Below are 57,671 nucleotides of genomic sequence, written 5' to 3'. Positions count from 1 at the left end.
GCCAAAAGTCATTGCGATCAATGCAGGAAGTTCTTCGTTAAAATTTCAATTGTTCAACATGCCGAGCGAGGAAGTATTAACAAAAGGTGTTGTTGAGCGAATTGGTTTTGAAGATGCGATTTTTAATATTACAGTAAATGGTGAAAAAATAAAAGAAGTAACGCCAATTCCGGATCATGCGGTTGCTGTAAGAATGTTGCTTGATAAATTAATTGAACTTGGTATTATTCAATCGTTTGACGAAATCGAAGGAATTGGTCACCGCGTTGTACATGGTGGAGAGAAATTTAGCGACTCGGTTTTAATTACAGATGAGACGTTAAAAGAAATTGAAGACTTATCTGATTTAGCGCCATTACACAACCCAGCAAACGTTGTCGGCATTAAAGCGTTTCGTGAAGTGTTACCGAACGTACCAGCTGTTGCAGTATTTGATACAGCATTCCATCAGACGATGCCAGAGCAGTCGTTTTTATATAGCTTGCCATATGAGTATTATGAAAAGTTTGGCATTCGTAAATACGGATTCCATGGCACATCGCATAAATATGTAACACAACGAGCAGCTGAACTATTAGGTCGCCCAATTGAGCAACTTCGTTTAATTTCTTGTCATTTAGGAAATGGAGCGAGCATTGCAGCAGTAGAAGGCGGAAAATCGATTGATACGTCGATGGGCTTTACGCCGCTTGCTGGTGTAGCAATGGGAACACGTTCTGGCAACATCGACCCAGCGTTAATCCCGTACATTATGCAAAAAACAGGGAAAACAGCCGAGGAAGTCATTGATATTTTAAATAAAAAGAGCGGAATGCTCGGCTTAACTGGTTTTTCGAGCGATTTGCGCGATATTGAAGAAGCAGCTTCAAAAGGCGATCGACGTGCAGAATTAGCGCTTGAAGTGTTTGCAGGGCGCATTCATAAATATATCGGTTCATATGCAGCGCGCATGTGCGGTGTGGACGCGATTATTTTCACAGCGGGCATTGGAGAAAACAGCGATGTTGTGCGTGCGAAAGTATTACGTGGCCTTGAATTTATGGGCGTTTACTGGGATCCGGCATTAAATAAAGTGCGTGGCAAAGAAGCGTTCATTAGCTATCCACACTCTCCTGTAAAAGTATTAGTCATTCCAACGAATGAAGAAGTAATGATCGCTCGCGACGTCATGCGATTAGCGAACTTAGCGTAAAAAAGGTGTCCATATAGACACCTTTTTTACATTTTCATTGATGTATGCGATTTGTGACCGTTTGGTTCATCCGATACCAAATCCATAAATCATTGATGATTGAAGCGAGGGCGGCAATTTCAAAGTTGAGCGTGCATGAACGAGCAAAATCATTTTCTTCTCCAAGCTGTCTTTGTTTTTCATTAATTTGCTGTTCTAGTTCGATAATTCGATCAGGGATTTTCCCGCGAATCGTTTCCCACTCTAATAAAATCGCCGCTTGTTCTTCTTTTGTGTACATGTCCCATTCTTTTTGTAAATGTGGCAGGCGAATGCCTAGCCGTCCGTCATATATAAAATGTTCACTCATTTCATTCTCCCATCCTTTTCATTTATTAATTTTTATTTTAATCAAAATAGTTATTGAAAAAAAGAAAAATAGCTGTTACATTATTAATATGCAAAATGAATAAATATAAAAATATGGGTATTTTTATTCTTTGAGGAGGAACGATTATGGCAAATCCAAAAGTAGTACTCGCTTATTCTGGAGGTTTAGATACATCGGTAGCAATTAAATGGCTGCAAGAACAAGGATATGATGTTGTTGCTTGTTGTCTAGACGTTGGGGAAGGAAAAGATTTAGAGTTTGTGAAAGAGAAAGCGTTAAAAGTTGGCGCTGTGCAATCATATATGATTGATGCGAAAGAAGAGTTTGCGAATGAATATGCACTTATCGCTTTGCAAGCACATGCGCTGTATGAAGGAAAATATCCGCTCATCTCTGCGTTGTCCCGTCCGTTAATTTCAAAAAAGCTCGTTGAAATTGCTGAATTAGAAGGAGCAGTTGCTGTGGCGCACGGTTGCACAGGAAAAGGGAATGACCAAGTGCGCTTTGAAGTGTCCATTCAAGCATTAAATCCAAATTTAAAAGTGATTGCACCTGTTCGCGAATGGAAATGGTCGCGCGAAGAAGAAATTGAATATGCGAAACAACATAACATTCCGATTCCAATCGATTTAGATAGTCCGTTTTCTATCGACCAAAACTTATGGGGAAGAAGTAATGAATGCGGCATTTTAGAAGATCCATGGGTAGCGCCACCAGAAGAAGCGTATGAACTAACAACTGCGCTTGAGCATACACCAAATGAGCCTGATGTCGTTGAAATTGGTTTTGAGCAAGGGGTACCGAAAACAATTAACGGAAAACCATATTCGCTTGCAGAGCTTATTCTTGAACTGAATGCACTAGCTGGCAAACACGGTGTTGGTCGCATCGACCATGTGGAAAACCGACTCGTTGGGATTAAATCGCGCGAAGTATACGAATGTCCGGGAGCGATGACGCTCATTAAAGCGCATAAAGAATTGGAAGATTTAACACTCGTCAAAGAAGTCGCTCATTTTAAGCCGATCATTGAGCAAAAAATTGCGGAAGTCATTTATAACGGTCTTTGGTTTTCCCCATTAAAAGATGCGCTTGTCGCGTTTTTAAAAGAAACACAAAAAAATGTGACGGGCGTTGTACGGGTGAAATTGTTTAAAGGGCATGCGATTGTAGAAGGACGAAAATCGCCGTTTTCGTTATACGATGAAAAGTTAGCGACATACACAGCGGAAGACCAATTCGATCATCAAGCAGCTGTCGGATTTATTTCTTTATTTGGCTTGCCGACAAAAGTATATAGCATCGTCAACGGAGAAAAGAAGGTGAACGTGTGAAAAAGTTATGGGGTGGACGATTTACAAAAACAGCAGCACAATGGGTCGATGACTTTGGAGCATCGATCCATTTTGATCAACAGCTCGTTGAAGAAGACATTGAAGGAAGTATAGCGCATGTGACGATGCTCGGTGAATGTGGTATTTTGCCGCAAGAAGATGTCGAAACGATTAAAAAAGGGTTAACGAAGTTATTAGAAAAAGCGAAAAATGGCGAGCTTTCCTTTTCCGTCGCCTATGAAGATATTCATTTAAACATTGAAAAAATGTTGATTGATGAAATTGGTCCTGTTGGAGGTAAGCTTCATACGGGAAGAAGTCGAAACGATCAAGTTGCGACGGATATGCATTTATATTTGCGAAAACGGGTCATCGAGATCATCGAGCTCATTCGTCAATTGCAACGTGTGCTTGTGGAAAAAGCAGAACAACATATTGAAACGCTTATCCCTGGCTATACCCACTTACAACGAGCACAGCCGATTTCATTTGCTCATCATTTGATGGCGTATGTATGGATGTTTGAACGTGATCGCGAGCGTTTTACCGAATCGTTAAAGCGGATTAACAAATCGCCGCTTGGTGCGGGAGCGCTTGCAGGGACGACGTTTCCGATCGATCGTCATTTGACCGCCAAACTTCTCGGCTTTGATGGCATATATGAAAATAGTTTAGATGCTGTGAGCGATCGGGATTTTATTATTGAATTTTTAAGCAACAGCTCGCTTTTCATGATGCATTTATCTCGCTTTTGCGAAGAGCTTATTCTTTGGTCAAGCCAAGAGTTTCAGTTTATTGAAATGGATGATACATTTGCGACGGGAAGCAGTATTATGCCGCAAAAGAAAAATCCAGATATGGCTGAACTCATTCGTGGAAAAACAGGACGAGTGTATGGACATTTAATGGCATTATTAACAACGATGAAAGGATTACCGCTTGCTTACAATAAAGATATGCAAGAAGATAAAGAAGGCATGTTTGACACGGTTCAAACGGTCATCGGTTGCTTAAAAATTTTCGCCGGCATGATTGAAACGATGACGGTTCGGACCGATGTAATGGAAAAAGCAACGAAACAAGATTTTTCAAATGCAACAGAACTAGCGGATTATTTAGCGAAAAAAGGTGTGCCGTTTCGCGAGGCGCATGAAATCGTTGGAAAGCTTGTACTGACATGCATTGAACGCGGCGTTTTTTTAGCTGATTTGCCGCTCGATGTATATCAACAAGCTTCGCCGTTATTTGAAGAAGACATTTATGAAGTGCTTGATCCATATATAGCAGTCAACCGTCGCACAAGTGCAGGAGGAACAGGATTTATCGAAGTAAAAAAAGCGATTGAGAAAGCAAAGCAAATGATAGAGGCATAAAAGCGTTCGCTTTTATGCCTCTGTTTGTTCCGGTGTGCGTACGACGAGTACGTCACATTTTGCATATCGTGTAATATGTTCGGAAACGCTTCCAATGAAAAATCGTTCGACTGCGCTCATCCCTGTTGCACCACAAACGATTAAATCAACTTCATACTTTGGAGCAACTTCTTTGGAAATTTTCACTTTTGGGGAACCGTATTCGATGTCTGTGATGACTTCTTTCACTCCTGCATCAATCGCTTGTTTTTCGTATGATTGTAACAGTTCCTTTCCGAATTTTTCTGCACGCTCGGCAACCGTCCGATCGTATGCTTCAATTGTCGCAAATGAACGAACGTCAATAATGTGCGAAAGAACAAGCGAAGCATCGTTACGTTTGGCAATTTCAATTGCTTTTTTAAACGCCCATTCCGCTTCTTTTGAGCCGTCGACAGCAACTAAAATTTTTTTATACTTGTACATAAGCACTCCCCCAATAAAAAATTTTCCTTTCCATTCAAGTATATCATTTTTTGTAAAACAAACACTACGTATTGTCGAAAAATTTATGATGAAAGGGGACGAAACGATGCGAGAGAAAGAAAAAAAAGAACAGCTTTATTACGATGAGGAAGGCGTAGCTCAAGTGACTGAACAAATTACAGACGCATACAGTAGCGGCGTTATTGAACAAGATGATAAACAAAAGAGGCGATAGTGCCTCTTTTGTTTATCCGAGCATAACATATGTTTTCCTCTGTCAGTTTGTAGTACGATAAACGTAGCAAAGCATAGATGGAGGGATAATCGTGAGACATGCGATTGTAACGGCAGGGACGAAAGGGCTCGGAAAAAAAGTGACAGAGCGGTTTTTAGAAAAAGGATATGGTGTCACCGTTCATTACCGAAGCGACGTACAAGCGGTTGAAGCGTTGAAAGAAGCGTATCGTCATTGCCATGACCGACTTCATTTTGTGCAAGGGGATGTGACGAACAAAGAAGATTTAGTTCGTCTCGTGGATGAAGCGTTAGCGAAATTCGGTCGAGTCGATTACTTGATTCATAATGCAGGCCCTTACATATTCGAGCGAAAAAAGCTGGCGGATTATACTGATGGCGAATGGTATGAAATGATTGAAGGAAATTTAAGTGCGATGTTTCACTTGTTTAAGCGAGTTGTCCCAATCATGCGCAGCCAGCGATTTGGGCGCATTGTGACGTACGGTTTTCAAGGTGCCGATCATGCGCCGGGATGGATGTATCGGTCAGCGTTTAGCGCAGCAAAAGTTGGTCTTGTATCGTTGACAAAAACGATTGCGCTTGAAGAAGCGGAGTATGGCATTACAGCAAATATGGTTTGTCCAGGAAATATTATTGGGGAGATGAAAGAAGCGACAATTGCATATGCCCGAAAGTTGAAGGATGACATGACACCGATTGGACGTTCAGGGACAGGGGAGGATATTGCGCGCGTTGTTGAGTTTTTATGTGATGATCATTCGGATATGATTACAGGGGCAGTTATTGAAGTAACCGGCGGTCTTGACGTTATTCATCGGTATCGAAAATAGGCTGCCAACATGACAGCCTATATGATTTGTAACTCTTTTGGATATGTTGTTAAAATGAGCGGTCCTTTTTCAGTCATATAAATGTCATCTTCAATGCGAACGCCACCGATCGATGGGACGTAAATGCCAGGTTCGATCGTAAATACCATTCCAGCTTGGAGAGGCATGGTGTTTGTTGCGTTCATTGACGGATATTCATGAATATCAATGCCAAGTCCATGCCCGATTCGATGAGGGAAATATGCTCCATATCCTTCTTGTTCGATGAGCGAACGAGCCGCTTTATCAATGCTTCCGATGGAAACGCCGATTTGGCAAGCATGAATCGCCGCTTGTTGTGCTTCGGAGACGGTGTTGTATATTCGTTTTTGTTCTTCGGTCGGTTGTCCAAATACGACCGTGCGCGTAATATCGGAACAGTATCCATCAAGCACAACACCGAGGTCAAATAACACAAAATCTCCCGCTTGGATGCGATTCATCCCCGGTACACCGTGGGGATGGGCGCTATTTGTTCCGGTAAGCACCATCGTGTCAAACGCCATCGTGCGTACACCTTGTTTTTTTAATTCATATTCAATGGTAGCGATTATTTCTAATTCTGTTTTCCCTTCTTTCAGCGCGCGGACACCGACATCGACTCCGAAGTCAGCTAATTCGGCTGCTTGACGAAGCGTTTGGAGCTCTTTTTCATCTTTTGTCATACGTAGTTCATGGATCGTATCAGTCAAATCGAAACATGATGCATGAGAAAAGTACGATTGAAGTTGCTCGAGACGGCTTACGGTCATATGCGATTTTTCAATCCCGATCTGTTCAGTTTGTATATGTCGTCGTTTTAATTCATCACGCAACATATGCCATGGATCATGCACATCATCATAGCTGACGATGGAATATGACCAGCCTGCTTGTTTCGCTTGGTTGGCATCCATTTCTGGGCAAATAAGAAACGGTTCTTCGTTAGGAAGTACAACAATGGCCAGTAGTCGTTCATGGGGATTGCTGTAAAAGCCACTAAAATAAAAAACGTTTGCTGTTGATGTAATAAAAGCCCATGATCCGTTCATTTCTTTTAGTTTTTGTTGGAGTTTGCCTACTCGTTCCATCATATTCACATCCTTTCCTTTTCAGCTTATCATGAATGAAAAAAGAAGGAAATAGTGCAAAAATGAAGAAAAGAAATGATGTAAAAAACAAAGAAAGGAGAATGGATCATGAAGCTCACTTATCACGGGCATTCAGCCGTAAAAATTGAAACGAACGGAAAAACGATTTTCATTGATCCGTTTATCACAGGCAATCCGATGACAGATTTAAAACCAGAAGATGTGCATGTCGATGTCATTTTACTAACACATGGTCATAATGATCATGTCGGTGATACAGTTGCATTAGCAAAGCAAAATGATGCGCTTGTTATTGCTCCTTATGAATTAGCTACATATTTAAGTTGGAAAGGTGTTCGCACTCATCCGATGCACATCGGCGGATCATTTACGTTTGAGTTCGGTAAAGTAAAATTGACGCAAGCGTTTCACGGCTCTAGCTACGTAGAAGAAAACGAAACGATTATTTATACAGGTATGCCAAGTGGCATTTTGTTTTACGCGGAAGGAAAAACGATTTATCATGCGGGAGATACTGCGTTATTTTCCGATATGAAACTGATCGGAGAAATGAACGATATTGATGTAGCTTTTTTACCAATCGGCGATAATTTTACAATGGGGCCAGAAGATGCGGCTGTTGCGGCAACATGGTTAAAAGCGAAAGTTGTTGTTCCGATTCATTACAATACATTCCCTGTCATTCAACAAGATCCGCAACGGTTTGTGGCGATGATCGAAGGTGTTGGCCGCGTATTGCATGTTGGCGAAAGCATAGAACTATGAAAACGTTCATTGAATGCAGTCAGACACACCCTTATAATAAAAAGTAATAAACTGTCGAAAAAGGGTGGGGCAACTTGACGATTACGAAGCACGAACAAATTTTGCAATATATTGAGAGTTTACCGATCGGAGAAAAAATATCCGTTCGCCAAATCGCAAAAGAAATGGGAGTAAGCGAAGGAACAGCATATCGCGCCATTAAAGATGCAGAAACAAAAGGGTATGTTAGTACGATTGAACGTGTCGGCACGATTCGAATTGAACAAAAAAAGAAAGAAAATATCGAAAAGCTAACGTATGCGGAAGTCGTCAATATTGTTGATGGTCAAGTGCTCGGAGGGAAGGAAGGATTACATAAAACATTAAATAAATTCGTCATCGGTGCGATGAAGCTTGAAGCGATGATGCGCTATACGGGTTCGGGTAATTTATTGATCGTCGGAAACCGAACAAAAGCGCATGAATTAGCGCTTGAAGCTGGGGCAGGTGTGTTGATTACAGGCGGTTTTGATACGGAAGACCATGTGAAAAAATTAGCGGATGAGCGGCAGCTGCCGATTATTTCGACAAGTTACGATACGTTTACGGTTGCGACAATGATTAATCGCGCCATTTACGACCAACTCATTAAAAAAGAAATCGTTCTTGTTGAAGATATTTTAACGCCATTTGAAAAAACAGCATATTTGTATGTCACAGACGAAGTAGAACGGTGGTATGAGTTAAATCGGGAAACGAAGCATAGTCGTTTTCCAGTGATCGATCAACAATTAAAAGTGCAAGGCATTGTGACGGCAAAAGATATTATGGGATATGAACGCGATGTGTCGATTGAAAAAGTGATGACGAAACATCCGATTACGGTAAGTGGGAAGACGTCAGTCGCTTCCGCATCGCATATGATGGTATGGGAAGGAATTGAAGTGTTGCCGGTTGTCGATGAATACAATCGACTTCAAGGAATTATTAGCCGTCAAGACGTATTAAAAGCGTTGCAACTCGTGCAACGTCAGCCGCAAGTCGGTGAGACGATTGATGATATTGTCACAACTCAGTTTTTAACTGAAACGGTTGACGGTGTTTTTCGTTGCAACATTACGCCGCAAATGACAAACTATTTAGGAACGTTATCGTACGGAGTGTTTACAACGATTGTAACTGAGGCAGCTACGCGAGCTCTACGCCTCCATAAACGTGGTGATCTTGTTGTAGAGAATATTACCATTTACTTTATTAAGCCTGTACAAATTGATAGCGTCATCGATATTAAACCGAAGTTGTTAGAAATTGGACGTAAATTCGGAAAGGTTGATGTTGAAGTATTTAATGAAGGAACGCTCGTCGGAAAGGCGTTAATGATGTGTCAATTGCTTGAACGACAATAGGCTGCATACAGCAGCCTATTTCGTTTCCTCCGCTTCTTTTACTGCAAGCGGGAAATAATAGCGATGGGCACGATAGCCTGCCCATATGCTTCCTGCCCCAAAGAGAATAAAAACGATGCCGATGATGAGCGAAACCGTCGAGCGATGAATGAGAAATTGGTTGATTGCGAAGAAAAATACGAATGAGCCGAGCGCGATGCTTGATTTTGCGCTAATCCATTTTCGCTCCATCGGTTTTTTGCTGCGGAAATATTTGATTTTGTAAAACAAGTAAAACGCAAGTGAAAAAACAATAAGGATAACAAATATTGGCATAACTAGTCCTCCGACATAAAAAATCGTTGCGTGATTATTTTACATCTTTTCGAATCATAATAAAATATGTTTTAATGGAGAAAAAAAGGGAGAATCGTCATGGAACAAAAAGTTTTGGAAATTATTGAAAACATTCGGCAGTTTAATACGATTATTATTCACCGCCACGTTCGCCCAGATCCTGATGCGTACGGTTCGCAAGGGGGACTAGCTGAGCTCATTAAAGCCTCATTTCCAGAAAAACAAGTATATACGGTTGGAAAGGATGAGCCATCGCTCGAATTTTTGCGCAAAATGGATGTCATCCCTGATGAAATGTATAACGATGCACTTGTCATTGTTTGCGATACAGCAAATGAAGAACGAGTATGTGATCAACGTTATAAACTTGGGAAAAAGATCATTAAAATTGATCACCATCCAAATGAAGACCCTTACGGAGATGTGTTATGGGTAGATACAAACGCAAGCTCGGTTAGTGAAATGATTTATGAGTTGTATTTAATCGGAAAAGAACATGGTCTCGTTTTAACGAAAAAAGCAGCGTGGCTCATTTATGCGGGCATTGTTGGAGATACAGGCCGTTTCCTGTTCCCAAGCACAAATCCGAAAACATTTAAATATGCTAGCGAGTTAATTGAATACGGATTTTCGTTTGTTGATTTGTATGATCAACTATATCGAACAAAACTATCCATTGCTCATTTAAGCGGATATATATTGCAAAATTTCGAACTATCCGAACATGGGGTTGCCCATATGATATTAACAAAAGAGTTATTGAGACGATACGAAGCGACACCATCAGAGGCTTCTCAACTTGTTGGTGTGCTTGGAAATATTGAAGGAATACAGGTATGGGTGTTTTTCGTTGAAGAAGACGATCAAATTCGCGTTCGTCTTCGTTCGAGAGGGCCAATCGTTAATGAAGTGGCAAAAAAATATCGTGGTGGTGGCCATCCACTCGCGGCGGGAGCAACCATTTATTCGTGGGAAGAAGTCGATCACGTATTGGCCGATTTAAATGAAGTATGCAAGCAACAGTAGATCTCTTTCTACTGTTGCTTTAATTTCACTTCAATAGATACGTTTGTGAAAAATAAAATCGTTTCAATATCGAGATGGTATTTCTGATTGTCGATGATGTACGTTTTATTTTCAATTGCTTTTTTTAATAGTTCTTTGCTTTTATATACGGTTTCAATATCTTTGGCGGTTATATGTTGAATATCTTTCTTTATATCTTCTTCAATTCGAAAAGTTGTATACGTGTCGATGCCGTATGATTGAGCATTGATCACTTTTATATGGATGGATTGAATTGTCAACCGTTTTTTATTTTCTTTATTTAGTTGAACATAATCTTGTTGCCAAATGTTTAAATCGTGTTTCAATTGGGCAATCATTTCTTGTTGTGTTTTCAGTTGACGAACTTGTTTCTCTTGTAAAATGCCAAAAATTTGTGAGAAAACGATCCAACTCACGATTGCTCCGATCGCGGCGCCAGCGAAAAAACGTTGCCATCCTGGATCGCGTGCATATGGTGGGACTCTCATGCTCCATGCTCCTGTGTAAACCAGCGAATAAACGTCATTCCTGTTTGTGCACCGCCGGTTGCTGATAAAATGATTAAAAATTGCTTAATCACATCGCGTGTTTCTCCTTGGAAAAAGCCGCGTTCAACGCTATAAAACGTATCAAACGTACCACCAATCGCTGCAATGAGCGCCCAAATTTTTAAACTGCTTGCAAATCGATACATCATCGTTAGCGGCGGTTCTCCAGATAAAAAGGCGCCAAATCCACCGATTAACGCACCACCAACTAACACACCTAAAGCGATGAAATAGCTTTGAATAAAAGTAGGTAAAAACGCTGTTTTCATCTCCATCTTGCTCACTCCTTCTATATACTATGTATATGGGACAAACAAACAAGGTATGTTTTGCTTTTAAGCTTTTATAGAGAATATAATAGAAAAAAATAGAGAAGGTGGGAGACACGTTGTCGTTTATCCATCTACAAGTGCGAAGTGGTTATAGCTTATTAAGTAGTACAGTAAAAATTGAAGAGCTTGTCACACGTGCGCACGAGCTCCAATTTTCAGCCGTTGCGCTAACGGATGAAAACGTATTGTATGGTGTCATTCCGTTTTATGAAGCGTGCAAAGCATATGGAATTAAGCCGATCATTGGCATGATTGCGACGGTAATGAATGAACATGATGATACGGATCAACTCGTGCTGTTAGCGAAAAATAACCGTGGGTACCGCCAACTCGTTCAGATTGCCACCATCATTCAAATGAACGGTGGAAAGGGGATTTCCTTATCTCATTTATCGGGATATACGAGCGAATTAATCGGTATGACAAGCGGGGTGCACGGGCGAATAGAACAACATTTGTTAAATGGCGAAATCGCTCGAGCAGAAGCGCTTGCTCAAATGTACACTGAAATATTTCAGCAAGGCGATTTTTACATAAATGTTCAACAACACGGGTTGCCAGAGCAAGCAAAATTGTTGCCGCTACTTCTTGAATATAGTAGACGATGGAATATCCCGATCGTTGCAACAAACGATGTACGCTACATATATAAAGAAGATGCGCTTGCATGTGAGTGTTTGCTTGCGATGAAACACGGAAAGAAAATGAATGACCCGAGTCGTCCGCACTTTTCAACAAATGAATACGATTTAAAAAGCGCAGATGAAATGATCTCGTTATTTTCAATGTGTCATGAGGCGGTGGAGGAGACAGTAAGCATTGCAGAACGATGCGATGTGACGTTTGAGCATGAACAATGGCATATGCCTCGCTATCCTGTTCCTTTAGGGACGACTGTCGATGAATATTTGGAAACGTGGTGTTGGGAGGAATTAGAAAAACGTTTTCCTGATCGTCCGCAAGCATATGTGGCTCGGTTACAGTATGAACTGCAAATCATTCAACAGATGAACTTTAGCGACTACTTTTTAATTGTCGCTGATTTTGTCCGTTTTGCGCGTGAACAAGGCATACTCACAGGACCAGGACGCGGTTCAGCTGCAGGTTCACTCGTTGCTTACATACTCGGAATTACACAAGTAGACCCGTTACAATATGGGCTTTTGTTTGAGCGTTTTTTAAATCCAGAACGTTTGTCGCTCCCAGATATTGATATCGATTTTCCCGATCATCGTCGTGAGGAAGTTATTCGTTATATTGAAAAAAAATATGGAAAAGACTACGTTGCGCAAATTATCACGTTCGGGACATTTGGAACGCGCTCAGCCATTCGTGAAGTCGGCCGTATTTTTGACGTGGACGAACATGAAATCCAGCAAACGTTAGCTATGGGACTCTTAGATGATATGCGTCCATGGCATCGCGTTGCGCGCCGGATTGAAGGACTACCAAAGCATACGTCGATTCATGCCGCAGGTATTGTCATTAGTCCACGTCCGTTAACGGACATCGTCCCTCTTCAAAGCGGACAAACGACAACATATGTGACGCAATATGCGATGGATGCGCTTGAACAACTCGGATTATTAAAATTTGATTTACTTGCGCTGAAAAATTTAACGATGATCGAGCAAATGATTGATAGCATTGAACAGCGTACAGGTCATCGCTTGCGATTTGAAAACGTGCCGCTTGATGACGACCAAACGTATGCGCTTTTAAGCCAAGGGGATACATTTGGCGTGTTTCAGCTTGAATCAGAAGGAATGAAACGAGTATTGCGCGAATTACAACCGACAACGTTTGAAGATATTGTTGCGGTAAACGCTTTATTTCGTCCAGGCCCAATGGAACAAATTCCAACATACATTTCTCGCAAACATGGTCGCGAACCGATCGCTTACATTCATGATGATTTGCAACCGATTTTACAGTCGACATACGGCGTCATCATTTATCAAGAACAAATTATGAAAATTGCTGAACAAATGGCGAACTTTTCATTAGCAGAGGCTGATTTACTACGGCGAGCAATAAGTAAAAAAGACGCTAGGCAAATGGAAAAGGAAAAGAAACGTTTTATTGAAGGATGCATACAAAATGGATATGCTGCCTATATCGCTAACGAATTGTATGAGTTAATTGTTCGTTTTGCTGGATATGGGTTTAACCGAAGCCATGCGGTAGCATATAGCTACATCGCATATATGCTTGCATATATAAAAGCCCATTATCCACTCGATTTTTACGCAGCTTTATTAACAAATGTAAGCGGACAAAAAGAGAAAATGGTGCAATGTATATATGAACTTCGGAAAAAACGCATTCGCTTGCTCCCTCCTTCCATCGGACGAAGTGAAGAACATTTTACCGTTGATGAAAACGGCATTCGCTTTGGGCTGTTAGCAATTAAACAAGTGAGTTTCGCCTTTGTCAAACAAATGATTCGCGAGCGTCAAAAACGTCCGTTTTCCGATTTTTTTGATTTTGTCTCTCGACTACGCATCGAGTCTTCACAGAGAAAAATAGTCGAAGCGCTTATTTTTTCTGGCTGTTTTGACGAATTTCATATCGATCGGGCCACTCTTTATGCAAGTATTGACGTTGCTCTTAAGCATGCGGAGTTGCTTACACCGCTTCTGGATATACGACCGAAATACGTTCACGCTGAACCGTTATCGCTCATCGATAAACTAAAGTACGAAAAACAATGGCTCAACGTATACGTCTCCCCGCATCCTGTTGAATCATTTTCACATTTTTATTCAATGTGGGGGGCGAAACGAATGTATGAATGGGAAATGGAAAATGCCCATTATGGCAAAGTGATCGCATATGTTGAGGAGGTGACGAAAAAACGGACAAAAAAAGGGGAAGAAATGGCGTTTGTTACGATTTGTGATGATAGCGATGAATGGCAGGCGATTGTATTTCCAACGAGCTATGGACGTTTTCAGTCTTTATTGCAACAAGGAAACGTGTTGTATATGGAAGGAAAAATAGAGCAGCGAGTAAATGGCTGGCATCTTATTGTCCAACAAATGAGAAAACCTGTATGTGTATATGTAAAAATTGATAAACAGCACGCAGCACCAACTTTGTTGCAGCAGTTAAAAAATGTGTTCATTACTCACCGTGGCTATGCACCTGTCATTTTGTATTATGAAGCAGAGCGGAAAAAAGTTCAGCTTTCTCATGAATATGCTGTTTCTCCAACTGATGAATGCATCCATCAGTTAATCGCATTGCTAGGGGATGGGAATGTCGTCGTGAAATAAAAATGCTTTACTACTTTTCATTTTTATTTATATTTTTTTTTATAGAAGTTAAGTGGTCAGACCAGTTAGCGACCACTTCGTGGGGAGGAATATGTGGTGTCGTTGTTTGAAGAAGCGCTCCATATGCATGAACGTTATCAAGGAAAGCTTGAAGTGAAAGCGAAAGTGCCGTTAAGAAACGCCTATGATTTAAGTTTGGCGTATTCTCCCGGTGTGGCCGAACCGTGCAAAGTGATCCATCAAGAACCGAGCAAAATATACGATTATACATTAAAAGCGAATACGGTGGCGGTTGTATCGAATGGGAGCGCAGTATTAGGACTTGGAAACATTGGGGCGGAAGCAGCATTACCAGTCAATGAACAAATGAAAATAGCTGCAGTTGAAGCGATTGCTCATTTAATTGCCGAAGATGAATTGCGTGCGGATTATGTCATTCCAGCTCCGTTTGATCCGCGCGTTGCTCCAGCAGTCGCCGCTGCTGTGGCGAAAGCTGCGATGGAAACAGGAGTGGCCCAAGTGATTGTCGATCCAAAAGAGGTAGAAAAACGAACACGGCAATTAGCAGTCATTGTAGGTGAGAGCGAGCATGACTACCTCTAAAGTGTACATTGAAACGTTTTGGCAAATTCATCGTATGATTGAAGAAGCTGGTCTTCAACCTGGCGATCGGCTCCCATCTGAACGAGAGCTAGCCGACCGATTACAAGTCGGACGCTCTTCTGTCCGCGAAGCGCTCCGAGCACTAGAGTTGCTTGGGCTAATTGAAACGCGTCGTGGAGAAGGAACGTTTATGAGGCCATTTGGGGATCATCAGCTTATTCATTTGCTCAGCTCGTTTATTTTACAAGGAAATCGGGAAAAAAGAGATTTAATCGAAACCAAACTACTTACGGAAAGAATGTGCTTACAGCTTGCTTGCAAACGAATGACGGACGAGAAGCTCGAGCGCATTGCACAAGCTGAACGTACGTATCATTCGTTTTTCCGACGGATTGTGGAAGCAACGGATAATTATTTATTGCTGCGCATATGGCTTGTATTAAGCGATTTTTTTGAACACGTATATACGGTCGAGCTCCCTTCCGAATGTTACGAACAGATGTGGACGGCACTCCAAAAGCGGTCGTGCGAAGAAGCAACAGCCGTTTATGAACAATACGTGATGCAAAAAATGTCGAAAGAGAACTGACACAATATGATAAAAAAAGTTGTCTAAATTCGGTAAACTAGAAATGGACCAAGTAGGGGAGGGAAACATGTGCTGAAAGATTTGTTCTCAAAAAAGAAGAAATACGCCACCATTCCATCTGAACAAGCGAAGCAAGACGTGCCAGAAGGCATTATGACGAAATGTCCGAAGTGTAAAAAAATCATGTATACGAAAGAACTAGTGAAAAATTTACGCGTTTGTATATCGTGCGGCTATCATCATCCGATGTCTGCTCCTGAACGTATTGCGTGCTTATTAGATGAAGGAACGTTTTGTGAATATGACCGTCACCTTCTTTCTAAAAACCCGCTCGAATTTCCTCAATATATGGAAAAACTCGAGGAAGATCGGGAGAAAACAAAGCTGAATGAAGCTGTTGTCACAGGGGAAGGGGCGATTAACGGTTTTCCGATCGTGATCGCGGTGATGGATTCACGTTTTCGCATGGGAAGTATGGGATCGGTTGTTGGAGAAAAAATTGCGCGTGCGATTGAACGAGCGATGAAAAAATCAGTTCCTTTTATTATTTTTACCGCTTCGGGTGGGGCGCGTATGCAAGAAGGTGTGTTAAGTTTAATGCAAATGGCAAAAACAAGTGCAGCATTAAAACTGTTTAGTGAACAAGGTGGGTTAATTATTTCCGTCATGACTCATCCGACGACAGGTGGTGTATCAGCAAGTTTCGCCTCGCTTGGAGATTACAATTTTGCTGAACCAGGGGCGCTCATCGGTTTTGCAGGACGGCGCGTCATTGAACAAACCGTTCGTGAGGAATTGCCAGATGACTTTCAAACAGCGGAATTTTTATTGAAACATGGACAACTAGATGCGGTGATCCCGCGTCATGAACTAAAAGACACATTAACGAATGTATTAGACATTCACCAATCGCGAGGTGGAGAAGAATGGCATACGAATTAGAATTTGAAAAACCGCTTGTAGAATTGCGAAAAAAAATTAGTGAATTAAAAGAATTTACAAAGCATCGCGATGTTGACTTTTCCGATGAAATTAATAAATTAGAAGCTCGACTTGAAAAGCTGGAAAACGACATTTATGCGAACTTAAGCGCGTGGGATCGTGTGCAAATTGCGCGCCATCCGAATCGACCAACAACGCTTGATTATATTGAACGATTGTTTACAAACTTTTTCGAATGTCACGGTGACCGTTGTTTTGGTGATGATGAAGCGATTGTAGGAGGAATTGCAAAATATCGCGGATTGCCTGTTACCGTTATCGGTCATCAACGTGGAAAAGATACGAAAGAAAATATTCGTCGCAATTTTGGTATGCCGCATCCTGAAGGATATCGAAAAGCGCTTCGCCTTATGAAGCAGGCAGAAAAATTCGGGCGCCCAATTATTTGTTTTATTGATACGAAGGGGGCATATCCGGGAAAAGCAGCAGAAGAACGTGGACAAAGTGAAGCGATCGCGCGAAATTTATTTGAAATGGCTGGGTTAACTGTTCCGGTCGTATGCATTGTGATCGGTGAAGGTGGAAGCGGCGGTGCGCTTGCTCTTGGTGTCGGCAACTATGTTCATATGCTTGAAAATTCAACGTACTCTGTGATTTCGCCAGAAGGGGCAGCAGCAATTTTATGGAAAGATGCATCGCTTGCGAAAAAAGCTGCTGAAACGATGAAAATTACAGCAAAAGATTTAAAGCAGCTCGGTGTTATTGATGAAATCATTCCAGAAGTGCGTGGCGGAGCGCATCGAAACGTCGATGAGCAAGCGAAATACATTGATGAAGTGCTTCATCGTTCATTGCGTGAATTGCTTCCATTAAACGCTGAACAATTGATTACACAAAGATATGAGAAATATAAAAAGATCGGCGATTTTGTTGAGTCTCAACAACATGTATCGGTCATGTAAAAAGGTCATCATGTGATGGTCTTTTTTACATGAAATAAACGACTTTGGGTAAACTTTTTGTAGCGCGAAAAAAGCAACGTTTTGTGAAACATTTCATTATGTATTGTGTTCCTTATACCTTCGTGTTATCTTAAAGTAAGAGATCATACTTCTTATTTTACTTTTTTAAAGAGGTGAAGGGCAATGAAAAGAATTGGTGTGCTTACGAGCGGTGGCGATTCGCCAGGAATGAATGCGGCCATTCGTGCAGTTGTTCGAAAAGCAATTTATCACGGTTTGGAAGTGTACGGCATTTACCACGGATATGCAGGATTGATTGCCGGAAATATTAAAAAGCTTGAAATTGGAGATGTTGGCGACATCATTCATCGTGGCGGAACGATGTTATATACGGCTCGCTGTCCAGAATTTAAAACGTTAGAAGGACAGTTAAAAGGAATTGAGCAGTTAAAAAAACATGGTATTGAAGGACTCGTCGTCATCGGTGGTGACGGTTCATATCAAGGAGCGAAAAAATTAACAGAGCACGGCTATCCTTGCGTTGGTGTGCCAGGAACGATTGATAACGACATTCCGGGAACAGATTTTACGATCGGTTTTGATACAGCGTTAAATACTGTTATTGATGCCATTGACAAAATTCGTGATACGGCAACATCTCATGAGCGTACATATGTGATTGAAGTCATGGGTCGTCATGCTGGTGATATTGCGCTTTGGTCAGGTCTTGCTGGCGGAGCCGAAAGCATTTTAATTCCAGAGGCTGATTATGATATGGACGAAATTATCGCACGTTTGAAACGAGGACATGAGCGCGGCAAAAAACATAGTATTATCATCGTTGCAGAAGGTGTCGGTAGCGGGGTTGAATTTGGAAAGCGCATTGAAGAAGCAACAGGTTTTGAAACGCGTGTCACAGTATTAGGGCACGTCCAACGCGGCGGTTCACCAACAGCATTTGATCGGGTGCTCGCAAGCCGTTTAGGCGCACGCGCGGTAGAATTATTGCTTGAAGGAAAAGGTGGACATTGCGTCGGCATTCAAAATAATCAACTCGTCGATCATGATATTATTGAAGCATTGGCGCAAAAACATACGGTTGATCAAAAAATGTACGAGTTATCAAAAGAACTTTCAATTTGATGGTTATTTATGGTATCGTTTCCATATACAAAGTGTAGGAGGATGTCTATGCGCAAAACAAAAATTGTTTGTACGATCGGTCCAGCGAGTGAAAGTGTAGAAAAGCTTGTGCAACTCATTGAAGCGGGGATGAATGTTGCTCGCCTTAACTTTTCACACGGAAATCATGAAGAACATGCAGCGCGTATTCGCAACATTCGCGAAGCGGCAAAAATGACTGGAAAAACGGTTGCGATTTTATTAGATACGAAAGGACCGGAAATTCGTACGCATAACATGGAAAACGGGGCGATTGAGCTAAAAACGGGTGCTGAAGTTACGATTTCTATGAAGGAAGTGCTCGGTACGCCGGAAAAATTTTCGGTTACTTATGAAGGATTAATTGATGATGTACACGTCGGTTCAACAATTTTATTAGACGATGGGTTAATCGCTTTAGAAGTATTAGCTGTTAATGAAGCAGCAAAAGAGATTAAGACGAAAGTGTTGAATGGTGGTGTACTGAAAAATAAAAAAGGTGTAAACGTTCCAGGTGTAAAAGTAAAATTGCCAGGCATTACGGAAAAAGATGCAGCTGACATTCGTTTTGGTATTGAACAAGGGATCGATTTTATTGCTGCATCGTTCGTTCGTCGTGCTTCGGATGTGCTTGAAATTCGCGAATTGCTTGAGGCGCATAATGCATTGCACATTCAAGTTATCGCAAAAATTGAAAACCAAGAGGGCGTAGATAACATTGACGAAATTTTAGAAGTCGCAGACGGCTTAATGGTTGCTCGTGGAGATTTAGGGGTTGAAATTCCAGCAGAGGAAGTGCCGCTCGTACAAAAAGAGTTAATCAAAAAATGTAATGCGCTTGGAAAACCGGTTATTACAGCGACGCAAATGCTCGACTCGATGCAACGCAATCCACGGCCGACTCGTGCGGAAGCAAGCGACGTGGCAAACGCGATCTTTGATGGAACAGATGCGATTATGCTTTCTGGTGAAACGGCAGCAGGTGCTTATCCAGTAGAAGCGGTACAAACGATGCATCGCATCGCTTTGCGTACGGAGCAAGCATTACAATACCGCGACTTATTATCGAAACAAAGCAAACGAAGCGGCACAACAATTACAGATGCTATCGGACAATCGGTTGCTCATACGGCTTTGAATTTGGACGTAGCAGCGATTGTCACGCCAACAGTAAGCGGTCATACCGCGCGCATGATTTCGAAATATCGTCCAAAAGCGCCAATTATTGCGGTTACATCTGATGAAGCAGTTTCACGTAAATTATCGCTTATTTGGGGTGTTTACCCACAAGTTGCTCAACATGCAACATCGACAGACGAAATGCTTGATATTGCAGTTGAAGCAGCTATTGATACAGGTATCGTAAAACATGGCGATCTTGTTGTCATTACAGCAGGTGTTCCGGTTGGCGAAACAGGATCAACGAACTTAATGAAAGTACATATGATTGGCGATATGATTGCAAAAGGACAAGGAATTGGGCGGAAATCGGCATTCGGAAAAGTCGTTGTAGCCAAAACAGCACAAGAGGCGCTTGAAAAGATGATTGAAGGTGGCATTTTAGTTGCTCCAGCAACAGATGCAGATATGATGAAAGCATTAGAAAAAGCTGTCGCAATCATTACAGAAGAAGGCGGTTTAACGAGCCATGCTGCTGTTGTCGGCTTAAGCTTGGGTATTCCGGTGATCGTTGGTGTAAACAATGCAACAGCCCTTTTAAAAGATGGACAAGATATTACGGTAGATGCCAGCTTTGGTGCCATTTATCGCGGTCATGCAAGCGTGCTATAATAAAGAAGGGGACGCCCCCCTTCTTTTCTTATTTTGGAGGGATGTATGTTGCGGAGTATCTTTTTGCTCCTTTTTATCGTTATTCCAGCGTTAGAAATTGTCGTTCTTGTGTTGTCAGGAAAGATGATTGGAGTGTGGCCAACATTTTCGCTTATTGTTGCGACGGGCATCATCGGTGCGTTTTTAGCGAAGCGACAAGGATTATATACGCTTGAACGGGCGAAGCATGAGTTGATGAACGGGCGTATACCGAGCGATGCGTTATTAGACGGTGTTTGTATTTTAGTCGGTGGGACGTTGTTGTTAACACCAGGGTTTATTACTGATATCGCGGGTTTTATTTTGCTTTTCCCGTTCGCGCGAGAGAAAATGAAACCTTGGCTTGTGCGCGTATTTAAATGGATTTTTTATACAAAAACGTGGATTTACATTCGAAAATAAAGAAGCATAAGCAAACGCGAGCTTATGCTTCTTTTTTTCCAATAATAAAATGCCAAATATCTTGAAATACACCAGCATGATGTAGCGTGCGGCCAATGACAAGTAATACAGGTCCGACAATTAAGCCGAGAAACCCGATCAATTTGAAACCAACGAATAAAGCGATCAATGTAGCTAACGGATCGAGCCCGATATTAGAGGAAAGAAGTTTCGGTTCCATCACTTGTCGCTGCACGAGAACGACAATATACAACACGCCAAGACCGATCGCAAAATGAGTATCACCGCTCATCGCTGCGTAAACAATCCATGGGACGAAAACTAAACCTGTTCCTAAATAAGGTAACACATCTACAATGCCAATAATAAGAGCGATGGTAATTGCATATTCTACTCGCAACACAAGTAAGCCAACTAAGACGATCAACGTTGTAATGGAAATAAGTGTCGCTTGCGCTTTAAGAAAACCAAATAGCGCTTTTTTTAATTCTGCAAACACTTTTATGGTACTTGTTTGCACTTTGTTTGGCAACAGTTTTTGAAAAAATGCTTTTAAACGATACCAGTCTTTGCTGATAAAAAATGTAGCGAGCAACGAAAAAATAAAGATTGTTGCAAAATTAGGCAACCATCCAATAATCGAAGGAATATTTTGTAATATATTTTGAATAAATTGTCCGACCGTTGTGGCAATTTTTGTTCCAACGGATTGAATGTTCGTCATAATCGTATCTTGTTGTGACGTGTCTAAATTTTTAAATAGTGTAGCTAGCCGGTTGTATAGCGGAATCAACTGGCTGGCGACAAACTGTTCAATATAAACAACGAGTTTTTGAAAATGGTTTGGGACAACCGTCGCTAAATATTGTGTCCCTGCCACAATTTCTGCAATAAGAAGAGTGAAAAGCCCCGCAACAAGTGCAAGTAAAAAAATTAACACAACGATGACTGCCAGCGCCCTTGGCATTCTTGCTTTTTTCTCCATTACATCGACAATCGGATTAATGAAAAAGGCGATCGCTAACGCAATTAAAAACGGATACGTTAACGTGGACAAATAATATAAGCTTGCTAATCCAGCGATGGTCACCACGATCACAAATAAAAAACGCAGGGAACTGTACAAATATTGATTCGACACTCCCTCACCTCCCGTCTTTTGTCATTTACGACTATTATAATATACAATGGAAAAAAAGGAAAAGTTTCAGAGAAGGAGGGGATACTTGATGCAGCCGTTTATTTTTTTATTCATTCTTCTTGTCATTGGCATGATTGCGAAAAATCATTCTCTTATTGTGGCTGTCCTTGTTTTACTTTTTGTGAAAAGTATCGGGGTGGGTTCAAAAGTTTTTCCTTATTTACAACAAAAAGGAATAAATCTCGGTGTGACAATCATTACGATTGCTGTATTAGTTCCGATTGCATCTGGGAAAATAGGTTTTAAAGAACTGACAGAGTCCGTTCGATCGATTTACGCATGGATCGCGCTATTATCTGGGATTGCCGTTGCTTTATTAGCGAAGGGCGGCGTGACGTTGCTTGCGAAAGATCCGCATATGACGACCACGCTCGTGCTTGGAACGATTTTAGCTGTATCTTTATTTAAAGGTGTTGCTGTCGGTCCGTTAATTGGTGCTGGCATTGCGTATGTGTTCATGAAAATTGTTGATATATTTTCTTGATTTATTACTTTTTTATAATAATTGAATTATGCCTTCTTTTAGTTCACAAAAGTCTGATAATTGTTTATAATAATAGTGGAGCATGTACGAAACTATCGTGTATATTCCCCTGCTCGCTTCGTGAAGCGACTAGGTGAATATATAACAAAATGTAAGCATTTTCTTTGCGTTTTTATTCAGTTGTTTTGAGCAATCGCTCGACGACGCGTTTTGCATGGGAAAAGGGGAATAAAAGAGAAAAGGAGAGATGTAGCATGGCGGTAACTCGCGGTCTCGAAGGGGTTGTAGCAACCACTTCCACAATTAGTTCGATCATCGATGATACGCTCACATATGTTGGGTATAATATCGATGATTTAGCAGAACACGCAACGTTTGAAGAAATTGTTTATTTGCTTTGGCATCGCAAATTACCAAACAAACAAGAGTTAGAGACGTTAACAAAACAGTTAGCAGAAAATGCTGATATTCCGCAACAAATCATTGATCATTTTAAAATGTATCCGCTTGATCAAGTTCATCCAATGGCAGCGCTTCGTACAGCGATTTCATTCCTCGGCATGTACGATGAAGAAGCAGAAGCGATGAATCCGGAAGCAAACTATCGCAAAGCCGTTCGTTTACAGGCGAAAGTATCAACGATCGTTGCAGCGTTTTCGCGCATTCGAAAAGGATTAGAGCCTGTGCCACCGCGTAAAGATTTAAGCTTTGCAGCAAACTTTTTATATATGCTAACAGGCAAAGAGCCTGATCCGATCGCTGAGGAAGCGTTTAATAAAGCGCTCGTGCTGCATGCAGATCATGAATTGAACGCTTCAACATTTACAGCGCGCGTCTGTGTTGCGACTTTATCTGATGTATATTCTGGCATTACAGCAGCGATTGGAGCGTTGAAAGGGCCGCTCCACGGTGGAGCGAACGAAGCGGTAATGAAAATGCTGACGGAAATCGGCACGCTTGAAAATGTAGAAACGTACATTCATAACAAATTAAATAATAAAGAAAAAATTATGGGCTTTGGTCATCGTGTGTATCGTCATGGAGACCCACGTGCAAAGCACTTGAAGAAAATATCTGAAAAATTGACGAAGTTAACAGGTGAACCACATTGGTATGACATGTCGGTGAAAATCGAGGAGATCGTTACATCGGCAAAAGGTTTGCCACCAAATGTTGACTTCTACTCCGCTTCTGTTTACCATAGTTTAGGAATTGATCATGATTTATTTACACCAATTTTTGCGATTAGCCGCATGTCTGGATGGCTTGCACACATTTTGGAGCAATACGAAAACAACCGTCTCATCCGTCCACGTGCCGAATATACAGGACCTACGAGACAAGTATACGTGCCGCTTGAAGAACGTGCATAACATGCATAACAATGGTTGCTCAAGGTGAGAAACTCGCCTTTCTCACCTTTTTTATACTACATCATTTGGAGGTCGTTATCGTGATGCAAGGAGAAAAAATTACGGTTACAAATGGAGTATTAAACGTTCCAAACTATCCAATTATTCCATTTATCGAAGGGGATGGAACAGGTCCAGATATTTGGGCAGCGGCTTCGCGCGTATTAGAAGCAGCTGTTGAAAAAGCCTATAAAGGTGAGCGGAAAATCGTTTGGAAAGAAGTGCTCGCAGGTGAAAAAGCGTTTAAATTGACAGGTGAATGGTTGCCGCAAGAAACGCTCGATACGATTCGTGAATACATAATTGCGATTAAAGGGCCGTTGACAACGCCGGTAGGTGGCGGGATCCGTTCATTGAATGTTGCGCTTCGTCAAGAGCTCGATTTATTTGTATGCTTACGTCCAGTTCGCTATTTCAAAGGAGTTCCTTCGCCAGTAAAACGCCCTGAAGATACAGATATGGTGATTTTCCGTGAAAATACGGAAGACATTTATGCAGGTATTGAATATGCAAAAGGAACACCAGAAGTGAAGAAATTGATTGATTTCTTACAAAATGAAATGGGCGTTCGCAAAATTCGCTTCCCAGAAACGTCAGGCATCGGTATTAAGCCGATTTCAGAGGAAGGAACGAAACGATTAGTGCGCGCAGCAATTAAATATGCGATTGAGCATGGTCGCAAATCGGTTACGCTCGTTCATAAAGGAAACATTATGAAATATACAGAAGGTGCGTTCAAAAACTGGGGATACGAATTAGCTGAACAAGAATTTGGTGACCAAGTGTTCACATGGGCGGAATATGACCGCATCGTTGAAACGCACGGAAAAGAAGCTGCAAATCAAGCGCAAGCGGAAGCAGAAGCAGCAGGAAAAATTATTATTAAAGACGCGATTGCAGATATTTTCTTGCAACAAATTTTAACTCGTCCACGCGAATTTGATGTCGTTGCGACGATGAATTTAAACGGTGACTACATTTCTGATGCGCTTGCAGCACAAGTGGGCGGCATTGGCATTGCACCAGGTGCAAACATTAACTATGAAACAGGTCATGCTATTTTTGAAGCGACGCATGGAACTGCACCGAAATATGCAGGATTAGATAAAGTGAACCCATCGTCCGTCATTTTATCAGGCGTGATGATGTTTGAGCATCTCGGTTGGAACGAAGCAGCGAAATTGATTATTGATTCAATGGAAAAAACGATTGCATCTAAAGTAGTCACATATGACTTTGCTCGTTTAATGGAAGGCGCAACAGAGGTGAAATGCTCACAATTTGCAGATGCCCTCATTCAAAATATGGGGGAATAAAATAAAAAAGAGGATGGAAGAACGTGGGTATGAAACGTAAAAAAATCTCAATTATCGGTGCTGGATTTACGGGAGCGACAACAGCGTTTATTTTGGCGCAAAAAGAGCTTGGTGATATCGTTCTTGTCGATATTCCACAATTGGAAAATCCGACAAAAGGAAAAGCACTCGATATGCTTGAATCAAGCCCGGTTCTCGGTTTTGACGCCAACATTATTGGTACATCGGATTACGCGGATACGGCTGATTCTGATATTGTTGTCATTACAGCTGGAATTGCCCGGAAGCCAGGGATGAGTCGTGATGACTTAGTCACGACAAACCAAGGCATTATGAAAGCGGTGACGAAAGAAGTCGTCAAATACTCGCCAAACTGCTATATTATTGTATTAACAAATCCAGTTGATGCAATGACATATACAGTGTTTAAAGAATCAGGCTTCCCGAAAAACCGCGTCATCGGTCAATCAGGTGTGTTAGATACCGCACGTTTCCGTACATTTGTTGCGCAAGAATTAAATTTATCTGTCAAAGACGTTACAGGATTTGTTTTAGGCGGTCATGGAGATGATATGGTGCCGCTTGTGCGCTACTCATACGCAGGGGGCATTCCGCTTGAAACGTTAATTCCAAAAGAGCGCTTAGATGCCATTGTTGAACGTACGCGTAAAGGTGGCGGCGAAATCGTCAACTTGCTTGGAAACGGTAGCGCCTATTATGCACCAGCTGCTTCGCTTGCTGAAATGGTTGAAGCAATCGCGAAAGACCAGCGCCGAGTTCTTCCAGCCATCGCTTATTTAGAAGGCGAATACGGATATGAAGGCATTTATTTAGGGGTGCCAACGATTTTAGGTGGCAACGGAATTGAAAAAGTGATCGAACTTGAACTAACTGAGGAAGAAAAAGCTGCATTAGCGAAATCTGTTGAATCGGTTAAAAACGTGATGAAAATGTTACAATAATAAAAAATTCGGGGACGTTCCCCGAATTTTTGTATATGGTCAAACAAAGGGGAGATGGACATGCTAAGCAAAAAACGCAAAATTGGACGTTTAATTTCAGATATTTCAGTTGGGGAGAAGCTCGTATTAACGGAAGCGATTGAAGATAAAGACTTATTGTTATATTTAGGGCTCACAAACGATGCTAATCCGCTTTATATTCAACATGACTACGCATCTCAAACGCCATTGAAACGTCCGATTGTACCAGCCATTATGTTAACAGGCATTATTACATCAGCTATTTCAAAATATTTGCCGGGACCAGGAAGTCACATTATTTCTCAAACGATTGAATTTAAAAATAACTCGTTATAATAAGAATGTAACAAATTTACGTTGTTGGAGGATGGCTATGTCAAAACGTGTATTAGTTGTCGATGATGAGCATTCAATCGTCACGTTATTAGAGTACAATTTAAAACAGGCGGGATTTATTGTATTGACTGCTTATGATGGGGAAGAAGGGCTAAATAAAGCATTAGAGGAACGTCCTGATTTTATTATTCTCGATTTAATGTTACCGAAATTAGATGGCATTGACATGTGCAAACAATTGCGTCAACAAAAAGTGATGACTCCAATTTTAATGTTAACAGCAAAAGATGATGAGTTTGATAAAGTGCTTGGGCTTGAATTAGGCGCTGACGATTATATGACAAAGCCGTTTAGCCCGCGTGAAGTTGTTGCGCGCGTCAAGGCTATTTTACGCCGAACAACTATTCATGGACAAGAAGAAAAGCAAGAAGACAGCGACGATTCACTCATCGTCGGACAATTAAAAATCTTCCCAGATCGTTATGAAGCATATTTTGCAGAACAAAGATTAGAACTAACTCCAAAAGAATTTGAATTGTTGGCATATTTGGTGAAATATAAAGGGCGTGTGCTGACGCGCGACCAATTGCTAAGCGCGGTTTGGAACTATGATTTTGCGGGAGATACGCGCATTGTCGATGTACATATTAGCCATTTGCGTGAAAAAATCGAACAAGATACGCGAAAGCCAGTATACATTAAAACGATACGCGGATTAGGATATAAGCTAGAGGAGCCAAAAGCGGATGAATAAATTTCGCTCTCGGCTATTGCTTGGACTTATTTCGGTCATTTTATCTGTTTTATTTGGGCTTGGCTTGTTATTAGGCCAACTATTCCAAAAATTTTATGCCGACACCGTGCATGACCGAATGGAGAAAGAAGCAAAGCTTTTAGCACTATATATGGAAAATGTATCGCTTCACTCATCGCCGTTTGAACAACGATTACGAACCATTAGCGATATGTTGTCCGCTCGCATCACGATTGTTGACCGGGAAGGGAAGTTGACATTTGATACGAACAATTACGTAGCGATTGACGAAAAGCTTCATAAAAAAATGATTCAAACGTTATTAAAGCAAGAAGATCGGTCGGTCATGTTTGAGGAAGATGAAAATTTGTACTATTATGCCGTTCCGTTTTGGCAAGGTGATAAGCGACTGGGAAACATCGTCATCAGTTTGCCTATGGATGCGATTGAACAGGTAAATGAACAAATTTGGCTGTTGCTTACGTTCAGTTTAAGCATCGCTTTTTTCGTTATTCTTTTATTAGGAATTAAAATTACGAACCAATATACAAAACCGATTGAAGCCGCGACAAAAGTAGCGATGGAGCTTGCACGAGGCAATTATAAAGCGCGAACGTATGAAAGCCGCGAAGGTGAAACAGGGATGCTTAGTCAGTCATTAAACATTTTAGCGCGCAATTTACAAGAGATGGTGCGCATGCAAGAAATGCAGCAAGATCGTTTGCGTGCGCTCATTGAAAATATGGGAAGCGGTTTAATTTTAATTGATCAACGAGGTTATATTTCCTTGATGAATCGCGCGTATAAAGAAATGTTTCATATCGATCCGTCTGACTATGTTCATCGTTTATATTATGAAGCGTTCCCTCATAAAGAAGTCATTGCGCTTGTAGAAGAAATATTTATGACGGAAGTGAATGTACGTAAACAATTGCTTCTTCCCGTTGGGATTGAGCGAAAACATTTTGAAGTATACGGAACACCGATTATTGGAAAAAATGATGAGTGGAAAGGGATTATTGTTGTGTTCCACGATATTACTGAGCTAAAAAAGCTCGAGCAAATGCGAAAAGATTTTGTGGCGAACGTTTCGCACGAATTAAAAACACCGATTACTTCAATTAAAGGGTTTGCGGAAACGCTATTAGATGGAGCGATGCATGATGCGCAAACGCTTGAATATTTTTTAACGATTATTTTAAAAGAGAGTGAACGATTGCAACATTTAATTCAAGACTTGCTTGATTTATCAAAAATTGAGCAACAAGGATTTACGCTAAATGTATCAGTCGTTAACTTGCATGAAGTATTAAAAGAAGTCATTGTCATGCTTGAAGCAAAAGCGAACGACAAACAAATTACAATTGAATGGACATCAAATACACCACTTTGTTACATGTACGGTGATTTACATCGTCTTAAACAAATTTTCATTAATTTAATTAGTAATGCGATCACATATACACCAGCTGGCGGGCGTGTCACCGTTTACGTTGAAAAAGACGATAAGGAAGTGCGCGTTCATATAAGCGATACAGGCATCGGGATTGAACAAAAAGAAATTCCGCGCATTTTCGAACGGTTTTATCGTGTAGACAAAGCACGAAGTCGCAATTCAGGTGGAACAGGTCTTGGCTTAGCCATTGTAAAACATTTAGTTGAGGCGCATCACGGAACGATTTCTGTAAAAAGCAAAGTCGGTGTAGGCACGACATTTACTGTTCATTTCCATATAGATGCTTGCATAAGTGAATGATTTTTAACGATATATTTACAAATGATTTACCATATATTAAAAAAATATTGGTAAGATAGCATGTGAAAACCCCTTCATCCAAGAAACCGATTGTCTTGGAATAGGCGAGGACGACGAATGTTCTCGTCTTTTTTCTTTTTTCGCAATGATCGTGGTAAAATAAGCGTAAGCGAATAAAGAGGAGGGTTTTCGGTTTGGCAAACAAATTAGTGCTTATCGACGGCAATAGCATCGCTTATCGAGCTTTTTTTGCTCTGCCGCTTTTACATAATGAGAAAGGAATTCATACAAATGCAATTTACGGTTTTACAATGATGTTAATGAAGATCATTGAAGAAGAAAAGCCGACGCATATGCTCGTTGCGTTTGATGCAGGGAAAACAACGTTTCGTCATGAATTGTATACCGAATATAAAGGCGGGAGACAAAAAACACCACCAGAACTATCGGAACAGTTTCCGTTTTTACGCGAGTTGCTTGATGCGTATAACATTCGTACGTATGAGCTTGAAAATTACGAAGCAGACGATATTATCGGGACGCTCGCTACGCAAGCAGAAAAGGAAGGTTTTCGTGTTGTCATCATTTCAGGAGATCGCGATCTAACCCAATTAACATCTGATCGCATTCATGTACATGTGACGAAAAAAGGGATAACAGATATGGAGCGATATACCCCACAACATGTGCATGAAAAGTATGGATTAACCCCAGCACAAATTGTTGATTTGAAAGGATTAATGGGTGATACGTCAGATCATATTCCGGGAGTTCCTGGGATTGGAGAGAAAACCGCGCTAAAGTTATTGAAAGAATACGGAACGGTTGAAAACGTGCTTGCGTCAATTGAACATCTTTCGGGAAAAAAACTAAAGGAAAATTTACAAATGTATCGTGAACAAGCGTTATTAAGTAAACAGCTAGCAACGATTCATCGCGATGTTCCGCTGACGTTATCGCTCGATGAATTAGCATGGGAGTCATATGATAGCGAGCGGGTGGCAGCGTTATTCCAAGAGCTCGGTTTTATTTCATTGATGGACAAAATCGGTCAACCTTCACATGAGAAAGCATCGTTAACGAACATTTCTTTTGAGACTGTTCAAACGATTGATGAACAAATGTTGACAAAAGAGAGCGCTCTTGTTGTCGAAGTCATTGATGTGAATTATCATCGAGCACCGATTCTCGGTTTTGCGCTTGTCAATGAACGCGGGCACTTTTTTATTCCAACGGACGTTGCTTTAGCGTCATCTGTATTTAAAACGTGGCTTGAGGATGAACAATGTAAAAAAAGTGTGTTTGACGCAAAACGAGCGATAGTCGCGTTAAAGTGGAACGGTATTGAACTAAAAGGCATTGACTTTGACTTGTTATTAGCCGCGTATTTACTCAATCCAACAGATGCAAACGGAGATATTGCAGCCGTTGCTAAAACGAAGCAATATACAGAAGTACAAAGCGATGAAGAAGTGTATGGCAAAGGAGCAAAGCAAGCGATTCCACCCACAGACGTATTAGCTGAACATCTCGTACGAAAAGCAAAAGCGATCGCTTCGTTAAAAGAAACATATATCCATGAATTAAAGCAAAATGAGCAATTTGAATTGCTTATTCACTTAGAATTGCCGCTTACATTCATTTTGGCAGAAATGGAGTTTATAGGGGTAAAAGTAGATGTGAATCGTCTACAAGATATGGGCAAAGAGTTTACTGCCCAACTTCAACAAATTGAACAACGCATTTATGAACTAGCAGGTACGACATTTAACATCAATTCTCCAAAACAGCTTGGAACGATTTTATTTGAGAAACTTCAGTTGCCGATTGTGAAAAAGACGAAAACAGGTTATTCGACGTCCGCAGACGTCTTAGAAAAGTTAGCGCCATACCATGAGATTATTGAACAAATTTTGCATTATCGTCAGCTTGGAAAATTACAATCGACGTACGTAGAAGGATTAATGAAAGTCGTACGTCAAGATACAGGTAAAGTGCATACAATTTTCCAACAAGCACTGACGCAAACGGGGCGTTTAAGTTCAACGGAGCCGAATTTGCAAAACATTCCGATTCGTATTGAGGAAGGGAGAAAAATTCGGCAAGCGTTCGTTCCATCTTTTGATGATTGGGTCATTTTTGCTGCTGACTATTCGCAAATTGAGTTGCGTGTTTTAGCCCATATAGCAAATGATGAAAATTTAATTGCAGCGTTTCATCATGATTTAGATATTCATACGAAAACAGCGATGGATATTTTTCATGTGAAAGAAGAAGAAGTGACTGCTCAAATGCGCCGTCAAGCAAAAGCGGTTAACTTCGGCATCGTTTATGGGATTAGTGACTACGGATTGTCACAAAACTTAGGCATTACGCGTAAAGAAGCAGCTGAATTTATTGAACGATATTTCCAAAGTTATCCTGGTGTAAAACGATATATGGAAGAAATTGTGCAAGATGCAAAACAAAAAGGATATGTGACGACATTGCTTCATCGTCGCCGTTATTTGCCGGATATTACAAGTAGTAACTTTAACGTTCGCAGTTTTGCTGAGCGAACAGCGATGAACACCCCAATTCAAGGAAGCGCTGCGGATATTATTAAAAAAGCGATGATTGATTTAGCTAAGCGTCTGCATGAAGAACGACTGCAAGCCCGCTTGTTGCTGCAAGTACATGACGAACTCATTTTAGAAGCGCCAAAAGAGGAAGTAGATTTGTTGAAAAACATTGTTCCCGATGTAATGGAAAACGCTGTCTCATTACGTGTTCCATTAAAAGTCGATTATCATTTTGGACCGACATGGTATGATGCAAAGTAAGGAAGGATGAACGAGCATGCCAGAATTACCTGAAGTCGAAACGGTGCGACGCACATTGCTTCCTCTTGTTGTTGGTAAAACGATCGAACGTGTGAAAGTGCATTGGCCAAAAATTATTCAGCACCCTGATGTAGCCACGTTTTGTGAACGGTTGAAAGGACAGACGATTCACGATATTCATCGTCGTGGGAAATTTTTACTATTTCAATTTGATGATGTCGTTCTCGTTTCCCATTTACGCATGGAAGGACGCTATATATACGAAAAAGAAAGTGCCCCATTTGATCAGCACACGCACGTCTTTTTTACATTTACCGATCGTACGGAACTCCGTTATCGTGATGTGCGCAAATTTGGGACGATGCATTTGTTCGATAAAGGAGAGGAATTACGCGTTCCTCCTTTGTCGAAGGTCGGACGTGAGCCGTTTGATGAGCGGTTTACCGTTTCATGGCTTAGCGAGCAGCTGCAACGGACAAAGCGAACGATCAAAGCGACATTGCTTGACCAAACGATTGTTGCAGGATTAGGTAATATTTATGTCGATGAAGTGTTGTTTCGTTCGTTCATTCACCCTGAACGCATAGCGGCTACGCTAACTACTCAAGAAATCGAAGCGTTGCATAGCGCGATTATTCAAACGATACAAGAAGCGATTGAAAAAGGGGGAAGTACCGTTCGAACGTACGTAAACACGCAAGGGAAGACGGGGACGTTTCAAACACAATTGTACGTATACGGTCGTGTGAATATGCCTTGTCGTCGGTGCGGAAATCCAATTATAAAAACAGTTGTAGCTAATCGTGGCACGCATTATTGTAAATATTGCCAAATATAGTGTAAGAACATCACGTCAGCCCCTTCCATATACTATGGTAGTTTTTTAAAGGAAGGGGCGAACGCATGTGATCACATGGTCGTTATGTTTACTTGCTTTAGCGGTTAGCATTGATGGCTTCACCGTTGGAATTACGTATGGCATGCGGAATGTATATATTCCGCTTCGTTCATTGCTCATTATTTCGCTTTGTTCGTGCACGACTTTTTTAGTTGCAATGGGCATTGGGCGGATCATGTATGTGCTTTTTTCACCGATTGTTGCCAACGCTATCGGTGGAAGTATATTGATCATATTAGGATTATGGATGATTATTCAATCCGTGCTCAAGCGAGATAAAAATGAAGAAAAGTTTATTATGAATGTAGAAATTCGTTCGCTTGGGATTGTCATTCAAATTTTACGCAAACCAACGATGGCTGATTTTGACCGATCGGGTACGATTACAGGAATGGAAGCAGTATTTTTAGGTGTGGCGTTATCACTTGATGCGTTTGGAGCTGGAGTGAGCGCAGCGCTTTTAAATTATTCCGTGACGTTTACTACGTTTCTCGTTTGTTTGCTTAGCTTTTGTTTCTTATTTAGCGGCTTAAAAGTCGGAAAGGTGTTTGGGAAATATAAATGGTTAAAAAAATATTCGTTTTTGCCTGGGATTCTGCTCATCGTGCTTGGGATTTTTAAAATGAGGTAGAGGTGACAACAGTGTTAACGATTGGATTAACAGGGGGCATCGCAAGCGGAAAAAGTACGGTCGCTGCGATGTTCCGTGAGTTACATATTCCTGTGATCGATGCAGATGAAATCGCTCATCGTGTCACAGCAGTTGATGGCGAGGCATATAAGCCGATTATAGAAACGTTTGGGCGCGACATTTTAGATACAAACGGGGCGATTGATCGTCGCAAGCTTGGAACGATCGTATTTGGCGATGAGCAAAAGCGAAAACAGTTAAATGCCATTGTTCATCCGCTTGTCCGCAAACATATGTTGTTACAAAAAGAACAGTATATGAAACAAGCGAAAAAAGCAATTGTTTTGGATATTCCTCTTTTATTTGAGAGCAAGCTTGAACATCTCGTTGATCGTATTCTCGTTGTGTATGTAGATGAACAAATTCAACTTCGGCGCCTTTGCGAGCGCAATGGCTTTTCGTTTGAAGAAGCATGGGCGCGTATAAAAGCACAAATGCCGCTTGAAGAAAAAAGAAAGAAGGCAGATGCGGTCATTGATAATAACGGAACGATTGAAGAAACGAAACAACAATTGTATGAATGTTTAATGCACTGGGGTGTCCTTGAAAAATAGGATGCCCTTTTTTTATTTTTTGTAGCATAAACACATTAAAAATGTTATACTTTTTTTGTATATTACAGATAAATAGTATAACATATATATCGAAAGGGGCTATATAATGAAAGCGAGAGTAGCGATTAATGGGTTCGGACGCATTGGGCGAATGGTGTTCCGAAAAGCGATTGTTGAAAATGATTTTGACATTGTAGCGATTAATGCGAGCTATCCGCCTGAAACGTTAGCTCATTTAATAAAATATGATTCAAACCACGGTAAATTTGACGGGGATGTCATTCCGGTTGAAGATGGTTTGATTGTAAACGGAAAAAAAGTAAGTTTGTTAAATTCGCGCGATCCACGGTTATTGCCATGGGGGGAGCTTCAAGTTGATATTGTCATTGAAGCAACAGGAAAATTTAATGCAAAAGAAAAAGCTATGATGCACGTCGAAGCAGGGGCGAAGCGCGTCATTTTAACTGCGCCAGGAAAAGATGAAGATGTAACGATTGTTATAGGGGTCAATGAACATATGCTTTCTCCAGAGCACGTTATCATTTCAAACGCTTCATGCACGACAAATTGTTTAGCGCCTGTTGTGAAAGTGCTTGATGAAGCGTTTGGCATCGAAAATGGACTTATGACAACGGTACATGCATATACAAACGATCAAAAAAATATTGACAATCCGCATAAAGATTTGCGCCGTGCACGTTCGTGTGCACAATCGATCATTCCAACAACGACAGGTGCAGCAAAAGCGTTAGCGCTCGTCTTGCCACATTTAAAAGGAAAAATGCACGGCATGGCGCTGCGCGTTCCAACACCAAACGTTTCACTTGTTGACGTCGTTGTCGATGTGAAAAAAGATGTAACGGTCGATGAAGTGAATGAAGCATTTATGCAAGCAGCTCGCGGGGAGTTAAAAGGCATTTTAGACGTGACGATGGAACCGCTTGTGTCCATTGATTTTAACACAAATCCACATTCTTCCATTGTCGATGGCTTATCAACGATGGTGATCGAAAATCGCAAAGTGAAAGTATTAGCATGGTATGATAACGAATGGGGATATTCGTGCCGAGTTGTTGATTTAACAAAACTTGTCGCAAAACAATTGCTGAAAAACGAAGCGATCGCAATGTCATAACGCTGGGGATCCCAGCGTTATTTTCATACCCATTTTACAAAAAATAAAAAACAATATTGAAAAATATATATAAACGAAGTATACTATTTTTCGTGAACTTCTTGAACGCGTGGTAATGTGACTACTTAAAGGGTTAGGACCTCTTTGGACTAACTTTCCCCCGTGGTAGTTATACATTCCAGAAAGCAGAAGAAATTCATCGTTTATTTTTTCAAAATTAATTAAAGGGGGATACGATCATGGATACAATGGGTCGTCACGTTATCTCAGAACTTTGGGGATGCGATTTTGATAAGTTGAATGACATGGAGTTTATTGAAAAAACATTTGTTGATGCCGCACTAAAATCTGGTGCTGAAATTCGTGAAGTTGCGTTTCATAAATTTGCACCACAAGGCGTTAGCGGCGTCGTCATCATTTCCGAATCACATTTAACGATTCACAGTTTTCCTGAACATGGTTATGCTAGCATCGACGTTTACACATGTGGGCATTTAGATCCAACAATTGCAGCTGACTATATTGCAGAGGCGTTAGGAGCGCAAACGCGGGAAACGATTGAATTGCCTCGTGGTATGGGTCCAATTGAAATTAAACAAGCGAAAGCTTTATAATAAAATGTAAGAGAAAAAGAGGTGTAGATTCTGCACCTCTTTTTTATCATTTGTGCAAAGCGAGGAGATGAAAGGTGAAATGGAAGTACGTATTAACGAATCATAATGAAACATCTGAACGTCACCCGGATGAACAGTTAAAAAGCCGCTATTATAAAACGACGCAAGCGGCTGCATTAAAAGCGGTAAAAGAAATGTTTGAACAAATGGACGGTTGCGATATTGTAGCGATTTCAGAAGAACGTGGAGAACTGAGCGTATCGCTAACGAAAGGAAAAAAAGTGTTTATCGTCGTGACAATTATTTCTGTTCGACCGTTTGAAACAGCAATTGATTTTTCGGTGACGACAGAAACGAAATGGCTTCCGATTGATTTCGGATTTAGCCGTCAACTTATTATTCGCTTATATGATCAATTATCTAAACAATTAACATATATCGGATCGGGAATATATAGCGACAAGTAGTTGTATATGCGCCTTTTTTTGTCTACTATAAGGGTAAGATTACTGGCAGGGAGCTGATACATATGAAGTGCCCATCGTGTCACCATAATGGAACGCGTGTTCTTGATTCGCGTCCAGTCGATGAAGGGCGTTCCATTCGTCGCCGCCGAGAATGTGAGCGTTGCCATTTTCGTTTTACAACGTTTGAAAGGGTAGAAGAAACGCCGCTGATCGTTGTAAAAAAAGAAGGGACGAGAGAAGAATTTAGTCGTGAAAAAATATTGCGCGGGCTCATTAAAGCATGTGAAAAGCGCCCGGTTGCGCTTGAACAATTAGAGGAAGTGACGCGGCATATTGAACGGGAATTGCGCAATAATGGCATGAACGAAGTGAAAAGTGAAACGATCGGAGAAATGGTGATGGAACGGTTATCAAAAATCGATGAAGTGGCTTACGTCCGATTTGCTTCAGTGTATCGTCAGTTTAAAGATTTAAACGTCTTTATCGAAGAATTAAAAGAACTCATTAAAAAAGAACAAGGAGAAAGAGCATAATGCGCTCTTTTTCATATAAAGAAGGTCGATAATATGGAATATAGTTGGAAAGAGTTAATTGCGGTCGACCGATATATCGTACATGCGAACGGAGTGCTAAGCGAGCTAGACCGAAAAGTATTGACACTTTTATATCAACCTTTAATTGGTGCGCAAGCATATAGCTTATATATGACGTTATGGAGCGAGCTAGAACAAGCACGCTTATGGAGTGAAGAGACGACGCATCATAGCTTAATGGCGATTATGCAATGTAGTTTGCCGACTATTTATGCTGAACGCTTAAAACTTGAAGGGATTGGATTGTTAAATACGTATATGAAACGAACGAATGAAGATGATGAGCGCGTATTTATTTATGAACTTCGCCTTCCACTTACACCTGAACAATTTTTCAATGATGGGGTTTTAAACGTATTTTTGTATGACCGTGTAGGGAGAACAAAATTTCAAAAGCTGAAAAAGTTTTTTTCTGATCATATGATTGATCGCACTTCGTTTATGCCCGTGACTCGCTCATTTCACGATGTATTTTCATCTATCCAACCGGAAAAGTTGATTCATAAGTTAAGTGATGAAGCAAAACAAGAGGTTATGCTTCAAGACGGACAGCAGTATATCGGAAAAGAACGAGCGATGTATACAATGCGCGATGATATATTTGATTTCGATGCGTTTTATGCAGGACTGTCTCATCATCTTGTGCCGCGGCGCGCCATTACGGAAAAAGTGAAAGATGCAATCAAAAAGCTTTCCTTTTTGTATGGCATTGGTCCGCTTGACATGCAAAAAATTGTGATGAGCGTCATTGATCCGGCTGAACAAATTGATATCGAAGCATTAAGAAAAGCAGCGCAAGAATGGTATCAATTTGAACGAGGGGAAGCACTCCCGCGTCTGTATGATCATGTGCAACCGTTAGCGGAACGGACGATGGCGCACATCGAACCAAAAAACGAAGAAGAATATTTAATGAAACAGCTCGAAACTGTTTCACCGAGACAGTTGCTTATGGACTTTTCTGGTGGAGTTGAGCCAGCGTTAGCAGATTTGCAGCTCATTGAAGAGATTATGTTTAAACAAAAATTGACACCAGGTGTTATGAACGTGCTTATTTATTACGTCATGTTGCGCACGGATATGAAATTACCGAAAAAATATGTTGAAAAAATTGCAAGTTCATGGGCTCGGAAAAAAGTGCGGACAGTGAAGCAAGCGATGGAATTAGCGAAAAAAGAAGCGCGTGAATATGAAACATTTATGAAAGAAAAAGAACAAAAAGGCTCTAAAAAGCCGATTCGTACCGAATTGTTGCCAGATTGGCTCCAAACAGATTATTCACAATTTGAGCGGAAACAAGCGAAAACGGAAGAAGAATTAGAACAAAAAAGGCGCGAGTTGGAAGAACGGTTGAAAAAGCCGAAAAGTTAGGGGATAAACGATGAAACCAATTCGGGAAACAATCCATCATTTGTTGAATCGCCATGATTTTAAAGAACGATATGAGGCGATGAAGCGTGAAATTTTACGTGATCCGCATGTTCAAACATTTTTGCGCGGACATCATGTCACAGATGAGATATTGAATCGTCATCTCGGTAAATTGTATGAGTTTGTGCAACAAAGCAAACATTGTGAACGTTGTCCAAGTTTAGAACAATGTCCGAATTTGCTGAAAGGTTATACGCCTCATTTAATTTGGCAAGGAAAAAACATTGACGTACAATACGAGCGGTGTGCTCGTAAAGTACAAGATGATGAACGAAAAAAACAACAGTCGCTGATTCGTAGTTTGTTTATCCCGCGTGATATGTTACAAGCATCATTTGATAAGCTAGAAACGGACGATCTTGGACGTATTGAAGCGATCGAACTTGCGAATACATTTGCATCGACGTATGAAGTAGGTAAACGAATAAAAGGGTTATATTTATATGGGTCATTTGGAGTAGGAAAAACATACTTGTTAGCAGCGATGGCGAATGAATTAGCCCAAAGGCATATCGCTTCATTTCTCGTATACGTTCCAGAATTTGTTCGCTCATTAAAATCGGCACTTCAAACGGACGCGTTTCAAGATACGATCGAATATGCGAAGCAAGTGCCTGTGCTTATGCTTGATGATTTAGGAGCAGAATTAATGTCAAGTTGGTGGCGCGATGAGGTGCTCGGTCCGATTTTGCAATATCGCATGCTTGAGCATTTGCCGACATGCTTTACATCAAATTTCGATTTAAAACGTCTTACTCACCATCTTGCCCATTCGCAGCGCGGTGAAGAAGAGCAAGTGAAAGCAGCGCGAATCATTGAACGAATTGTCTATTTAGCTACTCCGATCGAAATGAAAGGAAAAAATCGCCGAATCGACATGTGATAAACAGACGGTGTCCCCCATATATATAAAACAAGCATGTTTCGGGAAAAGGGGGGGCACCGTTGATTTATATCGTATTTCAAGATGGACAAGATGCACAACGACTATTTGCAGAATTAAGTAAAGCGCCACAACCATATGGAAAATTGCTTTACGACGACAAGACGATTACCGTTTTTTTTCATGAATCGAATGTTGCGCATATGCGCGCATTGTTCATTCCGATTTTTACTTCATGCATCATTCGAGCATTTGAAGCACGTTGGCTTTTATCGATCATTTCGCGCACATTTTTTTATGAAAACGAAGAAGAACAACAACAAATTTTACAGCTCGCTTATTCGTTTATTGACGGTGAGAGACATGACTATCGCCTCGGAAAAAAAACGAATATGCCGCGTGAGCAATTAATTGCGCAATCGTTGCATGAATGTTTGCATGAAGGGTTGTTTTCGTTTGAATCGCTTATGACTTTTCGTCTGAAGCCGTATTATGACCGTCTTATGCATTATGTCGAATTAGCCATTGAAGAATACAAATTAGAGCAAGAATACCAATCATTTGTTCATATGTTGCGTGAAATTGTTGCATCACGCCCGCCGCAAATGAATGCTCTTCACGTATTATATGAGCACGGATCGTTTCAATTTTTCGATGAGCGATTCGTCTACTTGTCACCTCAACAGCTGAAGCAGTGGATTGATCGAAGATTGATGGTGAGCCAGCCGATGTACATTGATACATCTGTATTAGCACCGCTCGTCTCTATTGCGCCAGAAAAAATATGGATATATACCGATGTGACAGATGTTGGGATGATTCAAACGATTCAAAACGTATTTCAAGAGAGAATTGAGCTACGACCACCTCTTGATTTTCCAAAAAAATATGCTTATAATGACATACATAATGAATAAGGTCAAAAGTGATGATGAGGACACGGGTGTATTTTTACGGTTCACAGAGAGGGAAGGCATAGGCTGAAACCTTCCTAACACGAAAAATGCACTTACCACCTCTAAACTTCAGCAGTGAACAATGGGACGATGGCCCGTTTAGTAATTGCTGACGGTTTGCGCCGTTATCGAAATGAAGCCGTTTATACATTCGTTTTGCATTTGTATAGACGGGAAGAAGGGTGGAACCACGAAACCAACTCGTCCCTCGTTTTTGGGACGGGTTTTTTTATTTTTAAAAAAGGAGTGAATAGCTTTGGCGGATGTAGTAAAAATTACATTTCCAGATGGAGCAGTAAAGGAGTTTCCGAAAGGGGTGACAACGGAAGACATTGCGGCTTCCATTAGCCCAGGACTGAAGAAAAAAGCGATTGCAGGAAAGCTAAATGAGCGCATGATCGATTTACGCACACCGATTGAAGAAGATGGCGCCATTTCAATTATTACACAAGATATGCCAGAAGCACTTGACATTTTGCGTCATAGCACAGCGCATTTAATGGCCCAAGCCATTAAACGATTATATAAAGATGTAAAGCTTGGCGTTGGTCCTGTCATTGAAAACGGCTTTTACTACGATATTGATGTCGATGTCCCAATTACAGCGGAAGACTTACCAAAAATCGAACAAGAAATGAAAAAAATCGTAAAAGAAAACTTAGACATCGTTCGAAAAGAGGTAAGTCGTGAAGAAGCAATTCGTCGCTATGAAGAAATTGGCGATCCGTTGAAAATTGAACTCATTCACGATATTCCAGAAGGAGAAGTTGTCTCCATTTACGAGCAAGGGGAATTTTTCGATCTTTGTCGCGGTGTGCACGTGCCGTCAACAGGAAAAATAAAAGAGTTTAAACTGTTAAGTGTGGCGGGTGCGTACTGGCGCGGCGACAGCAAAAACAAAATGTTGCAACGCATTTACGGCACAGCCTTTTTCAAAAAAGAAGATTTAGATGAATATTTGCGCCTTTTACAAGAAGCGAAAGAGCGCGATCATCGCAAGCTTGGAAAAGAACTCGACTTATTTATGACGTCACAAAAAGTTGGACAAGGATTGCCGCTTTGGCTTCCAAAAGGGGCGACAATTCGCCGAACAATTGAGCGTTATATCGTCGATAAGGAGTTGTCGCTTGGTTACCAACACGTATATACGCCTGTGCTCGGTAGCGTGGAATTATATAAAACGTCTGGCCATTGGGATCATTATAAAGATGGGATGTTCCCACCGATGGAGATGGATAATGAGCAGCTTGTATTACGTCCGATGAACTGTCCACATCATATGATGGTGTATAAACATAAAATTCATAGCTATCGCGAACTGCCAATTCGCATCGCAGAACTCGGCACGATGCACCGTTATGAAATGTCTGGAGCGCTTACAGGTTTGCAACGTGTGCGCGGCATGACGTTAAATGATGCACATATTTTCGTACGCCCAGATCAAATTAAAGACGAGTTTAAGCGTGTCGTTAATTTAATTTTAGACGTATATAAAGACTTCGGTTTAACAGATTATTCATTCCGCCTGTCGTATCGTGATCCACAAGATAAAGAAAAATATTATGATGACGATGCGATGTGGGAAAAAGCACAAAGCATGTTAAAAGAGGCGATGGACGAGCTTGGGCTTGACTATTACGAAGCGGAAGGTGAAGCGGCGTTTTACGGTCCAAAGTTAGATGTTCAAGTGCGTACGGCGCTAGGAAAAGACGAGACGTTATCGACTGTTCAGCTTGACTTCTTGTTGCCGGAACGTTTTGATTTAACATATATCGGTGAAGACGGAAAACCGCATCGTCCGGTTGTCATCCATCGTGGTGTCGTATCGACGATGGAACGCTTCGTTGCCTTTCTAATTGAAGAGTACAAAGGAGCGTTCCCAACATGGCTAGCACCAGTGCAAGTACAAGTCATTCCGGTCGCTCCATCCGTTCATATGGATTATGCGTATGAAGTGAAACATACGTTACAATCAGCAGGCTTGCGTGTCGAAGTCGATGAGCGTGAAGAAAAAATCGGCTATAAAATTCGTGAAGCACAAATGCAAAAAATTCCGTACATGCTTGTTGTAGGTGATAATGAAGTAAACGAACGAGCAGTGAACGTACGAAAATACGGTGAACAAAAAAGTGAAACGATGGCACTTGATGCGTTTATTGATTCCATCCAAAAAGAAGTACGAAAATAGTTGCATTTTCTCTTCATGTTTGTTATAGTTTTACTTGTTGTGATGAATTGACATCAGTTGACAATGCGTTTTCGTTTATGGTATATATGTTAAAGTAAAAGTAAATACTTGTTTGGAAACAAGCAGAAGCACCCGCTTCTCACCTGATCGACGCCATATGGCTGTTAACAGGTTTTATGACAAAATGAATGTTGTCATCGAGACGTGTGGGTGTATTGTGCCCACACGTTTTTTGTTGTGTGCGTTCTGCTTTAACAAACAAGTTTGAAAAAACCGTGGAGGTGGCTAGTTATTAGCAAAGATTTTATTATTAATGAGAACATTCGGGCACGTGAAGTTCGTTTAGTCGATCCAAATGGAGAGCAACTTGGGATTAAGACGAGACAAGAAGCGTTAGAAATTGCAGCGCGTTTAAATTTAGACTTAGTGATGGTTGCACCAAATGCGAAACCGCCAGTATGCCGCATTATGGATTATGGCAAGTTCCGCTTCGAGCAACAAAAGAAGGAAAAAGAAGCGCGTAAAAAGCAAAAAGTGATTAACGTAAAAGAAGTTCGTTTAAGCCCAACGATCGAAGAACATGACTTCAACACGAAATTGCGCAACGCGCGGAAGTTCCTTGAAAAAGGAGATAAAGTGAAAGCGACGATTCGCTTTAAAGGACGTGCGATTACGCATAAAGAAATTGGTCAGCGCGTGCTTGATCGATTTGCTGAAGCATGTGCGGATATTGGTACGGTTGAGACGGCTCCAAAAATGGATGGCCGCAGCATGTTTTTAGTGCTAGCACCGAAAAACGACAAATAACAAAAGGGAGGAACACCTTATGCCAAAAATGAAAACTCACAAAGGCTCAGCGAAGCGTTTCAAAAAGACAGGAACTGGTCAATTAAAACGTTCACACGCATTCACTAGCCACTTATTCGCTAACAAAACACAAAAACAAAAGCGTAAACTTCGTAAAGCAACGCTTGTATCAAAAGGCGATTTCAAACGCATTCGTCAATTGTTAGATAACGTAAAATAATTTTAGGAGGGAAATGTTATGCCACGTGTAAAAGGCGGTACAGTCACACGCAGACGTCGTAAAAAAATTCTTAAACTAGCAAAAGGATATTTCGGTTCGAAACATCGTTTATATAAAGTTGCAAACCAACAAGTGATGAAATCGTTAATGTACGCGTATCGCGATCGTCGTCAACGTAAACGCGACTTCCGTAAACTTTGGATTACGCGCATTAACGCAGCAGCGCGCATGAACGGTCTTTCTTACAGCCGTTTAATGCACGGATTAAAACTTGCAGGTATCGAAGTAAACCGCAAAATGCTTGCTGATTTAGCAGTAAACGATGCAGCGGCATTCACACAACTTGCAAACATCGCAAAAGAAAACTTAAACAAGTAATAAAGGAAATGACCATTCTCCCTTGAGGGGATGGTCATTTTTTATAAGAGGGGGAGAAAAATGAATTTACAAACATTATTTTCTATGCAACGACAATTAGATGAGCGAATTGAGACAGAACGAGGATTGCGCGGTGAACGTTTAATCGAGCGTAAACTGTTAGCCCTTCTTGTCGAAGTGGGGGAGCTAGCGAACGAAACGCGTTGCTTCAAGTTTTGGAGTTCGAAGCCACCAGCAGCAGTCGAAACGATTTTAGAAGAATATGTCGACGGTCTTCACTTTATTTTATCGCTCGGGCTCGACCTTTCTTTACATGAGGGTGTACAATGGCCAAACGTACAAGAAAGCCGACCGCTTGTTGATCAATTTTTACGCGTATTTGAGGCGGTTCACGCGTTTCGTGGACAGCTAAATGAAGAAGCATACAATCAACTAGTGTATGCGTACGCTCAGCTTGCTCATGCTCTCTCTTTTACTGCCCAGCAAATTGAACGTGCGTACATCGCGAAAAACGAAGTAAATCATGAACGACAAAGTCACAATTATTAACAACTGTCAAAATGTTTAGTATAATGAATGTTGTACATAGAGAGGAGTGACAGATGTGAAAAAGCTCGATGAAACGTTAACGATGTTGAAAGCGTTAACGGATGCAAAAGGCGTTCCAGGGAATGAACGGGAAGTACGTGAAGTGATGAGATCGTATATCGCTCCGTATGCGGATGAAGTGACGACGGACCGCCTCGGAAGTTTAATTGCGAAAAAAGTAGGAAAAGAAAACGGACCAAAAGTGATGATTGCAGGTCATTTAGATGAAGTTGGTTTTATGGTGACGCAAATTGATGAAAAAGGCTTTATTCGTTTCCAACCGCTTGGCGGCTGGTGGAGCCAAGTCATGCTCGCTCAACGTGTGACGATCGTGACGCAAAAAGGCGACATCACAGGTGTCATCGGTTCAAAACCGCCACACATTTTACCTGTAGAAGCAAGAAGAAAGCCTGTTGAAATAAAAGATATGTTTATTGACATCGGAGCTTCGAGCCGTGACGAAGCGATCGAGTGGGGGGTGCGCCCTGGCGATGCGATTGTACCATATTTTGAATTTACGGTGATGAACAATGAAAAAATGTTGCTTGCGAAAGCATGGGATAACCGCATCGGTTGCGCTGTTGCCATCGATGTGTTGAAACAATTAAAAGATGTGGAGCATCCAAACGTCGTGTATGGCGTTGGTACAGTGCAAGAAGAAGTAGGCTTGCGCGGTGCGCGAACATCTGCTTTTGCGATCGAACCAGATATTGCGTTTGCGGTTGATGTTGGCATTGCTGGTGATACACCAGGTGTATCAGAAAAAGATGCGATGGGAAAACTCGGAGGTGGACCGCATATCGTTTTATACGATGCAACGCTCGTTTCTCATAAAGGATTGCGTGAATTTGTCATTAGTGTCGCAGAAGAAATGAACATTCCATACCGTTTTGACGCGATGCCAGGCGGCGGAACAGACGCTGGTGCGATCCATATGACGATGCGCGGCGTTCCAGCGTTAACGATCTCTATCCCAACGCGCTACATTCACTCTCACGCTGCCCTTCTTCACCGCGATGACTACGAACAAACAGTAAAACTACTAGTCGAAGTCATTAAGCGTCTCGATGAAGGAAAAGTGAAAGAAATTACGTTTGATTAAGAGAAGAGAAGTCGACTCGAACAGGGTCGACTTTTTACTTTTTTTCAGAAAATTTTTATTGACTTAAGTTAAATAATTTACTAAAATTTTATTAACAGAAGTAAGCGCTTACTAAAATTTTTATTAACAGAAGTAAGCGCTTACTAAAATAAAACTTATTTCTAGGGGGAGATAACAATGAATAAGAAAAGGTTATTTAATTTCTGATTATTTAGGTAACTAGTATTAAAATAAATTTAAGCAAAAGTGGTGATCTAGAATGATTGAACATTTAAAAAATGAATATATAAAAGCATTTCAAGGGGGATATGGAAGATCATCTGTCTTCTTCGCCCCCGGCCGTGTTAATTTAATTGGGGAACATACAGATTATAACGGAGGATACGTTCTCCCGTGTTCGCTGCATATGGGGACGTATGCGGTCGCTCGGTTGAATGATGATGGGATGATTCGGCTCTATTCAAAAAACTTTCATGAAGATGGAATTGTCTCCGTCACAAAAGACGAACTTTCATATGACGAGCGTCATGGATGGGCGAATTATCCGAAAGGAATGATTCGTGCGCTCATGCCAAAAGATGTACAAAGCGGGATTGACGTCTTATACTATGGCAATATTCCGAATGGGGCTGGATTATCTTCGTCTGCGTCGATTGAGCTCGTTACGGCCGTCATGTTGAACCATTTGTTTGAATTAAATATCGAGATGTTGGAATTAGTGAAGATTAGCCAACAAGTAGAAAACGAATATATCGGTGTGAATTGTGGCATTATGGATCAATTTGCGGTTGGAATGGGAAAAGCAGGTCATGCGCTACTGCTTGATTGCCAAACGCTTCAATACGAGTATTTGCCCCTGTCTTTGGAAGATTGCTCGATCGTCATTGCAAATACGAATAAAAAGAGGGGATTAGCTGATTCAGCATATAACGAGCGACGAGCGACATGCGAGCAGGCGTTAGCGAAATTACAACAATATGTACGCATCAACTCGCTTGGAGATATGACGATGGAACAGTTTAATCAATATGCACATGTATTGTCTCCGATCGAACAAAAAAGGGTGCGACATGTCGTTTCAGAGAATGAGCGGACAAAGCAAGCGGCTTTTGTTTTACGCCAAGGAGATTTGCATACATTTGGACAATTGATGCGTCAATCACATGAATCATTGCGTGATGATTATGAAGTGACGGGAAAAGAGTTAGATACGCTTGTTGAAGCGGCATGGAAACATGAAGGTACAATAGGAGCACGTATGACGGGGGCAGGCTTTGGTGGTTGTACTGTAAATATTGTAAAGGACGATCATATTCCATCGTTTATTGAGCAAGTCGGTCAAATGTATGAAATGGAGATTGGTTATGCCCCAAGTTTTTATGTAGCTAAAATTGGCGATGGGGCAAAACAGCTTACAAAAGAAGGAGAGAGCATACGATGATTCTCGTTTGCGGTGGGGCTGGATACATTGGAAGTCATGCAGTGTATCGTTTAATCGAAAAAGGAGAAAGAGTTGCTGTCGTGGATAATTTACAAACAGGACATCGAAAAGCTGTTCATCCAGAGGCGATATTTTATGAAGGTGATATTCGTGATCGCCACTTTTTAAGCAACGTATTTAAAAATCATGAAATCGATACAGTGATCCATTTTGCAGCACATTCTCTTGTTGGAGAAAGTGTGAAACAGCCGTTAGCTTATTACAACAACAACGTTTATGGAACAGAAGTGTTGCTTGATGTGATGAATGAATATGGCGTCAAACAAATTGTTTTCTCCTCAACGGCTGCGGTGTATGGGGAACCAAAACAAATTCCGATTCAAGAGGCAGATGAAACAAATCCTGAAAGTCCGTATGGAGAAACAAAACTAGCGATGGAAAAAATGATGAAATGGGTGAACGTTGCACACGGTATTCGTTACATTTCTTTACGATATTTTAATGTTGCTGGAGCGTATGGAACGATGCTTGGTGAAGATCATCGTCCGGAGACCCATTTAATTCCACTTATTTTGCAAGTGCCGCTACGGAAACGAGAAGAGATTCATATTTTTGGAGATGATTACGACACGCCTGATGGCACGTGCATTCGTGACTACATTCATGTGCTAGATTTAGTCGATGCTCATCTATTAGCGGTAGAAAAACTAAGAAACGGTGGGGAAAGCAACATATACAATTTAGGAAATGGCAACGGTTTTTCTGTAAAAGAAGTCATTGAGGCTGCACGACGCGTGACGGGACATCCGATTCCTGAAAAAGTTGTGCCGAGACGACCTGGAGATCCTGCGCGTTTAGTTGCTTCATCGGAAAAAGCAAAACGTGAACTTGGCTGGAAACCGTTATACACAACGATTGAAGAAATTGTTGCTTCAGCATGGGAGTGGCACGAGGCGAATCCGAACGGATATGAAGAGGTGTAACTCATGGTGAACATTTACGAAGAAATTGAAACACTCATTCAATATGCGCTCCATCATCGCCTAATTGAACGAGAAGATGTCATTTATACACGCAATCGAATATTAGCGTTGTTGAAATTAGACGAATGGCAACAAGTTGACGTGATGCCTTCCTCGGATCGCCCACTTGTTTCCATCTTACAACGGATGATCCATTGGGCTGAAGAACATGGACGGCTTGTTGGAAAGACAGTTACTGATCGCGATTTATTTGATACAGAGATTATGAATTGTTTTGTAGCGCGTCCGTCAACGATCATTCAAACGTTTTATGAGAAATATAAGCGAAACAAACAAGAGGCGACAACTTGGTTTTATGAGCTTAGTCAAGCATCCAATTACATTCGCGTAGACCGAGTGATGAAAAATAGACGATGGAAAGCGCGTACGAAATATGGGGATATGGATATCACGATTAACTTATCCAAACCCGAGAAAGATCCTCGAGATATTGCGCGCATGAAGGACGTAAAGGAACAACGTTATCCTACTTGCTTACTATGTATTGAAAATGAAGGGTACGCAGGAACGATTCGTCATCCTGCGCGAGCGAATCATCGCATCATCCCACTTCATTTATGCGGTGAACGTTGGTTTTTCCAATATTCCCCTTACGTTTATTACAATGAACATTGCATCGTATTACGCGATAAACATATGCCGATGAAAATGGAAAGAAAAACGTTTGAACGGTTGCTTGATTTTGTCGATCAATTTCCACATTATTTTATCGGCTCTAATGCTGATTTACCAATTGTAGGAGGATCTATTTTATCGCACGATCATTTTCAAGGTGGAAAATATACGTTTGCGATTGAAAAAGCTCCATCTGATTTTTCGTTTACATTGCCAGCTTATCCTCACGTACAAATGAGCATTGTTCGTTGGCCGATGTCAGTTATACGTATACGTGGAGCAAAGAATGATGTATTACAAGTGAGTGATTTGATTTATAAAGAATGGAAAAAATATAGCGATCCTCAAGTGGATATATATGCACAAACAAGCGATGTGCCGCACAATACAGTCACGCCAATTGCTCGTCGACGTGGGGAGTTGTACGAGATGGACATCGTGTTAAGAAACAATCGCACATCAGAACAATATCCGTACGGTATTTTTCATCCGCATGAGGAGCTCCATCATATTAAAAAAGAAAATATCGGATTAATTGAAGTCATGGGATTAGCGGTATTGCCTAGTCGATTGGCGGATGAGCTAGACCATATCGCACGATATATGAAAAATCAAACGCCAAAAGAGCAATGGGAACCGTCGTTATTGAAACATTGGGAATGGGTGCAAGACATAATGGAAAGACACTATGTTTTTGATGATGTACATGAATTATTAAAAGAAGAAGTAGGAAAACGATTTGAACAAGTACTCGAACATGCGGGAGTGTTTAAGCGGACGGAAGAAGGAAAGCGAGCGTTTCATCGTTTTATTCGTCACATTCAAGAAAAACATAGATAAAGACGGAGGAGAAAACATGTATGTAGGAGTGGACTACTATCCAGAATACTGGCCAAAAGAAATGATTGAAGAAGATATTCGAAGAATGGGTGTGAACACGGTCAGAAGATGGGGGCAAATGGCTATTGGAACTGTTTGTACCGTCAACATGCGATATTGATGGAAAATGTTTTCGAGGAGGTGAATTGAGGATTCAGGGGGGTGATGTAGCAGTGTTAAGAGAGCATGATGAAGCCGTGAAGGTTTAGAGAAGTCTCGTTCCGACAGTTGGCAACATAATATGCATAAGATGATAATGTCTATAAACATTGGATCTTACGCACTTAGTGAAAAGGCTCATTTCATTAAGACAACAACTGAAAAATGTATGTTTTTCGGCTGTATATTCTTAATTAGACTCCTTTTTCACCAAAAGTTCATAAGAATTAAAAAAACAGGAGGGATTTTCTTTGAAAAAGATTTTGACACTATTTTTAGTAAGTATTCTTCTATTAACTGCTTGTTCTTCAGAAACGAAAACCGGGGGAGATACAGATGGTACAAAAAGTACGAATGAAATAACAGTGTGGACGTGGGATCCAAATTTTAACGTAAAAGCGATGAAAATTGCAGAAGAGTTTTATAAGAAAGAGAATCCTAATTTTAAATTAAAAATTATTGAAAATGCTCAAAAGGATGTCGTTCAAAAGCTTAATACAAGTTTAAGTTCTGGCACAACAAAAGGCTTGCCAAATATCGTATTAATTGAAGACTATAGTGCACAGAGCTTCCTTAAATCGTATCCTGATGCATTCTATGACCTATCAAAATATTTCAAAGCGGAAGATTTTGCTGAATATAAACTTGCTTCTACTAGCTTAAATGGTAAACATTATGGGCTTCCGTTTGATACAGGGGTTGCTGGGTTATATGTGAGAACAGATTATTTGCAAAAAGCGGGATATACTGTTGATGATTTACAAGGATTGGACTGGAACAAATATATTGAAATTGGGAAAAAGGTAAAACAAGCAACGGGTAAATATATGCTTGCACTCGATCCTAAAAATCTGGGGATTATTCGTGAGATGATTCAAAGTAGTGGTTCATGGTATGTGAAAGAAGACGGAGTAACCCTGAATTTGGCAGACAATGAGCCGCTGAAGGAAGCATTTAAAACTTACAAAGAAATTGTAAACGCAGGGATATCGAAACCTGTTTCTGACTGGGGTCAATTTATTTCCTCTTTTAATAGTGGAGCAGTTGCATCGATCCCGACAGGAAACTGGATTACAGCTTCTGTTAAAGCCGAAGCTTCTCAGGCTGGTAAGTGGGCTGTTGTGCCTTTTCCGAAACAATCGGGCATTCCTAACTCTGTTAATGCTACGAACCTAGGTGGAAGTTCTTGGTATGTACTTAACATTCCTGGAAAAGAAAAGGCGGCAGAATTTCTAGCTAAAACGTTTGGATCAAATGTTGAGTTTTATGAAGCGCTAAACAAAGAAATTGGTGCAATTGGCACATACAAACCAGCTGCTAATAGTGAGGCCTATAAGGCTGCAGATGAGTTTTTTGGAGGTCAAAAAGTAACAGCTGATTTCTCCAAATGGATGACAGAAATTCCTCAAGTAAACTATGGTGCACATACGTATGTGATCGAAGATATTTTAGCAGTTGCGTTGCAAGATTACTTAAAAGGCAAAGATCTTGATAAAGTGTTGGAAGATGCACAAAAACAGGCAGAACAACAAGTTAAATAAATATACAGAACATCTATCAATTGTTTTATGAATTAAGCCCCGGGATTCTGCCGTCCTGTCTGGTTTTTATACTAGCACCATTCCGTAGGAGGCGGAGTGGTTCGGGGCTTTTCAGTGAAGAGGTGCGCCTTGAGTTGTTATTTTCATGCGCGGAAGGAGAGTAAAAGTTTGTTCATGGATTTTTTGTTATCAATAGTGATAGGGAGTTGAGATAGAGTGATTCCGTCAACAAAGATGAATATAGATTTGACGATTAAAACAGGTCCAAATATTAATCGGAAACACCGTATTAAGAGCACAATAGTTGGATGGTCTTTTGTGATATTGGCTACTATTATGATTTGCGTATTTTATTTCTATCCAATGGTTCAGGCATTGATTCTTTCGTTACAATCAGGTTCGGGTGCGAATCTAACTTTTGTTGGACTGAAAAATTATGCTCGTCTATTTAACGATCCTACCTTTTTAACAACTGTAAAAAATACAGTGATATACCTTATTATTCAAGTTCCGATTATGATTATTGTCGCTTTATTCTTAGCCGTACTATTGAATAATCCGAAATTAAAGCTGAGAGGATTGTTCCGAACAGCAATCTTTTTACCATGTGTCACTTCCCTAGTTGCGTATTCTGTCATATTTAAATATTTGTTTAGCGAAGATGGATTGATCAACGTTATGTTGACGAAATTTTCCCTTATATCTGAGCCAATCAACTGGCTAGGTGATCCTTTTTGGGCTAAAGTGACCATTATTATTGCTCTTACGTGGAGATGGGCAGGATATAATATGATTTTTTACTTATCTGCTCTACAAAATATTGATCAATCCATTTATGAAGCCGCTAAAATTGATGGTGCTTCGCCAGTTCAGCAGTTTTTTAAAATTACGATTCCATTGTTAAAGCCTGTGATTTTGTTTACGTCAATCACTTCAACAATCGGTACGCTCCAGCTGTTCGATGAAGTAGTGAACATTACGCAAGGGGGACCGGGAAATGCAACGATGACGATTTCTCAATATATCTACAATCTTTCATTTAAATATACTCCTGATTTCGGTTATGCGGCAACAGTTTCGTATGCGATTGTGATTATGATTGTATTCTTTTCTATTATTCAGTTTAAAGTGGCAGGTGATAAAAATGAGTAATCTTAAAAACGTATTCAACTATACTGTTTTAACCATTGCATCTATTGTTTCTGTGTTTCCATTTTTGTGGATGGTTGTTAGTGCAACGAATAAATCAGTAGAAGTGACGAAAGGGCGGTTATTGCCAGGTAGTCACTTTATGGAAAACTTCCGCAACCTGCTTGATAGCACTAATCTGGTCAATGCATTAATGAATTCGGCAAAAATCGCGATTGTAACAACTTTACTTGCATTGTTGGTCTCCTCTTTGGCTGGTTACGGATTTGAAATTTTTAAAAGCAAAACAAAAGATTTTGTATTTAATTTCTTGTTGCTTTCAATGATGATACCTTTTGCTGCTTTAATGGTCCCGTTGTTTAGAATGTTTGGGACAATATCACAAATATTTCCAAGCATCGGTATTGATACAATGACGGCCGTTATTTTGCCGACAGTCACAACGGCATTTCTGATTTTTTTCTTCCGCCAAAACACGAAAATGTTCCCGAAGGAAATTATTGAAGCGGGCCGAATTGATGGATTGTCTGAATGGGGGATCTTCTTCAGGCTGTATGTCCCTACCATGAAAACAACCTATGCAGCCGCGGCCATTATTACATTTATGTCGAGCTGGAACGGCTATTTATGGCCACTTGTCATATTACAGTCCCCGGAGAACCAGACGGTGCCATTGCTTATATCAAATCTCGGATCGAGTCATTATCCGGATTTTGGAATGATCATGACCGCTGTTGTGATCGCTACCTTGCCGACGGCGCTAATCTTCTTTTTCATGCAAAAGCACTTCGTTGCTGGGATGCTCGGTTCAGTAAAATGATGAGTAAGGAGTGTACCTATGGGTTGTTAGATATCAACAAAAATGAAAAAATATGTTATTAATTTTGTCGAAAAATATTTTTTGGCACCCCTAAGATGCCAAGAAACCTTGATATATCAACATTTATAGAGGGAGTGTGGAAATAATGAAAAAAACATTAACAACCCCCACATTAGAATGGCTTTCAGATCCTCGTGTGTTCGGTGTTAATCGCCTGCCTGCCCATTCGGACCATATTTATTATGAGACGTTGGAAGAAGCAAAAAGTGGAGTTTCCATGTCGATGCGCTATGAGTTGAATGGGAATTGGAAGTTTCACTATGCAGTCAATCCAGCTAGCCGCCCGGCGGAATTTTATCAGCTCGATTTTGACTGCTCAAACTGGAGTGATATTTCCGTACCAGGACATATTCAGTTGCAAGGTTATGGAACTCCCCAGTATGTAAATGTAATGTATCCGTGGGATGGTCATTGCGATGTTCATCCTCCAGAAGTTCCTATGGATTATAATCCAGTAGGAAGCTATATAAAAATTTTTAATCTCCCTAAAAGCATGAAAGATAAACCGGTGTATATTTCTTTTCAAGGAGTAGAGTCAGCGTTTTATGTTTGGTTGAACGGGCAGTTTGTTGGGTATAGTGAGGACTCTTTCACGCCGGCAGAATTTGAACTTACACCTTTTATAAAGGATGGAGAGAATAAGCTCGCGGTTGAGGTTTACCAGTACAGCACCGGAAGTTGGCTTGAGGATCAGGATTTCTGGCGTTTTTCTGGAATCTTTCGCGATGTATACCTTTATACAGTGCCAGATATTCATGTCTATGATTTACATGTTCGCGCCGAATTGGATTCGTCCTATACGAGAGGCATGTTAACGGCGGACCTTACCTTTTTGTCTCCGGTACCTGCCGGCTCTAGGTTTATCGCTGAACTGTATGATGCGAAAGGCGACCTTGTCGCCAAAAAAGACGGAGAGCTTCATGGCGAAAAGGGGACATTTTCCATTGCGGTCGATGAACCGGAATTATGGAGCGCGGAGAAACCGTATTTGTATAAGCTATATATTCAGATTTTTAATGAGTTTGGCCAATTGGTAGAGGTTGTTCCACAGAAGGTCGGTTTTCGAAGATTCGAGATCATCAATAAAGTTATGCACCTTAACGGAAAACGGATTGTATTTAAAGGCGTTAACCGACATGAATTTCATTGCCGAAGAGGCCGGGCGATCACAAAGGAAGATATGCTATGGGATATTAAAACATTGAAGCGTCATAACATTAACGCAGTCCGTACGTCACACTATCCGAATCAAAGCTATTGGTATGAACTATGCGATGAATACGGCATCTATGTCATTGATGAAATGAATTTGGAAACGCACGGAACGTGGCAAAAAATGGGCCGTGTCGACCCCACATGGAATGTTCCGGGGAACAATCGAGAATGGCAAGACATTGTTATGGACCGGGCGATTTCAATGTTTGAAAGGGATAAGAACCATCCTTCCATCCTGATTTGGTCATGTGGAAATGAATCGTATGCTGGGGAAGTTCTGTTAAACGTCGCCAACTATTTTCGGTCAGTCGATCCGAGCCGTCTTGTCCATTATGAAGGAGTATTCCACGCCCGCGAGTACAATGATATAAGCGACATAGAAAGTCGTATGTACGCAAAGCCTCATGAAATTGAAAAGTATTTAACAGAAAATCCGGATAAACCGTATATCAGCTGCGAATATATGCATGCAATGGGGAACTCGCTCGGCGGGATGTACAAATATACGGATTTGGAACAAAAGTATCCGATGTATCAAGGTGGTTTTATTTGGGATTTCATTGATCAAGCCCTTGTGAAAAAAGATCGTTATGGAAAAGAATTTTTGGCATATGGAGGGGACTTTGGCGACCGTCCAACCGATTACGGTTTCTGCACGAACGGAATTGTCTATGCCAACCGGGAGTTGTCACCGAAGATGCAGGAAGTAAAATATCTTTATCAAAACTTTAAGCTTTCACCGGATCAATACGGTGTTAATATTAGAAATGAAAGTCTTTTTACTGACACAAGTGAATATGATTTAGAATACGTCCTATTCCTTGAAGGGAGAGAGTTGTATCGAAGCAAGCTGAATGTATCGGTAGCACCGCAGGAAGAGAAAAGAGTCGAGTTCGACTGGCCCCTTGGGATGATGGCAGATGCAGGTGAATATTGCATTCATGCATCATTTAAATTGAAAGAAAAAACACTTTGGGCTGATGCTGGTTATGAGGTGGCATTCGGCCAGTTTGTATTCCAGATTGGTTCCAAGGAATTCGTTGTTCCTAGCGGAAAGTTAAAAGTTGTCCATGGTGATGTCAACATTGGGGTGCACGGCAAAGATTTTACGATCATGTTTTCCAAACAGGCAGGAAGCCTAGTTTCAATGAATTATGCAGGCAAGGAGATGATTGCGGTCCCTCCTGCACCATTGTTTTGGAGGGCCACGACTGATAATGACCGAGGTTTTTTGCAAGACTTCTATTCGGGGCTTTGGTATGCGGCGAGTTTGGCACGTAAATGTGTAAAAGTCGATGTGAAAGAGGAAGCGGCCCAAGTAAATGTCACCTTTACCTACAAATTTTCCATTCACCCTGAATTGGAAGTGAAAATTGGTTATACCGTTTATGCTGATGGCAGCATTCGCGTGAAGGCGGTCTATCATGGAGTCGAGAATCTTCCGTCAATGCCGATTTTTGCGGTATCATTCAAGGTTCCAGCCGATTATAATCAACTCGAGTGGTATGCAATGGGGCCCGAAGAAAACTATGTCGACCGCTCAAAGGGGGCAAGACTTGGAATTTTTAGAAATCAAGTATCTGACAATGTATCGCGCTATCTCAAACCGCAGGAATCAGGAAACAGAACAGGTGTTCGTAAAGTAAGCTTAACGAACAACAATGGACAGGGAATAAAAATTTCTTCTATAACTGAACCGTTGGAGTGCAACTTTTCGCCATACACAGCTTTTGAACTTGAACATGCCAATCATCATTACGAGCTGCCCAATATTCATTATACGGTTGTCACGGTAGCAGGTCGACAAATGGGAGTTGGCGGGGACGACAGCTGGGGCGCCCCAGTTCACGATGAATACGTCATAAAGGCAGATCAAGACATGGAATTTGAGTTTATGATTCATAAAGTTTAGCGACAACAGCATTATGATGTAAACTTCTCATCTTAGCGTTTTCGTTTATCTTGAAAAATAAAAATTGCCCTAACAATATGTGTTCATTAAAAACTAATCTTCTTAAATTACTCGTGCACACTCCGATGATCCTGTTGCCCTAAGGAAACCAATGGAAAAGGAGCAGGATCATTCATGAAGCGTTTGTGCATCACCAACGATCACGGATGGACACCTCGGACACTTCGCAAACAGGAACGGAAAATCAAAAACACCCTTCTTCGCCAACGGGTGATGGCGGTTCGCCTGGTCATGGAAGGCTATTTGGGCAAAGAGGTGGCCTCCATGGTCAACGTGTGCCGACAAACCGTTTCCCATTATGTGTCGCTGTTCAACGAAGGCGGTCTGGAGCTCCTGCTTCATCGGGATTTCGCCCCCAGGCGGGAGCCGTTTCTCACCGAAGAACAGCAGGAAGAGATCAAACAGCTTGTGTTGACCACCACTCCCGTAGAACTGGGCTGGGACGTCGCTTCGGCGTGGAACACCAAACTCCTGCAATCCTATGTCGAAAAGCACTTCGGTGTTTGCATTTCCCGCTTGGTTGGCAAAAAAACATCCAGACATTTTATCTAAAGACGAGTTTGGGCGTGTTCGTGTTTTTGGTGGAAGAAGACAATATTGTTTTAATTCAACAACATTTGGTCGTGGCGTTTTCAGCCACAAAGCAAGGCGTTTGATTTTACAACGGAGCTTCTTCGATTGTATGAGCTGTTTTATCGTTTAAATGCGAACATTGACGTTATTCCTGTGTCGCGTGATTTTTCAACATATAAAGTGCTCGTCATTCCTGTATTGCAAATTGTCGATGAAACATTAGCTGAAAAGTTTAAAACGTTTGCTCGATCTGGTGGGACAATTATCTTTTCGTTTCGAACGGGATTGAAAAACAAACAAAATAACATTCATTTTAAACATATATTACCCGCAAAAGTGGTGAAGGTGTCGAAGTGTATCGACGTGTATGTCAACAACCCAATGACTAAAGTCATGGGCTTGTAAGCCCCATGTTGACCAGACCAAGGCTTGAAACAGAGCCTACGTTATAGATGTCATGACACGTTCGGGTGCTTCTCCAGCCCGTTCCTCTGTCGTGCAAG

At 41.0% G+C, this 57,671-nt stretch carries 56 protein-coding genes, 2 pseudogenes and 1 other annotated feature (1 of these 59 running past the window's edge); of the genes and pseudogenes, 51 read left to right on the top strand and 7 right to left on the bottom strand.

Annotated elements, in window-relative coordinates; translation table 11 throughout:
• Positions 1-1,192 carry the 3' portion of an acetate kinase gene (locus ABEV15_RS04460; RefSeq protein ID WP_498852467.1) on the top strand. Its footprint begins 2 nt before the window's first position, so only the last 1,192 of its 1,194 coding nucleotides appear in the window; the start codon is cut by the window's left edge — 1 of its three bases falls inside, at position 1; its stop codon occupies positions 1,190-1,192.
• Between the two features lie 34 nt (positions 1,193-1,226).
• On the opposite strand, the gene ABEV15_RS04455 is transcribed toward ABEV15_RS04460, so the two are convergent.
• Complete coding sequence (locus tag ABEV15_RS04455) at positions 1,227-1,541, bottom strand: hypothetical protein (protein WP_498852466.1); 315 nt, start codon at positions 1,539-1,541, stop codon at positions 1,227-1,229.
• A gap of 146 nt (positions 1,542-1,687) precedes the next feature.
• Here ABEV15_RS04455 and ABEV15_RS04450 point away from each other — a divergent pair, with 146 nt between their 5' ends.
• Both ABEV15_RS04450 and argH read left to right on the top strand, forming a co-directional pair.
• A complete protein-coding gene (locus ABEV15_RS04450) occupies positions 1,688-2,896 on the top strand; it encodes an argininosuccinate synthase (RefSeq protein ID WP_498852465.1) in 1,209 nt (402 codons plus the stop codon).
• Positions 2,893-4,269, top strand: a complete 1,377-nt coding sequence (gene argH, locus ABEV15_RS04445) for an argininosuccinate lyase (protein ID WP_498852464.1) — start codon at positions 2,893-2,895, stop codon at positions 4,267-4,269. The genes ABEV15_RS04450 and argH overlap by 4 nt, the downstream gene beginning before the upstream one ends.
• 12 nt (positions 4,270-4,281) lie before the next feature.
• Here argH and ABEV15_RS04440 read toward each other — a convergent pair whose 3' ends face one another.
• Positions 4,282-4,734: a universal stress protein gene (locus tag ABEV15_RS04440; RefSeq protein ID WP_429633795.1), complete on the bottom strand. Its 453-nt coding sequence runs from the start codon at positions 4,732-4,734 to the stop codon at positions 4,282-4,284.
• Between the two features lie 106 nt (positions 4,735-4,840).
• On the opposite strand from ABEV15_RS04440, the gene ABEV15_RS04435 reads away from it, so the two are divergent.
• Both ABEV15_RS04435 and ABEV15_RS04430 read left to right on the top strand, forming a co-directional pair.
• Positions 4,841-4,969: a hypothetical protein gene (locus ABEV15_RS04435; RefSeq protein WP_498852463.1), complete on the top strand. Its 129-nt coding sequence runs from the start codon at positions 4,841-4,843 to the stop codon at positions 4,967-4,969.
• A 91-nt stretch (positions 4,970-5,060) separates the two neighbouring features.
• Entirely contained in the window at positions 5,061-5,822 is a 762-nt protein-coding gene (locus ABEV15_RS04430; protein ID WP_429633791.1) for an SDR family oxidoreductase, read from the top strand.
• Between the two features lie 17 nt (positions 5,823-5,839).
• Here the strand turns inward: ABEV15_RS04430 and ABEV15_RS04425 are convergent, their stop codons facing one another.
• The gene (locus tag ABEV15_RS04425; protein WP_498852462.1) at positions 5,840-6,934 is read right to left on the bottom strand and encodes a M24 family metallopeptidase; all 1,095 of its coding nucleotides are present in this window, start codon (positions 6,932-6,934) and stop codon (positions 5,840-5,842) included.
• Between the two features lie 105 nt (positions 6,935-7,039).
• Between ABEV15_RS04425 and ABEV15_RS04420 the strand changes: the two genes are divergently transcribed.
• Positions 7,040-7,717, top strand: coding sequence for a metal-dependent hydrolase (locus tag ABEV15_RS04420; protein ID WP_429633787.1), 678 nt, complete (start codon positions 7,040-7,042; stop codon positions 7,715-7,717).
• A gap of 74 nt (positions 7,718-7,791) precedes the next feature.
• Positions 7,792-9,102 carry a DRTGG domain-containing protein gene (locus ABEV15_RS04415; protein ID WP_429633785.1) on the top strand — a complete coding sequence of 437 codons (1,311 nt, stop codon included), beginning with the start codon at positions 7,792-7,794 and terminating at the stop codon, positions 9,100-9,102.
• Between the two features lie 15 nt (positions 9,103-9,117).
• On the opposite strand, the gene ABEV15_RS04410 is transcribed toward ABEV15_RS04415, so the two are convergent.
• Entirely contained in the window at positions 9,118-9,417 is a 300-nt protein-coding gene (locus ABEV15_RS04410) for a YtpI family protein (RefSeq protein ID WP_498852461.1), read from the bottom strand.
• Between the two features lie 99 nt (positions 9,418-9,516).
• On the opposite strand from ABEV15_RS04410, the gene ABEV15_RS04405 reads away from it, so the two are divergent.
• Positions 9,517-10,464 carry a DHH family phosphoesterase gene (locus ABEV15_RS04405; protein WP_498852460.1) on the top strand — a complete coding sequence of 316 codons (948 nt, stop codon included), beginning with the start codon at positions 9,517-9,519 and terminating at the stop codon, positions 10,462-10,464.
• 8 nt (positions 10,465-10,472) lie between these two features.
• Here ABEV15_RS04405 and ytrI read toward each other — a convergent pair whose 3' ends face one another.
• A complete protein-coding gene (ytrI, locus tag ABEV15_RS04400) occupies positions 10,473-10,973 on the bottom strand; it encodes a sporulation membrane protein YtrI (protein WP_429633779.1) in 501 nt (166 codons plus the stop codon).
• The gene (gene ytrH, locus ABEV15_RS04395) at positions 10,970-11,308 is read right to left on the bottom strand and encodes a sporulation membrane protein YtrH (protein ID WP_429633777.1); all 339 of its coding nucleotides are present in this window, start codon (positions 11,306-11,308) and stop codon (positions 10,970-10,972) included. Before ytrH ends, ytrI begins: the two co-directional genes overlap by 4 nt.
• 113 nt (positions 11,309-11,421) lie before the next feature.
• Here ytrH and dnaE point away from each other — a divergent pair, with 113 nt between their 5' ends.
• The 8 genes and pseudogenes from dnaE to ABEV15_RS04355 all read left to right on the top strand — a co-directional run bounded on the left by dnaE (position 11,422) and on the right by ABEV15_RS04355 (position 21,132).
• Entirely contained in the window at positions 11,422-14,643 is a 3,222-nt protein-coding gene (gene dnaE / locus ABEV15_RS04390; RefSeq protein ID WP_498852459.1) for a DNA polymerase III subunit alpha, read from the top strand.
• Between the two features lie 96 nt (positions 14,644-14,739).
• A pseudogene (locus tag ABEV15_RS04385) lies at positions 14,740-15,006 on the top strand (NAD-dependent malic enzyme); the annotation flags it as partial.
• A gap of 226 nt (positions 15,007-15,232) precedes the next feature.
• Entirely contained in the window at positions 15,233-15,835 is a 603-nt protein-coding gene (locus ABEV15_RS04380) for a FadR/GntR family transcriptional regulator (protein ID WP_498852458.1), read from the top strand.
• 69 nt (positions 15,836-15,904) lie between these two features.
• Positions 15,905-16,777, top strand: coding sequence for an acetyl-CoA carboxylase, carboxyltransferase subunit beta (gene accD / locus ABEV15_RS04375; RefSeq protein WP_498852457.1), 873 nt, complete (start codon positions 15,905-15,907; stop codon positions 16,775-16,777).
• Entirely contained in the window at positions 16,762-17,739 is a 978-nt protein-coding gene (accA, locus tag ABEV15_RS04370; RefSeq protein WP_498852456.1) for an acetyl-CoA carboxylase carboxyl transferase subunit alpha, read from the top strand. The genes accD and accA overlap by 16 nt, the downstream gene beginning before the upstream one ends.
• Before the next feature lie 183 nt (positions 17,740-17,922).
• A complete protein-coding gene (pfkA, locus tag ABEV15_RS04365; protein ID WP_429633917.1) occupies positions 17,923-18,882 on the top strand; it encodes a 6-phosphofructokinase in 960 nt (319 codons plus the stop codon).
• Between the two features lie 48 nt (positions 18,883-18,930).
• Positions 18,931-20,691 carry a pyruvate kinase gene (gene pyk / locus ABEV15_RS04360; protein ID WP_498852455.1) on the top strand — a complete coding sequence of 587 codons (1,761 nt, stop codon included), beginning with the start codon at positions 18,931-18,933 and terminating at the stop codon, positions 20,689-20,691.
• A 48-nt stretch (positions 20,692-20,739) separates the two neighbouring features.
• Positions 20,740-21,132 (top strand): FxsA family protein, encoded by a 393-nt coding sequence (locus ABEV15_RS04355; RefSeq protein ID WP_429633929.1) that lies wholly within the window; start codon positions 20,740-20,742, stop codon positions 21,130-21,132.
• A 22-nt stretch (positions 21,133-21,154) separates the two neighbouring features.
• Here the strand turns inward: ABEV15_RS04355 and ytvI are convergent, their stop codons facing one another.
• Complete coding sequence (gene ytvI, locus ABEV15_RS04350) at positions 21,155-22,273, bottom strand: sporulation integral membrane protein YtvI (protein WP_498852454.1); 1,119 nt, start codon at positions 22,271-22,273, stop codon at positions 21,155-21,157.
• A gap of 88 nt (positions 22,274-22,361) precedes the next feature.
• Here ytvI and ABEV15_RS04345 point away from each other — a divergent pair, with 88 nt between their 5' ends.
• From ABEV15_RS04345 to ABEV15_RS04175, 35 genes and pseudogenes are all read left to right on the top strand, one after another.
• Positions 22,362-22,817, top strand: a complete 456-nt coding sequence (locus tag ABEV15_RS04345; RefSeq protein WP_498852453.1) for a DUF441 domain-containing protein — start codon at positions 22,362-22,364, stop codon at positions 22,815-22,817.
• A gap of 254 nt (positions 22,818-23,071) precedes the next feature.
• Positions 23,072-24,190 (top strand): citrate synthase, encoded by a 1,119-nt coding sequence (citZ, locus tag ABEV15_RS04340; protein WP_498852452.1) that lies wholly within the window; start codon positions 23,072-23,074, stop codon positions 24,188-24,190.
• Between the two features lie 80 nt (positions 24,191-24,270).
• Positions 24,271-25,545, top strand: a complete 1,275-nt coding sequence (gene icd / locus ABEV15_RS04335; RefSeq protein ID WP_429633925.1) for an NADP-dependent isocitrate dehydrogenase — start codon at positions 24,271-24,273, stop codon at positions 25,543-25,545.
• Positions 25,546-25,568: 23 nt separating this feature from the next.
• Positions 25,569-26,507 (top strand): malate dehydrogenase, encoded by a 939-nt coding sequence (gene mdh / locus ABEV15_RS04330; RefSeq protein ID WP_498852451.1) that lies wholly within the window; start codon positions 25,569-25,571, stop codon positions 26,505-26,507.
• A gap of 54 nt (positions 26,508-26,561) precedes the next feature.
• Positions 26,562-26,849: pseudogene (locus ABEV15_RS04325) on the top strand (hotdog family protein); the annotation flags it as partial.
• Between the two features lie 52 nt (positions 26,850-26,901).
• Positions 26,902-27,618 (top strand): winged helix-turn-helix domain-containing protein, encoded by a 717-nt coding sequence (locus ABEV15_RS04320; protein WP_498852450.1) that lies wholly within the window; start codon positions 26,902-26,904, stop codon positions 27,616-27,618.
• Positions 27,611-29,374: a two-component system histidine kinase PnpS gene (pnpS, locus tag ABEV15_RS04315; protein ID WP_498852449.1), complete on the top strand. Its 1,764-nt coding sequence runs from the start codon at positions 27,611-27,613 to the stop codon at positions 29,372-29,374. The genes ABEV15_RS04320 and pnpS overlap by 8 nt, the downstream gene beginning before the upstream one ends.
• A gap of 194 nt (positions 29,375-29,568) precedes the next feature.
• The gene (gene polA, locus ABEV15_RS04310) at positions 29,569-32,196 is read left to right on the top strand and encodes a DNA polymerase I (protein ID WP_498852448.1); all 2,628 of its coding nucleotides are present in this window, start codon (positions 29,569-29,571) and stop codon (positions 32,194-32,196) included.
• 16 nt (positions 32,197-32,212) lie between these two features.
• Positions 32,213-33,034 (top strand): DNA-formamidopyrimidine glycosylase, encoded by an 822-nt coding sequence (gene mutM, locus ABEV15_RS04305; protein ID WP_498852447.1) that lies wholly within the window; start codon positions 32,213-32,215, stop codon positions 33,032-33,034.
• Positions 33,035-33,101: 67 nt separating this feature from the next.
• The gene (ytaF, locus tag ABEV15_RS04300) at positions 33,102-33,725 is read left to right on the top strand and encodes a sporulation membrane protein YtaF (RefSeq protein WP_498852446.1); all 624 of its coding nucleotides are present in this window, start codon (positions 33,102-33,104) and stop codon (positions 33,723-33,725) included.
• 11 nt (positions 33,726-33,736) lie between these two features.
• Positions 33,737-34,339 carry a dephospho-CoA kinase gene (coaE, locus tag ABEV15_RS04295; protein ID WP_429633584.1) on the top strand — a complete coding sequence of 201 codons (603 nt, stop codon included), beginning with the start codon at positions 33,737-33,739 and terminating at the stop codon, positions 34,337-34,339.
• Positions 34,340-34,445: 106 nt separating this feature from the next.
• Positions 34,446-35,474, top strand: coding sequence for a glyceraldehyde-3-phosphate dehydrogenase (locus tag ABEV15_RS04290; RefSeq protein WP_498852445.1), 1,029 nt, complete (start codon positions 34,446-34,448; stop codon positions 35,472-35,474).
• A 239-nt stretch (positions 35,475-35,713) separates the two neighbouring features.
• The gene (speD, locus tag ABEV15_RS04285; RefSeq protein WP_012574217.1) at positions 35,714-36,088 is read left to right on the top strand and encodes an adenosylmethionine decarboxylase; all 375 of its coding nucleotides are present in this window, start codon (positions 35,714-35,716) and stop codon (positions 36,086-36,088) included.
• A gap of 74 nt (positions 36,089-36,162) precedes the next feature.
• Entirely contained in the window at positions 36,163-36,555 is a 393-nt protein-coding gene (locus ABEV15_RS04280) for a cytosolic protein (RefSeq protein WP_498852444.1), read from the top strand.
• A gap of 62 nt (positions 36,556-36,617) precedes the next feature.
• Positions 36,618-37,088, top strand: a complete 471-nt coding sequence (gene nrdR / locus ABEV15_RS04275) for a transcriptional regulator NrdR (protein WP_429633535.1) — start codon at positions 36,618-36,620, stop codon at positions 37,086-37,088.
• A 33-nt stretch (positions 37,089-37,121) separates the two neighbouring features.
• The gene (locus ABEV15_RS04270) at positions 37,122-38,519 is read left to right on the top strand and encodes a replication initiation and membrane attachment family protein (RefSeq protein WP_498852443.1); all 1,398 of its coding nucleotides are present in this window, start codon (positions 37,122-37,124) and stop codon (positions 38,517-38,519) included.
• Positions 38,520-38,529: 10 nt separating this feature from the next.
• Positions 38,530-39,462 carry a primosomal protein DnaI gene (gene dnaI / locus ABEV15_RS04265; RefSeq protein ID WP_498852442.1) on the top strand — a complete coding sequence of 311 codons (933 nt, stop codon included), beginning with the start codon at positions 38,530-38,532 and terminating at the stop codon, positions 39,460-39,462.
• Between the two features lie 62 nt (positions 39,463-39,524).
• Entirely contained in the window at positions 39,525-40,379 is an 855-nt protein-coding gene (ytxC, locus tag ABEV15_RS04260) for a putative sporulation protein YtxC (RefSeq protein ID WP_498852441.1), read from the top strand.
• 295 nt (positions 40,380-40,674) lie between these two features.
• Positions 40,675-42,606, top strand: coding sequence for a threonine--tRNA ligase (gene thrS, locus ABEV15_RS04255; protein WP_498852440.1), 1,932 nt, complete (start codon positions 40,675-40,677; stop codon positions 42,604-42,606).
• 114 nt (positions 42,607-42,720) lie between these two features.
• Positions 42,721-42,845 (top strand) — a sequence feature (ribosomal protein L20 leader region).
• 25 nt (positions 42,846-42,870) lie between these two features.
• A complete protein-coding gene (infC, locus tag ABEV15_RS04250) occupies positions 42,871-43,413 on the top strand; it encodes a translation initiation factor IF-3 (protein ID WP_498852439.1) in 543 nt (180 codons plus the stop codon).
• Positions 43,414-43,432: 19 nt separating this feature from the next.
• Positions 43,433-43,633: a 50S ribosomal protein L35 gene (gene rpmI / locus ABEV15_RS04245; protein WP_003397838.1), complete on the top strand. Its 201-nt coding sequence runs from the start codon at positions 43,433-43,435 to the stop codon at positions 43,631-43,633.
• A gap of 18 nt (positions 43,634-43,651) precedes the next feature.
• A complete protein-coding gene (gene rplT / locus ABEV15_RS04240) occupies positions 43,652-44,011 on the top strand; it encodes a 50S ribosomal protein L20 (RefSeq protein WP_003397837.1) in 360 nt (119 codons plus the stop codon).
• 60 nt (positions 44,012-44,071) lie between these two features.
• Complete coding sequence (locus ABEV15_RS04235) at positions 44,072-44,560, top strand: dUTP diphosphatase (RefSeq protein ID WP_498852438.1); 489 nt, start codon at positions 44,072-44,074, stop codon at positions 44,558-44,560.
• A gap of 55 nt (positions 44,561-44,615) precedes the next feature.
• Positions 44,616-45,701: a M42 family metallopeptidase gene (locus ABEV15_RS04230; protein ID WP_004889094.1), complete on the top strand. Its 1,086-nt coding sequence runs from the start codon at positions 44,616-44,618 to the stop codon at positions 45,699-45,701.
• Between the two features lie 259 nt (positions 45,702-45,960).
• Entirely contained in the window at positions 45,961-47,142 is a 1,182-nt protein-coding gene (locus tag ABEV15_RS04225) for a galactokinase (RefSeq protein WP_498852437.1), read from the top strand.
• A complete protein-coding gene (galE, locus tag ABEV15_RS04220; RefSeq protein ID WP_171700416.1) occupies positions 47,139-48,125 on the top strand; it encodes a UDP-glucose 4-epimerase GalE in 987 nt (328 codons plus the stop codon). Before ABEV15_RS04225 ends, galE begins: the two co-directional genes overlap by 4 nt.
• Before the next feature lie 3 nt (positions 48,126-48,128).
• A complete protein-coding gene (gene galT / locus ABEV15_RS04215) occupies positions 48,129-49,640 on the top strand; it encodes a UDP-glucose--hexose-1-phosphate uridylyltransferase (protein ID WP_498852436.1) in 1,512 nt (503 codons plus the stop codon).
• A 16-nt stretch (positions 49,641-49,656) separates the two neighbouring features.
• A complete protein-coding gene (locus ABEV15_RS04210) occupies positions 49,657-49,800 on the top strand; it encodes a hypothetical protein (protein ID WP_498852435.1) in 144 nt (47 codons plus the stop codon).
• Between the two features lie 289 nt (positions 49,801-50,089).
• Positions 50,090-51,379, top strand: a complete 1,290-nt coding sequence (locus tag ABEV15_RS04205) for an ABC transporter substrate-binding protein (protein WP_171700418.1) — start codon at positions 50,090-50,092, stop codon at positions 51,377-51,379.
• Positions 51,380-51,613: 234 nt separating this feature from the next.
• Positions 51,614-52,531 carry a carbohydrate ABC transporter permease gene (locus tag ABEV15_RS04200; protein ID WP_171700426.1) on the top strand — a complete coding sequence of 306 codons (918 nt, stop codon included), beginning with the start codon at positions 51,614-51,616 and terminating at the stop codon, positions 52,529-52,531.
• On the top strand, positions 52,524-53,348 hold the full coding sequence (locus ABEV15_RS04195) for a carbohydrate ABC transporter permease (protein WP_004889101.1): 825 nt from the start codon (positions 52,524-52,526) through the stop codon (positions 53,346-53,348). Before ABEV15_RS04200 ends, ABEV15_RS04195 begins: the two co-directional genes overlap by 8 nt.
• Positions 53,349-53,493: 145 nt before the next feature.
• A complete protein-coding gene (gene lacZ / locus ABEV15_RS04190) occupies positions 53,494-56,535 on the top strand; it encodes a beta-galactosidase, LacZ type (protein ID WP_498852434.1) in 3,042 nt (1,013 codons plus the stop codon).
• 174 nt (positions 56,536-56,709) lie between these two features.
• Positions 56,710-57,147 (top strand): helix-turn-helix domain-containing protein, encoded by a 438-nt coding sequence (locus tag ABEV15_RS04185; RefSeq protein WP_498852433.1) that lies wholly within the window; start codon positions 56,710-56,712, stop codon positions 57,145-57,147.
• Positions 57,077-57,298 carry a beta-galactosidase gene (locus ABEV15_RS04180; RefSeq protein ID WP_498852432.1) on the top strand — a complete coding sequence of 74 codons (222 nt, stop codon included), beginning with the start codon at positions 57,077-57,079 and terminating at the stop codon, positions 57,296-57,298. Before ABEV15_RS04185 ends, ABEV15_RS04180 begins: the two co-directional genes overlap by 71 nt.
• The gene (locus ABEV15_RS04175; RefSeq protein WP_498852473.1) at positions 57,211-57,573 is read left to right on the top strand and encodes a beta-galactosidase trimerization domain-containing protein; all 363 of its coding nucleotides are present in this window, start codon (positions 57,211-57,213) and stop codon (positions 57,571-57,573) included. The genes ABEV15_RS04180 and ABEV15_RS04175 overlap by 88 nt, the downstream gene beginning before the upstream one ends.
• The last annotated feature ends 98 nt before the right edge of the window (positions 57,574-57,671 follow it).

This window comes from Bhargavaea massiliensis, from assembly GCF_050480245.1.
Classification (GTDB): Bacteria; Bacillota; Bacilli; order Bacillales; family Anoxybacillaceae; genus Anoxybacillus.
This window is presented reverse-complemented; position numbering and strand designations above follow the sequence as displayed.

What these genes read in the sequence shown, in the direction of transcription:
- ABEV15_RS04180 (WP_498852432.1), top strand. Translation starts at nt 57,077, where the DNA reads ATGTCGAAAAGCACTTCGGTGTTTGCATTTCCCGCTTGGTTGGCAAAA.
- ABEV15_RS04185 (WP_498852433.1), top strand. Translation starts at nt 56,710, where the DNA reads ATGAAGCGTTTGTGCATCACCAACGATCACGGATGGACACCTCGGACA.
- ABEV15_RS04420 (WP_429633787.1), top strand. Translation starts at nt 7,040, where the DNA reads ATGAAGCTCACTTATCACGGGCATTCAGCCGTAAAAATTGAAACGAAC.
- ABEV15_RS04235 (WP_498852438.1), top strand. Translation starts at nt 44,072, where the DNA reads ATGAATTTACAAACATTATTTTCTATGCAACGACAATTAGATGAGCGA.
- galT (WP_498852436.1), top strand. Translation starts at nt 48,129, where the DNA reads ATGGTGAACATTTACGAAGAAATTGAAACACTCATTCAATATGCGCTC.
- galE (WP_171700416.1), top strand. Translation starts at nt 47,139, where the DNA reads ATGATTCTCGTTTGCGGTGGGGCTGGATACATTGGAAGTCATGCAGTG.
- nrdR (WP_429633535.1), top strand. Translation starts at nt 36,618, where the DNA reads ATGAAGTGCCCATCGTGTCACCATAATGGAACGCGTGTTCTTGATTCG.
- ytrH (WP_429633777.1), bottom strand. Translation starts at nt 11,308, where the DNA reads ATGGAGATGAAAACAGCGTTTTTACCTACTTTTATTCAAAGCTATTTC.
- ABEV15_RS04270 (WP_498852443.1), top strand. Translation starts at nt 37,122, where the DNA reads ATGGAATATAGTTGGAAAGAGTTAATTGCGGTCGACCGATATATCGTA.
- ABEV15_RS04450 (WP_498852465.1), top strand. Translation starts at nt 1,688, where the DNA reads ATGGCAAATCCAAAAGTAGTACTCGCTTATTCTGGAGGTTTAGATACA.
- ABEV15_RS04405 (WP_498852460.1), top strand. Translation starts at nt 9,517, where the DNA reads ATGGAACAAAAAGTTTTGGAAATTATTGAAAACATTCGGCAGTTTAAT.
- ABEV15_RS04225 (WP_498852437.1), top strand. Translation starts at nt 45,961, where the DNA reads ATGATTGAACATTTAAAAAATGAATATATAAAAGCATTTCAAGGGGGA.
- accA (WP_498852456.1), top strand. Translation starts at nt 16,762, where the DNA reads ATGGCATACGAATTAGAATTTGAAAAACCGCTTGTAGAATTGCGAAAA.
- lacZ (WP_498852434.1), top strand. Translation starts at nt 53,494, where the DNA reads ATGAAAAAAACATTAACAACCCCCACATTAGAATGGCTTTCAGATCCT.
- rplT (WP_003397837.1), top strand. Translation starts at nt 43,652, where the DNA reads ATGCCACGTGTAAAAGGCGGTACAGTCACACGCAGACGTCGTAAAAAA.
- ABEV15_RS04290 (WP_498852445.1), top strand. Translation starts at nt 34,446, where the DNA reads ATGAAAGCGAGAGTAGCGATTAATGGGTTCGGACGCATTGGGCGAATG.
- ABEV15_RS04320 (WP_498852450.1), top strand. Translation starts at nt 26,902, where the DNA reads ATGTCAAAACGTGTATTAGTTGTCGATGATGAGCATTCAATCGTCACG.
- speD (WP_012574217.1), top strand. Translation starts at nt 35,714, where the DNA reads ATGGATACAATGGGTCGTCACGTTATCTCAGAACTTTGGGGATGCGAT.
- ABEV15_RS04195 (WP_004889101.1), top strand. Translation starts at nt 52,524, where the DNA reads ATGAGTAATCTTAAAAACGTATTCAACTATACTGTTTTAACCATTGCA.
- ABEV15_RS04440 (WP_429633795.1), bottom strand. Translation starts at nt 4,734, where the DNA reads ATGTACAAGTATAAAAAAATTTTAGTTGCTGTCGACGGCTCAAAAGAA.
- pnpS (WP_498852449.1), top strand. Translation starts at nt 27,611, where the DNA reads ATGAATAAATTTCGCTCTCGGCTATTGCTTGGACTTATTTCGGTCATT.
- ABEV15_RS04410 (WP_498852461.1), bottom strand. Translation starts at nt 9,417, where the DNA reads ATGCCAATATTTGTTATCCTTATTGTTTTTTCACTTGCGTTTTACTTG.
- citZ (WP_498852452.1), top strand. Translation starts at nt 23,072, where the DNA reads ATGGCGGTAACTCGCGGTCTCGAAGGGGTTGTAGCAACCACTTCCACA.
- pyk (WP_498852455.1), top strand. Translation starts at nt 18,931, where the DNA reads ATGCGCAAAACAAAAATTGTTTGTACGATCGGTCCAGCGAGTGAAAGT.
- ABEV15_RS04210 (WP_498852435.1), top strand. Translation starts at nt 49,657, where the DNA reads ATGTATGTAGGAGTGGACTACTATCCAGAATACTGGCCAAAAGAAATG.
- dnaI (WP_498852442.1), top strand. Translation starts at nt 38,530, where the DNA reads ATGAAACCAATTCGGGAAACAATCCATCATTTGTTGAATCGCCATGAT.
- rpmI (WP_003397838.1), top strand. Translation starts at nt 43,433, where the DNA reads ATGCCAAAAATGAAAACTCACAAAGGCTCAGCGAAGCGTTTCAAAAAG.
- ytrI (WP_429633779.1), bottom strand. Translation starts at nt 10,973, where the DNA reads ATGAGAGTCCCACCATATGCACGCGATCCAGGATGGCAACGTTTTTTC.
- ABEV15_RS04345 (WP_498852453.1), top strand. Translation starts at nt 22,362, where the DNA reads ATGCAGCCGTTTATTTTTTTATTCATTCTTCTTGTCATTGGCATGATT.
- ABEV15_RS04380 (WP_498852458.1), top strand. Translation starts at nt 15,233, where the DNA reads ATGACTACCTCTAAAGTGTACATTGAAACGTTTTGGCAAATTCATCGT.
- mutM (WP_498852447.1), top strand. Translation starts at nt 32,213, where the DNA reads ATGCCAGAATTACCTGAAGTCGAAACGGTGCGACGCACATTGCTTCCT.
- ABEV15_RS04200 (WP_171700426.1), top strand. Translation starts at nt 51,614, where the DNA reads ATGAATATAGATTTGACGATTAAAACAGGTCCAAATATTAATCGGAAA.
- ABEV15_RS04455 (WP_498852466.1), bottom strand. Translation starts at nt 1,541, where the DNA reads ATGAGTGAACATTTTATATATGACGGACGGCTAGGCATTCGCCTGCCA.
- pfkA (WP_429633917.1), top strand. Translation starts at nt 17,923, where the DNA reads ATGAAAAGAATTGGTGTGCTTACGAGCGGTGGCGATTCGCCAGGAATG.
- ABEV15_RS04435 (WP_498852463.1), top strand. Translation starts at nt 4,841, where the DNA reads ATGCGAGAGAAAGAAAAAAAAGAACAGCTTTATTACGATGAGGAAGGC.
- ABEV15_RS04425 (WP_498852462.1), bottom strand. Translation starts at nt 6,934, where the DNA reads ATGATGGAACGAGTAGGCAAACTCCAACAAAAACTAAAAGAAATGAAC.